Below are 57,671 nucleotides of genomic sequence, written 5' to 3' on the forward strand. Positions count from 1 at the left end.
GAACAAGTGCAGTAATCGTTAAACCTGATGCTTCTAGTGCAATACCTTTTATAATCATTGCGATTAAAGCAAAAACACCAAGTATTGCTCCAAAAAGATGCGATAATCCGTTAAATGGTTCTCTTATGTACTTCTCCAATAGAATCCCTCCATAACAACATGTAGTTTTTATAACTACTTAATATGATATATCTATAATAATAAATAGTCAATGTTTACTGAAAACTATTTTTAAGATACGATAATAACAAGCTAGCATCGGAGGAATTTACATGAACAAATCAGATGAACTCGTCAATAGACTTGGACTTGACGCAACTATTCATGCGGAAGAAATACCAGATATCGATCTTTATATGGATCAGGTTATTCAATTATTTGATTCGAAATTTGGTCCAACTTTACGAAACGATGAGGAAAAGGTATTAACCAAAACGATGATTAATAACTATGCAAAAGGAAAATTATTTATCCCAATTAAAAACAAGAAATATTCCAAGCAGCATCTTATGTTAATTAGTTTAATATATCAATTGAAGGGTGCACTCTCTATTAATGATATAAAGACCACCATGAATCCAATCAATGAAAAAATAATAAGTGAGAATTTCAATTTAGAAGATTTTTATTCTTATTCAGTCGCCTTGCAACAAAGCAATGCGCAAAGTTTCTTAGCAGAAATGAAAGCACATGAAAAGGAAATCGATCAATTTGATATTGCAGAAGACTTGAAACACTTATTGTTTATCAACTCTCTTGCCAATATGAGCAATGCATATCGAAAGGCAGCAGAACTATTAGTGGATGACTTAATCACAAATAAAAAGGAGCCTAAAAAATGAAAACACTTTGGACAGACGGACTTATTTTTACGATGAATGCAGAAGGAGAAACAGTAGAAGCGGTATTGGTGGAGAATGGGAAGATTGTTCAAACAGGACAGAAAGACCAATTAGTACATCTAGCTGATCAAGTTCATTCATTACAAGGGGCTACCATGTATCCTGGTTTTGTGGACAGTCATATTCATTTGATTGGTCATGGAGAAAAACTGGCTTATTTAGATTTATCTATGTTTACTTCTATTCAAACAATTGTGTTAGCAGTAGCTGAACATGTGAAAAAAGGAGATTGGTATGTTGCGGAAGGTTGGAATGATAACAAATTAGTAGAAGGTCGTCCAATCACTTGCAATGATTTAGATGAAATGAATGAAACTCCTGTCGTCTTAAAAAGAATCTGTAGACACGTGCTAGTTGCAAATTCGAAAGCGATGGAGTTGGCAGGAGTTACAAAAGACACACCGAACCCTATTGGCGGTATTATCGGAAAAGATGAGCACGGTAATTTAAATGGACTATTTTATGATGAAGCCCAACAATTAATTACGTCTCATATTCCAGCTGTAAAAACGGAGTACTTAGAAGAAGTCATAAAAGCAAGTGTCGCCGACTTACAGTCAAAAGGATTGACAGGAGTGCACACAGAAGACATGGCCTATTATGGTCCATATACTGTCCCACTAGAAGCGTATCGTCGTACAATAGGATCCAGTTTTAGAACGCATTTGCTTCTACACCACGAAGTGTTTGAGCAAATGCAAGGAGAAGAACCAACAGAATTTATAGAATTTGGTGCGATGAAAATATTTATTGATGGGTCACTTGGAGGGCATACTGCATTACTATCAGAAGATTATTCAGATTCTCCTGGGGTTAAAGGAGTTGCTGTCCATGATCAGGCAAAATTAGAGGGTCTCGTAACGCTAGCAAGGAAATATGATGAAAATATTGCAGTACATGTCATTGGCGATAAAGCAGTAGAGATTATATTAAATCTAATCGAAAAGTATCCTGCGCCAGTCAGTAAAAAAGATAGACTTATTCATGTGAATGTACTTTCAGAAGAGCTAATATCAAGAATGGCTCAATTACCGGTAGTGTTAGATATTCAACCAATGTTTGTACCATCCGATTTCCCTTGGGTAATCGATCGTTTAGGTAAAGAACGTTTAACTTGGGCGTACGCTTGGAAAACGTTAGTTGAAAAGGGCTTTGATTGCTCAGGAGGCTCTGACTCACCAATCGAGCTTGCTGATCCGTTACTTGGGATGGATGCAGCTGCTAATAATATATACTTACCACATCAAGAACTGACTGCTTTTGAAGCGATTTCGTTATTTACCACCGGAAGTGCAAAGGCAATTGGAATGGAGCATGTGCGTGGGAAGATTATGAGTGGCTATGATGCTGATTTTACTATTGTAGATCAAGCGTTAACAAAAGAGACATTTACTACCTCCAAAGTGTTACAAACAATCGTGAACGGTGAAATTGTTTTTAAAAGATAAAAATGAAACCTTTTGTCGCTTTCTGTCGTAAATAAGGAAAAAGAAGAAAGGAGTTCGATTTTGCATGCAAAATACTGGATTAAAAGTTCTGCTACATGCAAGTACTTGGTTCGCTCCATTTCTAGTTCCGTTTATTTTGTACTTGGTTGTAGATGATGAAGAGGTTAAAAAGCTTTCCATACAAGCGGTGTTATTTCAGCTTGTGATGTACTTTTTAATCACGGTTTCTGTATTCCTAATTATTTTTTTAATTGGTATCCCGATGCTCATTATTTTTGGTATAATTTCATTTGTTGTTCCAATAATCGGAATAATTAAAGCGATTAATGGAGACAAGTTTAACTATCCAATCGTAGGGTCTTGGATTAAATAAGTCTCTCAATATAAAAGGGGAATTAGTATGGCTACTAGAATAGGTATTGATGCAGGTGGAACGTTAACGAAAATAGCTTATTGGGATGAAAAAAAAGAAATGTCCTTTCAAAGTTTTCCTTCATCCGACTTTAAAGCAGTAAAGGAATGGCTTGAGACAAACCACTCGTTAGCTTCTATCTGCCTCACTGGTGGTCGCGCGGCACAGCTAAAAGAATATCTTTCTTCGGTTAATGAAATCCCTTACATAGTAGAATTCGATGCTACGATGAATGGAGTTATGCATCAACTAAAAGAGGAAGTTATAAATAGTGAAGCCGCAATTATTGCGAATATAGGAACAGGAACTTCTATACATATTATGCAAGGAGAAACACATAGTCGCATCGGAGGAACCGGCGTAGGAGGAGGAACCCTTCTAGGCTTAGGCTCCGCTTTAACTGGTATTCAAAACTACAAAGATATAATCGAACAATCTATAATAGGAAAAAGATCTTCTGTAGATATTTTAGTGAGTGACATATATCAAAACAATAAACTGCCTCTTAAAGGTTCTTTAACCGCAAGTAATTTTGGCGGGGTAGCATTAAAGACAGAGGATACAAGAGACAGCCAAGATTTGTTAGCTGGAGTGCAGGGGATTATTGGAGAAGTAGTTGCTACACTATGTATTCAAGCAGCAGACGCTCACCAAGTAGAAGATATTATTTATATTGGTTCCACATTAGAAGGAAATGAGTTACTCCAAAAAATAATTGAATCTTATACCATTTTAAAAGAGAAAAAACCGATATTTCTGGAAAAACACGGCTATAGCGGAGCGATTGGTGCATTATTGGAAAATAATTAAAAAGAATTATGTATATCTGTTGCATTATTGGAAAGAGCGTGCTATATTTAAAGAGGATTATTTTTGTTCGGTTAGTTAGTAGGTGGCAACACTTTTACTTAACAGTGTTGAGCAAGGATAGTAACAAAATGTGTGCGTCAAATTGCACACGAGGAGGAAACAAACATGGAACAAGGTAAAGTAAAATGGTTTAACTCAGAAAAAGGATTCGGATTCATCGAGCGCGAAGGCGGAGACGACGTATTCGTACACTTCTCAGCTATCCAAAGCGAAGGTTTCAAATCTCTTGACGAAGGTCAAGAAGTAACTTTTGAAATCGAGCAAGGCCAACGTGGTCTTCAAGCTACTAACGTAGTAAAAGCTTAATTTTAAACCTAAACTTTAACAGACTCTCTTCGGGGAGTCTGTTTTTTTGATTTGTAGTAAATTTCACGATTATCGTGAGTGGAGATCTTAGAGTGTGTCGATGTTTAAGGATTATGCATACTAAGCAGTTTTCGTCAGCCTTTATGCTTGTCAGTAAGCAATTATCTTCGTTTTTGACTACAAGCACCAAGCAGTGCATATTCTCTAGAGCTTTTTACGTTCAGTATCCCGATTAGCTTTTGTTCATGCTATAATTTAACAATACTATGGAAGTTTTAGGAGCAGAATAAATGAAAAAGTGGAAAAAAGAAGTGGAACTAAACGTTCCGATTGAATTTGCTTGGCCCTTTTTTTATGGCGATGTGGAAAAAAAGAAAATGATTTTTCCCAAAGTAGTAGGAGAGGAAATTTTAGAAAGTACGGAGCAAGTAGTTGGATCTGTTATTCATCAAACGTATCAAATTGGTTCATTGACGGAACAATATGAAATAACAATTCGGAAGTATGCTGACGAATCGGATTATAAAATGATTCAGGAAAGCTTTATATTAAACGATCGCTTTCAGATGACTATTGACTATGAATTACAAAGAGTAGATAATAAAACGACGAAGTTTATCTATACATCACTAAATAAACCTAAAAATCCACTACTCAGTCTCTTTCAGTTATTTGGCAGGGATGAAGTAGTGGTGAACTTTATGAACCGCACAAAAGACACTATTGAAAATGCATACAAAACAACTGCCGATTAACTTTTCGGCAGTTGTTTTAATACGGCTTGTCTTGCAAGTGCATGAGCAGCTTTGTTTTGATCATCAGGAATCCATTTAATGAAAAATAAATCAAAGGTATCGCTAATCGTTAAAATTTTTTCTAATATAGCTGCAAATTCTGCATTTTTAGCATAGCGTTTTTCAACAGCAGCTAGTACGATTTGAGAATCCGTTCGAACAGAGACGATTGTAGGAGACAGTTTTTGTGCTTCTTCTAGTGCTCTAAGTAGCGCGATAAATTCGGTTGTATGATTCGAGTATTGCCCGATGAACTCGCTAAATTGTAAATGATGTCCTTCTCCTTTTATGAAAATGCCGATTCCACTTGGGCCTGGATTTCCAGTAGTTGAGCCATCGATATAAACTTCTAACATGTCAATCCCCTTTAATATATTGTTTTTTATAGTCTGAATTACTTATAGCATACTTGCAAACAAAAGAAACATAATAGTACAATTACGAAGGTAGCGAGGAGTGTAAACAAATGAAAAATACACAAATTATAAATGAAATTGACCTTATCATGCAAAAGTATTGTGATGGTTGCTTTGTGCGTACGCAACTTAGAAAGGATAAAGGTAAGACCATCGCACACCAATTTTGCATTCATAGCTGTACAGTTGGAGAAGAGATTAAGCAAAAGGGAGAAAAACTTCAGTAAAAAAACCCACGACTATTTGTCGCGGGAAGAACCGTTTCTAACTATTTTTAATAACGTTTGCAGCTTGAGGTCCTCGATTACCTTCAACAATTTCGAACGTAACGTCTTGTCCTTCTTCGAGTGCCCGAAATCCATCGCCTTGAATACCTGTAAAATGGACAAATACATCTTCTCCATCATTATACTCGATAAATCCATAGCCTTTTTCATTATTAAACCATTTCACTTTCCCCTGTTGCATAAACGTTCCTCCCTCGGTCCATTAAAAATTCTGATAATGGATAAATATACTATATAGTAAATGACAACTATCGTCAATAATATGTCGAATTTTAACTGTTTTGTCTGACTAATTCGACGTATAATAAAAGAAAAAAGGTTGGGATACAGATGAATATTAAAGTAGATCCGCTATCCGATTTGAGTATAGCCAAAAATGCCAAAATGCAACCAATTCGCCAAATATCGGATAAAATAGGAATTCTTGAAGAAGCCTTAGAGCAATACGGTAACTATAAGGCTAAAATTGACCCCACAAAAATTGCCGTTAAAACGAAACAAGGTAAAGTTGTACTTGTAACTGCGATAAGCCCGACAGCTGCAGGAGAGGGAAAATCTACTGTAACCGTTGGATTAGCTGATGCATTCAAGAAAATCGGTGAGTCTGTTGTAGTAGCGCTTCGTGAACCGTCTTTAGGACCAGTAATGGGTGTAAAAGGCGGTGCAACTGGCGGCGGCTATGCACAAGTTTTACCAATGGAAGAAATAAACCTGCATTTCAATGGTGATTTGCATGCAATTACTACGGCAAATAATGCCTTAGCTGCAATGATTGATAACCATATTCACCAAGGAAATGAATTGCAAATCGATCCAAGAAGAATTATTTGGAAACGAGTGCTTGATATGAACGATCGTGCGCTTCGCCATATTACGATTGGTCTAGGTGGACCCACGCAAGGAATTCCACGCGAGGATGGATTTGATATCACGGTTGCATCTGAAATCATGGCAATTCTTTGTTTAGCTAAGAATCTAGGAGATTTGAAGGAACGATTAGCGCTAATCGTTATCGGTTATACATATGCAAAAGAACCAATTACTGTGCGTGCTTTAGGAGTGGAAGGTGCACTTACTTTATTATTAAAGGAAGCAATCAAGCCAAACTTAGTACAAACAATAGAAGGAACACCCGCAATTATACATGGCGGTCCATTTGCGAATATTGCGCATGGATGCAACTCTATTATTGCTACAAAAACAGCGATGAACCTAGCAGAAATCGTCGTGACAGAAGCAGGATTTGGTGCAGATTTAGGTGCTGAAAAATTTATGCATATTAAATCACGACAAGGGAACTTAGCACCGGATGCTGTTGTCATAGTGGCAACGATTCGAGCGCTTAAAATGCAAGGTGGAGCACCAAAAGAGTTGCTCAAGGAAGAAGATGTAAATGCGCTACTTGAAGGAACAAAAAATTTAGAGAAGCATATAGAAACAATTCGAGCATTTGGTATTGAGCCTGTCGTTGCTTTAAACAAATTTTCTGCTGATACAGCAGCTGAAACAAAAGCATTATTAGAATGGTGTGAAGACAGAAACATCGCCATAGCTTTAACCGAAGTTTGGGAAAAAGGGGGAGCAGGGGGAGTTGACCTTGCAAAATTAGTTTTAAAAGAAGTAGAAAAGCCCAAAAGCTTTACTCCTTTGTATAGTCTTTCAGATACGATTGAACAAAAAGTACGAACAATTGTACAGCAGGTGTATGGTGGAAAAGATGTTGTTTTTACAGATGCTGCTAAAAAACAAATTGAGCAAATAACTGCATACGGCTGGGACGCTCTTCCAATTTGTATGGCGAAAACACAGTATTCATTGTCCGATCAGCCAAAGTTATTAGGACGTCCAACCGACTTTACCATTACCGTTCGAGAAGTTATTCCGAAGCTCGGTGCTGGCTTTCTTGTTTGTCTAACTGGAGATATTATGACGATGCCAGGATTACCTAAAAAGCCAGCTGCTTTAAATATGGACGTTTCGGAAGATGGACAAGCGGTAGGATTATTCTAACAAATTAAAAGACTGCACATTAGCAGTCTTTTTTTGTTTTATTCGTTATAATGTAAAAGAGAAGAACGCTTAAGGAGAATAAACTATGAATCCAATACATAAGTGCGAACAATTGGTGAAAGAAGTATACAAGCATTTTGATGCGAGTCATGACTTTCAACATATAGAACGAGTACGCAAAAATGCGTTTGAAATAGCGGCATCAGAGCCTACTGCTGATTTGGAAATAATCGAGTTAGCGGTACTTTTACATGATGTTAGTGATCCCAAATATGCTACAGTGGAAGACAAACAAGAAGAAGATAGAATTATAATGGAGCTTTCATTACCAACTGAAAGAGTAATTCAACTTAAAACATTGATAAAATCCATTTCTTTTAATGGAGGAAACGAAACAGCAGCGGATACGATAGAAGCTCAAATTGTTCGAGATGCGGACCGCTTAGATGCAATCGGAGCAGTAGGAATTGCACGTACATTTGCATACGGCGGAGCAAAAGGTAGAATGCTATACGATGCAGATGAAACTCCTAGAGATAGTATGTCTGTAGAAGAATATCGCTCAAAAGAAACAGCATCTGTTACACATTTCTATGAAAAACTCCTAAAGCTTGCTGATGGAATGCTAACGGAAAAAGGAAAAGAACTAGCAAAAGAAAGACATGCATTCATGGAATTATTTTTGCAAAACTTAAGAAAAGAAACAGGGGAACAAATATGAGTCATTTAATCATTTCAAACTTAACAAAAACAGTTGGAGAAAAAACACTGTTTGAAAATATTAGCTTTACGATAAACGATCATAACAGAGCTGGTTTGATAGGCATTAACGGTACTGGTAAGTCTACATTCCTATCAATAATTGCTGGCCAATTAGAAGCTGATTCTATCGATCGTGATCATCCAAACAAATACCGAATTGCTTATTTAGAACAGCAACCAGTATTTGATAAAGATGAAACTGTTTTGCAAACGGTATTTAGTGGAGATTCTCCAATTCTTAAAATTAACCGAGAATATGAAGAAGCCTTACTTGCCTTAATGGAAGAACCTAATTCCACTGAACGTCAAAATAAATTAATGGATCTACAGCAAAAAATGGATGATTTCCAAGCATGGGACGTTAATGCACTTGCAAAAACGGCATTAACAAAACTAGGGATTACTCAATATGAGGAGTCCATTTTGCATCTATCCGGTGGACAACAAAAAAGAGTTGCACTTGCTAAAGTTCTAATAGAGCCAGCAGATTTACTTCTTCTAGACGAACCTACCAACCATTTGGACAAAGAATCCACGGATTGGCTGCAAGAAATGCTTCAAAGAGTAGAAGGCTCTATTATTTTTGTTACACATGATCGCTATTTTTTAGATGCTGTAGCTACGCATATATATGAACTTGCCGATAAAGCACTTTATACACATACAGGAAATTATGCGGATTACTTAGAATCTAAAGCATTGCGAGAAGAAATGAATGCTGCATCACAACAAAAACTACAAAATCTATATCGCAATGAGCTGAAATGGATTCGAAGAGGTGCAAAAGCAAGATCGACCAAGCAAAAGGCAAGAAAAGATCGATTTGAAGAAATTGATTCAAAAATTGACCGCAATAATTCTACTCAAAATTTAGATTTAGAACTAGCGACAACGAGACTTGGTAAACAAGTATTGGAAGGAGTAAATATTTCTAAAAAATTTGACTCTAAGATAATTGTAGAAGATTTTTCATTTCTACTACAAGCTGGGGATCGTATTGGAATTGTTGGACCTAATGGTGTGGGGAAGAGTACTTTACTTAAAATGTTAGCAAGAGAAATTCCAATGGATTCTGGAGAAATAATTGTTGGGTCAACGGTGAAACTCATGCACTTTTCTCAGCAGTTACCGAAGTTAGATGAACAGACCAGAATGATAGAATACGTAAGAGAATCTTCGAATTTAATCGAGACGGGCTCCGGTGAAAAATTTTCGGCAGCGCAAATGCTAGAAAGATTTTTATTCCCTTTAAATACACACGGTACACAGATCGGTAAGCTTTCTGGTGGAGAGAAAAAAAGATTAGTACTTTTAAAAATGTTAATGGAACAGCCAAATGTTCTGTTTATGGATGAGCCGACCAATGACTTAGACATTCAAACATTATCTGTTTTGGAAGACTTTATGGAATCATTCCCGGGAGTGATTGTGACGATTTCCCATGACCGATTTTTCCTAGATCGCATCGCGAAAAAGCTCTGGATATTAAATGGCGATGGCTCTGTCAATGAGTGGTTAGGTGTTTATTCCGATTATTTGGAAGTTGCTAAAGCTGCACCAATCGAAATAGTGGAAGAAATTAAAGAAGAGCCTCCTGTCAAAGTGGTAAAAGAGAAAAAGAAAATGTCCTATAAAGAGCAACGAGAGTGGGAAACTATTGGGGATGAAATTGAAAAAACGGAGCAGCTAATTGCAGAATTAGAAGAAAAGATATTAACTACAGGCTCTGATTTTATGTTATTACAGGAACTAACTGACAAGCTGGAACAAGCAAACAGCACGTATGAATACTTAATCGAGAGATGGTCTTATTTAGAAGATATCGCTTCTTCCTAATCTTATTTATTGGAGGTATAAATGATGAAAATAGTTACAATTGAACCAACACCAAGCCCAAATACGATGAAAGTAGTTATTGATCAGGAGCTACCATTCGGTAAAAGCCATAATTACAAAAAAGACAATATTCAAGATGCTCCAAAAGAAATTAAAGACCTATTTGCAATTGAAGGTGTAAAAGGAGTCTATCATGTAGCTGATTTCTTAGCGATTGAGCGTATTGCTAAATTTAGCTGGGAATCTATTTTAGCTTCTGTAGAAAATGTTTTTGGAGCTGACAATCAAGAACAAACGAGTGAACAGCCATTAGACCATTACGGAGAGGTTTATGTACATGTACAGCAATATAAAGGGATTCCACTTCAAGTTAAAGTGTTCGATAGCGAATCTGAATCCCGTTTTGGCTTGTCTGATCGTTTCACCAAAGCTTTAGATGAAGCGATGGAAGGAGACAAAGAAAACTATATTATGCTCCGTAAATGGGTAGACTATGGCGTTCGATACGGAGATCAAAAAGAAATTGGAGAACAACTAGTAAAAGAATTAGAAGCGACTTTCCCAGAAAGCAAACTGCAACAGCTTATCGAAGAAAAAGATAAGAACGAAGAAGAAAAAGCTGCAGTACGCGTTCCTTTCACTTTAGAGCAATTTGAAGTAAGTGATTGGGAAGAAAGATTTCAATTACTAAATAATTTGATCAACCCTGAATTAGAAGACCTATCAATCTTAGCAAAGGCAGTGGAAGATGAACAAGTATCCATCCGTCGTTTAGCGACTGTATATCTTGGATTAATAGAAGATGAAGCAGTTATTCCTTATTTAGAAATAGCATTAAAGGATAAAAGTGGTGCTGTACGCCGAACAGCTGGAGACGCAATGAGTGATTTAGGCTTCGAGCAATTTGCAGATGCGATGAAGGTTGCCTTATTTGATAAAAACAAACTCGTTCGTTGGAGAGCAGCTATGTACTTCTATGAAGTAGGCGATACAGATGCACTTCCTGCCTTGAAAGAGGCAAAGGAAGATAAAGAATATGAAGTGAAGCTTCAAATACGCATGGCGATCGCTCGTATTGAAGACGGAGAAGAAGCAAAAGGATCTGTTTGGAAACAAATGAGTGAAGCACGAAAATAACTGGTTTTAATGTGTTTTCCTCTTCGTGCAAGTATTTCCACTCATGGTTAATACATGTTCTATATGCAACAATTAAGCATAGAACTTTCAAAAATCCATGGTATTCTAGAGACGTAAGAAAACAGGCCTGGTAACCTGTTAGAAGATCTCCCTTCGAATTTCTTACACTATCGCTTAATATACAAGCCTCACGTTGAAGAGTGAGGCTTTTTTGTTGTTTATTAATAAGAACTCTCTCGCTACACAAATATCCAGTTAATGGCTAAGGGCTATCAATCAGTCAATGAAAGCAATCAATTCCGTCTGGAAAGCAACTGAATCAGCATAAGAGCAACCAATTACTATTGAGGGCAACCAATTTGTTAATGTAAGCAACCATCTCTTAAAATGACATGTGAGACACCGAAAACTCCTACACGGCATCCTCTATAATCTCGCTACACAATTATCCAGTTAATGGCTAAGGGCAACTAATCAGTCATTGAAAGCAATCAATTCCGTCCGGAAAGCAACTGAATCAGCATAAGAGCAACCAAATTACTATTGAAAGCAACCATCTCTTAAAATAGCAAAAGTGAGTCGCCGATAACTCTCCTTGGTTATTTTTAATTACTTCTTCTCATTGAAGAAATAATCGAGAATGAATTGTTGAAAATTAGACGCGGCAGGGGATAAATAGCGATTCTCCACCCGGGCCATACCAATTACCCGTTCACATACAAAATCCTCAATTCGTAGTTTAGCAATTTTTCTTGGATTTATTTCTTCCCCATCCGGTAATATCGAAAAACCGAGACCTGCCGACACAAAACCTGCAACAGTAGATACTTCGTCACCCTCAAATGCAATATTCGGCAATAGGTTCGTATCAGAAAATATACTATCGGTCGTTTTTCGGAGTGCATATCCTTTTTTCATCGAAATAAAAGACTCATGAATTAGTTCATTTAATGAAATGCTTTTGCGATTTGCGAGAGGATGATTGATTGGAACGATAACAAATAACTCATCACGCCATAATTCTAACCAGTCAATTGGTTTCTCATAGTCAATGGATGCAACTAAGCAAAGATCCAATTCCCCTGATTTTAGCTGTTTTAATAAAGTATGCGTATGGTTTTGCGTAAATTGAAATGTTATATGGGGAAATTTGTCATGAAAGGCACGAATAATATTGGGGACGGTACTCGTTCCAAGCGTATGTAAAAAGCCAAGTGTTATTTCGCCTTGCTCCGGATCAATCAACTGCTGAATATCATTTAATCCATCGCTCATTTCATTCATAATTCTATTAACCCTTTCTAAAAACATTGTTCCATATCGATTTAGAATAATGGAGCGGCCTTGACGATCAAAAAGGGGAACCCCAATTTCTTCTTCTAAACTTGCAATAGAGCGGCTTAAAGCTGGTTGTGATATGGATAATAGTTCAGCGGCCCGTGTCATATGTTGAACATTTGCAAGCGTTTGAAAATATTCTAGTCGTTGCCATTCCATTCAAAACATCTCCTTAAATGATTGATACCTTTTGTGCATCATATTTATAAAAATAATAAATTATACATTATGAATAGTCAATGATAGGATAAGAATCAATAAGCTAACACACTAAAGGGGATATTAAAATGAAACTAGTCGCACCTAAATCTTTTACCTTCGAAGGAGGAAATAGAGCTGTACTTTTACTGCATGGATTTACGGGAAGTACGAAAGATGTTAAACGATTAGGAGAGTATTTACAAAAGAGAGGATTCACTTGTCATGCGCCAATGTACCGTGGTCATGGAGAGGCACCGGAAGCGTTGTTACAAACAACTCCTACTGAGTGGTGGCAAGATGCTGTAGACGGTTATAACTATTTGAAAAATCAAGGATATAATGAAATTGCAGTAGCAGGTATTTCTTTAGGAGGCGTTTTTTCGCTGAAAATAGCAGAAGAATTTCCTGTCAAAGCAATCGTATCTATGTGTGCACCGATTAAGCGCAGCAATACAGATGGTTTGTTTGATCGTTTATACAATTATGCAAAAGTGTATAAATCATTTGAAGGCAAATCAAGAGATGTCATTATTCAAGAACTAGGAGCTTTAAAGGATAGTCCTTTGGATTCTTTAAGTGAAGTACAATCCTTCATCGAAGGCGCTTGTACGGAGTTACCAACGATTTCTTCTCCGACACTTGTTTTACAAGGCGCTTTAGATGGAGACATTTATAAAGAAAGTGCATCATTTATCTTGGAACAAGTCGAAACGGATACGAAAGAAATTATTTGGTATGAAGAATCTGGACATATTATTACAACAGGAAAAGAAAAAGATAAAGTATGCGAAGACGTCTATGCATTTTTAAATCAGCTAAACTGGTCAGGATCTGTTCGTGCTGTTGTGTAAATAATGCGGCTTATTAACCATTATTGATGCCTATCATATATTAAAACATCATTCATTTTAATTGAATGGTGTTTTTTTACTTACTCCTTAATTTAATTTTCAAACTACTTTTCAAGTCAAAAGCGTTTAAATAATGAGTAATAAGTAAATAATAAGAAGGATAAGGGATGCTATGATGAACGGAGGAATAATATGAGTGAGGAAATAATCAAAAAAGAAGTGAATATAAAAAATGAAATACATATTACGTACTACTTTTCTATTCTGTTCACCATAGTAGGAACGCTCTCCATTCTCTTATTATTGTATTATAAGATGGACAGTCTCAGTTTGTTTACTGTCTTACTTTCTATTTCCGCTGGTGGACTGCCCTCGGGAGTCATTGGAGCATTTATCGATTATAAAATATCTGAATACAAGCTAAAAAGCAGTAAAATTATATAGAGGTTGATTAAATAATACGGAAATGACTAAAAGCATCTTGGAAGGTGCTTTTTCTATGTGTACAATAACTATAGTCTATTCAATAATAAATTCAGTAGAAGGAGGAAATAGATTGAAGTTTTTGAAAATACTTTTTGGTTTCATTGTCGTAATTGGAATCATTGGCTTAGCCGCTTACTATTTCGTACCCAAACTAATTGCAGATCAAGTAATGGAAAAAGTAACGGTTGAACTAGAAGATAGTGGCCAATTAGAAAATATAAAACAAGAAATAAAGAAAGATCCACAATTACAGGCATTTATCGAAGAAGGCAAAAATGTGGATAGCAGTCAGTTACCATTTCAAACGAAAGAAGAAGCAACGAGGGTATTGCTTAAAAAGTTTAATATAAGCGAATTGCAAGAGATACAAGCAAAAGCTAAAAACGGCATGTCCGCAGAAGAAAAGCAAGCCCTTTATGATCAGTTTGAAAGTAAATTGACAGAAGAAGAGATGTTAGCGCTAAAGGCTTTAGCTTATAAAGAATTATCCAAGTAATGCTTGTCCTCTCTCCATTCCTCCTCAGTCGAAATTAGAAATATTTCATAAATATTTTTTAAAAAATGGGGGAAAGTAATAGGAACAGATATGAAGTGGAGGGATTAAAAGATGAGGCATAAAAGATATATTTTTGCGCTAATGACTGGTTTTTTGTCAGTAGGTTTGTTGTTCGGCTGCGACGGTGTGGATGAAGATGAGCCAGACCCAAGCGAGGAACCTTCAGAACAGCAAGAAGATAACAGTCAATAAGAATAGGATACATGAGTATAGGAACATCGTTCAAAAAGAACGGTGTTTTTATTTATTAAAAAAAGCTAAAGACAGGTTAAAACCTGTCTTAGATGGTAGCGAAAATTTGGGGGTTAAGCCCATTGTAATCAGTAATAACCGTTACCTAAGAAACTTGCACCAATAATTATCAAAAGAATAAATAGAACTACAAGTAAAGCGAATCCTGCACCAGATCCATAACCGCCGCCGTTAACCGCTTCTCCCATTTAGAACACCCCCTATATTTGGGACAATACCTTTTATAACAACACTAAAGGTAATCCGATTCAATTTTTTCGTTTTAAGAAGACCCTATAAAACAACTGGAGACACAGCTGAAAGTGGTGTGACGTGCTCTTCAGTTATAAAGTAGCTTATTCATCATTTCAAAATGCACCGGGGCATATGCCCCTGAGAAATGGAGGAAATCCAATCGATGGAACGCGATTTCAAGAAACAACATAGGAAATGAAGTTATATCTTATTAATACGTGCGTCCATTATTAACTGTCATTATAAGATCAAAAAATGCAAAAAAAATAGACCCTTTTCAAGGTCTTCTAAGTATGGTTTCATAATTTACATATTCCTTAATGATTAACAACTCAATGACATCTTGCACTGAATATGAGTAAGAGGCATGCGCAGGGACGAGTTCATTGAATTGTTGTACGATCTCGTTAAGGGTTTCAGCATAAAAATCATTTATAGTTAACTCTAATTTTGTCATGTTTTTCTCCTTCTTTTTTTCTAAGCATTAGCTAATTGTAATTTTTTTATTCAATTAACTATATGACATTTTGAGTGAAGTATATCCCGAATTTCGATTGTAAAAGTGAAAAAAGACCCTCTTTATAATAAAAAAGGGTGCATTCATATAAAAAGGGCAACCAACATTAGATTGCCCAAATAATTTTATTCTTTTTCCGGAGAGCTGTAATGTAGTGGAGGAGGGACAAGCCATCCTTTATCCTTAGTTAAACGCAATAATTTCGCGCCTAATTGTGCTCTACTCAAATGAAATTGACCGTACATCAAAGCAATATCTTCTCTAATAGACATACCCATAGCTTTGCTACATGCGACTAAACCAGCAGCGCTATCCATTGAAAGTGCAGCACTGATTTCAGGATCGTTAAATCGTGCTCCTGGCGGAATGTCTTCTATCCTCGCAACTGGGCGTTCAGGCGGTGCAGGTGGTAGTCCAACACCATTAACTTTGATAATAGGTTCAATTTGTTTATTTTCGTCTTTCATACATTGAATTGATTCTTCAATGATCTTTACTAAATCTTTATCACCTGTATGATTAGCAAAGGTCTGATACGCAGCTATTAAACCATTGTTTGTAGCTAAATTTGTCCATAGAGTAAACACTTCCCCATAGTGTAAAGGTTCATCTTTTGGGTTACCAGTTAAAATTCCCATATTGCACTCCCTGTCATGATGATAAATTTTTGCGACCAAATTTATTATGTGAGTAAGGTTGATAAATATCCTTACACAGTTTGAAAATGAAAAGCAAAGAACAGTTCGAGGGGATATGTTATTTACGAAAATAAAATTACGAGTATAAATTCCGCTTTAGTGGGAAATTTTATGTGTGTGAGATCCCTTCGCAGAATCTCATGAATTATAGCCCCACTGTTGAAGAAGTGGGGCTTTCTCATGGACATATAAAATAGTGTTAGTCGGTTTTAAATTAGGATGTTTTAGCTACTTTTTTCTTTCTTGTAGTCGGTTTCTTCTTTTTCCCTGTCTTATCAAGTGAGGCTTGAAGTGCCGACATTAGATCAGTGACATTATCAGGAAGGGGTTGTTTATCGCTTACAGAGACCGTATTGTTACCGGCTTTTTTCTCCTCGATTAGTTCCATCAATGCTGTGCGATATTCGTCCGTGTATTTTTCCGGTGTAAATGCAGTAGTCAATTGATCAACTAGTAAAAGAGCTGTATCGAGTTCTTTTTGAACGACTGTCTCCTCACTTGGAATGTTTGGAACATCTGCAGTACTTCGAACTTCATCTGGAAAGTGGATTGTCTCCATAACTAGCGTATCTTTATAAACCCGTACAATCGCTAATTGTTCTTTTGATCGTATTATTATTTTGGCAACACCTATTTTGCCAGATTGCTCTAATGTTTTCCTCAAAAGGGAGTATGCCTTTCCACCTGTTGTGTCCGGCGACAAAAAATAAGAACGCTCGAAATAGATAGGGTCTATTTCCTCAAGCTTAACAAAATCTATTATCTCAACAGCTTTATCTTCGTTTTCTTTCTTAAGTGCTTCTAATTCCTCATCATCAAGTACGACAAACTTATTTTTTGCATATTCATATGCTTTTACAATGTCCTCTTCTTTCACTTCTTTTTCGCATCCTTCACACACTTTTTTATAACTAATAGGTGTATGACACTCTTTATGAAGCTGTCGTAATTTAATATCTTTGTTTTCAGTTGCAGAGTGCAGTTTAATTGGAATATTTACTAATCCAAAGCTAATGCTACCTTTCCAAACTGTATGCAATATTTTCACCTTCTCATTCTTTTTGTTCTTATTATGTAATTATTTATGTGTTCTATGTATTGCGATGAAGAATTCATCAAATGCTAAACAAAAAAGAAAGTAGGTTGTAATTTGAAACCCATGCTTTTAACGGCAACCGAGGAAATACCAGAAGGCAGTGAGTGGCTTTATGAAACAAAATACGATGGCTATCGCTGTACGTTATATTGGGAGGAAAAGACTCCCATTTTAAAAAGTAGAAATGGAAGATTACTAAATCAAGTATTTCCAGAAATCATTGATTTTTGCCTTGGAATATATGATGGTGTACAAGCATTTTTACCGTTAACACTAGATGGTGAGATTGTTTACTTAACGAATAATTTTCAAAGTGATTTTTCGATTGTACAAGGAAGAGGAAGAATGAGAAGCCCAGATTCTATTGTAGTACATGCGAATACTTTCCCTTGTCATTACGTTGCATTCGATATCTTACTACATAAAAGTGAAGTGCAAACGAATCGACATTTAACAACGCGCAAACAAATACTCGCTAAACTTTTTAAATCTTTAAAGCTTCCAAGTCAGGTCAATTATGAAGATACCAACAGAATTCAGGCGATAGATTTTTCGGTAGAGAGCGAATTATTATGGAATAAGATTAAAATCAATAACGGAGAAGGAATTATTGCGAAGAAAAAGACGAGTAAATGGATAGGGGATACCCGTTCTCTTAGCTGGCTAAAAATAAAAAATTGGAGATACGTGGATGTTATCCTTACTAAATATGATAAAAGCAATAGCTATTTTAATGGGGCCATTTATCAAAATAATGTCCTTGTAGAAATTGTTTCTTTTAGCCATGGTCTGAAAGAAGAGGAATTTAAAACGCTGGTAGCATTCATTGAAGCTAATGGGACGAAGGGAAAAGGAGACATTTGGTCAATTGAGCCATCCATTTGTGTCAATATAGCTTGTATTGACTTTCAAGGGGACAAATTAAGAGAGCCGAGATTTAATGGATTTAAATGGACAACGGCTGTTAGTGAGTGTAACTGGGAAAATATGCGTCGTCAGCTAAATCCACTTCCTGAACTAGTAGAATTCACGCATCCAGAGAAACCAATTTGGCCAAATATTGACTATACGAAAGATGATTATCTTTATTATTTACAAAAGATATCTACTTATATGCTTCCTTTTTTAAAAGATAGGTTACTGACTGTTATTCGTTATCCGCATGGTATAACGGGGAAAGTGGAAAGGTTTTTTCAAAAACACGCTCCTGACTATAGGCCGAGCTTTATTCAGACAAAGCTTGTTGAAGATATAAACTATATATTGTGCAATGATATTGAATCATTGCTCTGGCTAGGAAATCAACTGGCACTAGAGTTCCATGTGCCGTTCCAAACGATTAAAACGAATAAACCAACCGAAATTGTATTTGATTTGGATCCACCTTCTGCTAATGAGTTTTCTTTGGCAGTTGAAGCGGCCTTACGAATGAAAGCCATATTTGACCAATTTGAGCTGACGGCTTATATAAAAACATCGGGCGGAAAAGGCATGCAAGTGTATATACCACTACCTAATAATACTTTTTCGTATGAAGATACCGGGGTATTCAATAAATTTGTTTGCAACTTCTTAGTTGAACAGTATCCAAAATGGTTTACAATGGAGCGACTTAAAAAAAATCGTGGTCATAAATTGTATTTGGATTATATACAGCATAAAGAAGGGAAGACAATTATCGCCCCATATTCGCCAAGAGGTAATGAACTAGGGCTTATTGCAACTCCTCTAAACTGGGAGGAAGTTAATGATTCACTAAACCCTTCTTCGTTTAATATTCCGGCAGTGTTAGAGCGTTTACAGAAACAAGCGGATCCATTCCGCAATTTCCGACAGGATATAAATATAAAAAAGTTTAGAGAGGTGCTTAAGCAACTGACATAACAGGTAAGGCTAGAGAAATGTAATCTTTTTAAAAAATAGTCTCGACGCTTGTGTCCATAAAAAATTGGACATAAACGCTAGGACTATTTAAATACTGCTTAAGAATTTACGTTAAATCTTCCTACTCGTGAAAAAGAGTTCTCTGTAAGTCATTAACTTCAGCTGCAACTCGTATACCAGATTCAATTGCACCTTGGATCCAACCGTGAACGGATGATGCATGTTCACCCGCAAAGTGAACGCGTCCTTCGGGAGAAGCGATATAGGGAGATAGCTCCGTTATTTGTTCCGGCTTAAACATCGTAAAAGCACCACCGGAATACGGATTTCGAACCCAACTATAGCCCGTGCCTGTTATAAACTCACGATATACTTGTTCACCATGGATTATGGCCAAATTTTTCAATGCATATTCCAATCGATTTTCAGTACTCAAGCTATCCCAAGATAACGCGTCATCTTCCCATGTGTAACTAGCCAAAATGACACCTGGCCCCGCTGTACCAATCCCTTGGCTCGGATATTGAGTGTATGTAATAGGTAAATCAGAAGCTGTGCTACCCCCAAACATACCTTCTCTTTCCCAAAACCTACTTTTAAACTGGATGCCGGTCTTTGTGGATCCTGCATAGTGAAGTTCGCGAATCGCTTTCCATTTGTTGTTGGAAAAAGAATCCCGTGGTTCAACTTCGACAAATTGAAAAACGGAAAAGGGGATCGTCACGATGGCAAGATCACCCGTAATTTGAAATGGTCTCAGAATTTTTGTATGGATAGAGTCAATCGTTACTTGGTTGTTATGCTGCAATATCTTCGTCACTTTTAGCCCAAACATAATATTATCCTTCAATTGTGGTAGAAATGCTTTAGGAAGCTGGTCGTTTCCACCAGTAATCTCATAGAATTGAATATCAGGGGTAAATAAAATCATTAGTTCACGCAATAACTCTAAAAAAGAAAGCTCCGTTAATCCTCCCAGTGAAAGAACTACTTTAATCATTTCGATGGCACCAGGAGATAAAGTGATACCAAACGGATTATATCTCAAATAGAAGTCCATCGAGTATTTATCAAATTCTTTTATGACCAAAGGCCAATTTCTCTGCGGGTTTTGATTGATAAAATCAGTGAGCGGTTTTATTACTAAAGTAAGCAATTCTGTAGCAGTTTTACCTCTTTCTTGTGGAGCTACCGGAAAACCAAGAATATCAGGGCTTTGTTCATAAAACTTCAAGCGGGTCTTAATTCCTCTAGCATAGATAATATCGTTAGGAGTACTATTAATAAACCTATTAACCGGTAGCTGAAATTTGTTTATGTATTCCTTGGTTAAATAATGAGTATGAGGAATACGCATTGCGCCTGCTTCAAGATATAATCCATTAGTAAAATCAGATTTTAACGTGTAGATACGGCCGCCAACTCTTTCGGCTGCTTCAAGGATTGTAACATTGTGTCCAGCATCCTTTAATAGAGAAGCAGCAACAAGTCCTGCCATGCCTGCACCGATAATGATGATCTTTTTTGGATTTTGGGTTCTGTTAAGTCCATCTCTGATGATCGAAATCATTTGATCGGGTGGTAGCTGAGGGAATACGTAATTTGACATGCTTTGTCTCCTTTGCAATTACTCCGCACACCCGGTGGATGATAGTAGTAAATCATCCTTTAAGAATGCTTACTTTCATCCTATTCAACTAATACACGACCATAATACACAAAAGTAGAAGAAATTGGAGATTAATTCAGTAATCCTATTTTCTAATAAATAAATAGCATGTTTGAGATTTAACACCAAAATATGAAAGCGTGCGAAAACAGTATTATAGCAAATGCAATAGAAGTCCTGTTATAATAGGATTTGTGAATATAAATGAAAGCAGGCGATATCATGAACGCATACGATGAATATATGCAAGGCATAGTCAAACCAATGAGAAGTGAATTAACAAACGCAGGATTTAAAGAATTAGTGACACCGGAAGAAGTACAAGACCATATGGCGAACGCAGAAGGAGTTTCTTTAATCGTTATAAACTCTGTATGTGGTTGTGCAGCAGGACTTGCTAGACCGGCAGTAATTTCAGCAGTGGAAGAATTAGAAGTGAAACCGGATAACTTAGTTACGGTATTCGCAGGGCAAGATCAAGAAGCAACGGCAACGATGAGAGGATACTTTGAAGAAGTACCGCCAAGTTCACCGTCTATCGCTATTTGGAAAGATGACCAATTAGCTTATTTCATTCCTCGTGAACAAATTGAAAGCAATTCAATGGAAACGATTAAAGATCATCTCTCTGGTGTCCTTACACAAATCGTTTCGTCATGAAGACGGTTGTAACTACTGCTGGTCGTACGAATGAGCAATTTATTCAAAAGGCGAAAGAAATTGCTAGTGAACTAACTTTGCCATATGTAAGACGCCAAAAGAAGTCTATGCAAAAGTTGCAAGAAGAACAGCAAGCAAATGTATTAGTTGTTAGTAAGGAGAGATTAGAACTGTATATATACGGTTCTACTGCTCCTTTTTTCTTTCATCCAAATTCGGCAGCATTTCGGATGAAGCGTATCTTGAATGGAGAAAAAGATTTGTTATTAGAAGCGTTAGATTTACAACAGGGAGATCGCTTTCTGGATACAACTGCGGGGCTATGCTCGGATAGTATACTAGCCTCGTATGCAGTTGGCGAAGAAGGGGTAGTCGTTGCTTGTGAAAAAGATGCGATGATTGCTTATGTAGTGGAGATTGGCCTAAAAGCGTATGAAACTGAAAGTAAGGCATTACAGGAGAGTATGCGACGTATTCATATGGTTCATCAAGATGCAGTGGACTATTTAAAACGGCTGGATGCTAATTCCTATGATGTAGTTTACATGGATCCGATGTTTGAAGAGGTTATTGAAGAGTCGTCCAATTTCCAAACACTAAGAGCAGCTGGCGTGCATGAATCTTTGTCCGATGAATGGATAGAGGAAGCAAAACGTGTAGCGAAGAGGCGAGTAGTGCTAAAAGCTTATTTTCGTTCTCCGTTATTTGAAAAATATCAGTTCGAGCAGTTAACAAGATTAACTTCTAAGTTTCACTATGGCATTATTGATATATAAAAAAGCTGTCAGTTATGACAGCTTTTTTTAGTCCGTAAAGTTAAGTGAAGTTAAATATCCTAATAAAAATAAAAATCCGATACCAATAATTAAATCTGCATTCATAGTGACTTTCCTCCTTACTTTAAAAAAGCTACTGTATGTCTACATATTTTATTGTACAATGAATACATAGAAGAAGAAACCTTTTGTTCTTAAAATCGTTATTAATACAAATATGCTTTAGAAATTTGGTCAAAATTGAAGGTGATAACTGATGAAAAAGTGGTTACAAAAGACGATTATTATTACCGTCGCTTTCTTAACATTTGGTCTTATATCTCCTAACCATCTTATATGGGAGCAACTGTTAGACAACAAAAATCCAACGAAATCTATCGCTTCAGATGCGAATACAAGTGAATTTGATCAAGTATCGTTTATAGATTCCCTTGATTCACCAAATTTAAGTGAAACGATTTCATTAGCAGCTAGAGAACAGGCATACATAAAGTTTGGCAATCGAATTGGACCAGTTATACAAGATGAATTTGACGATGTCATTTTCCCCCGAATGCAAGAAGTGATAGATACAACTATCGCAAAAGTAGAAGGCGAAAAAGCAGCAAAGCTATCCATTACCGAACAACCTTCAGGAGAATATCACGAAAAAATCTTTCATATTTACAATGAAGAAACAAGAAAAGATTTCATCCGTTTCCATGTAAGAACCGACAAAAAACCGCAGGACGGATATTACTTCAACTTTCATTATCACCTAGCAGAAGACAATTATTCGAAACATTATGCATTAGGTGAAATTTTTTGGTCGAAAAATACTCCGCCTAAATGGTTATCTTGAAATACTACCGACACTCATATAATAAATGAGTGTTTTTTTATTGGTTAAGAAACTAATCAAAGAAGATTTAAATAGGTAAATAATTTTTCAAGTAGCGTAAGGAATGATATTTTTTTGCATTTATGCCTACAGAAATTGGATAAGGGCAACGAACCGTCAGTGAAAGCAATCAAATCTACTTGAAGAGCAACTATCATTAGTATGAAAGCAACCAATTCTTAAAATAAAAGCTTACTTAAACTAAGGCAAACCCAAAAATCTAATCAAATAAATGGTTAAACTAGATTAATCATAAATAAGGAGAATTAATAAAGTACTAACATCGATAACTTTGTAAAATTATATGTCGAAGGCCAATATAGAGAATTATTTCTTTAAGTGTTGTATATTGAATATAGAGGAGGGGTTATTCGTGAACGAAGAAATAAATAAGCTTTCGGATATTTTGTTACAAAGCCTATATGATTATCATTTTGCTAATAATGGTGGAAGTTATACATTACCTAAAGCAATGGTAAATACTGACCTCAATAGTAAACAAGCTATAGAATACCTTATCGAAAAAGAGTATGCCAAAGATAGCGGAGAAGGGTCAGAAAACCTAGTCTTAGCAATAACAGAGCAAGGTATGGATTATCTTAAAAATAAATAAGTAATCAACAGAGGAACGTCATTAGGCGTTCTTTTTGTTTTTGGAAGAGCAGAACAAAATATAGATACATAAACTTATTATACCTTGTTTAAAAACACCACTTGAAAATGATTATATTAAAGGACAACGAAACGCTCTTTTTTCAAGAGCATTTTTTGTTATACTAAAGGGAAGTATATAAAAGAAAATGAGGTACATAAATGGAACAATACTTAACGTTGTGTAAACACATCATGGAAAACGGTATCGAAAAAGGAGATCGCACTGGAACTGGTACAAAGAGCGTCTTTGGTTATCAAATGCGATTTGATTTAGCGGCAGGTTTTCCGCTACTTACGACGAAAAAAACTGCCTTTCGATTAGTTGTGAGTGAATTATTATGGTTTATAAAAGGGGATACGAACGTAAAAACCTTGATTGAAGCAAATAATCATATTTGGGACGAATGGGCGTTTGAGAAATGGGTGGAAAGTGATAGCTACACAGGACCGGATATGACGAATTTTGGGGTGCGTGCGGCAAAGGATCCAGATTTTAAAGCTATTGTGGACGAGCAAATGGAGATTTTTTGTACTAAAATAGTAGAAGATGAACAATTTGCGGAGGATTATGGCGATCTTGGACCAGTCTATGGAAGACAATGGAGATCTTGGCCTGCCAAAAACGGAGAAACGATTGATCAATTGCAAACAGTAATCGAGCAGATCAAAGTCAATCCAGATTCTAGAAGGCATATTATCACTGCTTGGAACCCAGCAGAAGTGGATGATATGGCTTTACCTCCTTGTCATGCATTTATGCAGTTTTATGTGGCGAATGGGAAATTGTCCTGCCAATTGTATCAACGAAGTGCGGATGTATTTTTAGGTGTTCCTTTTAATATTGCTTCTTATGCTCTATTAACTCACCTTATCGCAAAAGAATGCGGTTTAGAAGTAGGAGAATTTGTACATACACTTGGGGATGCGCATTTATATGCAAATCATATAGAGCAAGTGGAAACTCAGTTAGCAAGAACACCGCGATCGTTACCGCGACTTTCTTTATCGGATGAGAAGGAGTCGATTTTTGATTTTGAAATAGAGGATATTAAGATCGAGGGATACGATCCGCATCCGCGCATTAAAGCACCAATAGCAGTTTAACGAACAAAGGGGAGATAATAAATGATTTCATTAATCGTAGCGCATGATCCTAATCGAGTAATTGGTCTAAATAACGAAATGCCTTGGCATATTCCAGGAGATCTTGCTTATTTTAAAGAAAAAACGATGGGTAAAGCTATCGTAATGGGAAGAAAAACGTTCGAATCCATTGGTCGCGTTTTACCCGGACGAAAAAATATAATTATTACGAGAAACCCTTCTTATCAAGCGGAAGGAGCAGTAGTAGTAACTAATTTGCCAGATGCCATAGACTTAGCAAAAGCCTACCATGAAGAAGTGATGATTATTGGTGGGGAACAAATTTTTCGAGCAATTTTGCCAAAAGCGGATCGTTTATATGTGACGTTTATAGAGCAATCGTTTGAAGGGGACACATTTTTCCCGGCTTATGGTGAGGAGTGGGTTTTGGTCGACACTTCGGAAAAAATGGAAACAGCCGAAGGGATTCATTATGTGTATTTGGTGTATGAAAAAAAGGAAAACCAATAACTAATCGTTGGGATATTTGAACAATTTCCATCAAATTGTTCAAATATCCTTCTTTTATTCATATAGTGAAGTATATCGCTATTAAATAAGTTTACAAGGGCTAGTACTTCTTCTTATAATAATACGTATAGAGGAAGGAAGAGATAGAGTGCCAAAAGTACATATCGTAACAGATTCAACAGCTGATTTAACAGACGAGCTGATCAAACAATATAATATTCACATTGTGCCACTTTCCATTCATATAGACGGAGACTCGTATATAGATGGCGTTACGATTCATCCAGAAAAGTTTTTAGAAAAAATGGCCACTTCCAATGAATTACCTAAATCATCTCAGCCACCAGTAGGCGTTTTTAAAGAGCTATATGATGAGCTGGGGACCAATGGCGATCGAATTATTTCTATTCATATGACAGGAGCTATGAGCGGTACGGTGAAGTCTGCTCAAGCTGCAGCTGAAATGTCTACATCTGACGTCACGGTAATGGATTCTCAATTTATTTCGTTTGCATTAGGTTTTCAAGTGGAGGAAGCAGCTAAAATGGCCGCAGATAATCATTCAGTTGAAGATATTATAAAAAAGTTGGAAGAAGCCCGTGTCAAAACAAAATTATTTGTCGTAGTAGATACGTTAGATAATTTGGTTAAAGGTGGTCGCATCGGGAAAGGGAAAGCAATGCTAGGATCTTTACTTTCCATTAAACCAATTGCTAGTTTAACAGACGGTGAATATACACCTGTTGCGAAAGTACGAAGCCATAAACAAGTGGTCAATTATTTGTTTAATGAATTTGTGAAAGACACAAAAGGGAAAATTGTAAAGGCGGTAGGCATTTCCCATGCAAATGGATTTTCCATGGCTACCCCATTAAAGAACCTAATTGAGGAATCTGGTTTTAAGCAGATTCAAATGTCGTTTACCTCACCTGTAATTAGTACACATACAGGTCCTGGTGCTATTGGATTTATGTATATGACAGAATAGTGATCAGGCAGGGATAAGAAGATTCCCTGCCTTTAATCATAAATAAAGGGGTTTAGAATGAAATATCTTGTTAGTTTTTTATGTATACTAATGCTATCCGCTTGTACACCAAGTGAGTTAAAGGAAGTAAGTTTCTCCGAAAGGGAAGCGGTGCTGTTTGAAGAATATGTGATTCCTTTTTCTTTTTTTCCAAGAACGATTGAGCTAGTAGGACTAGGAGATTCACTTACGCAAGGCGTGGGAGACGAATTACAAGGAGCAGGTTATATTGGTCGACTGCAAAAAGAAATTTCGCAGTATAAAGGAATAGAAGAGGTTGTATTAACCAATACTGCGAAAAGAGGACGTCGTAGTGATCAATTATTAAAAATGCTAAAAGCCGGAGAAATCGATCATCAGCTTCGAAAAGCGAATATTATTACGCTAACTATCGGTGGTAATGATATGATGAAAGTAGTGAAAAAGGATTTATTTAATCTTCGTGTGGAAGCTTTTGATAAAGAACTTGTGAAGTTTGAAAAAAATTATGAACAAATATTAGAGGAAATTCGAGAGATTAATAGTAGCGCCCCTATTATTCTTCTTGGTCTTTATAATCCTATTACTGCAGTAACGGATGAAAAAAGTGAATTGGATGAGATATTAGCAGATTGGAATAATAGCATTGAATCGATGGCAGAGAGTGATGTAAATGCTTGTTTTGTACCAATCGATCAACTTTTTGTGACGAATGCTAATTTAGTGTATCATACGGACTTTTTTCATCCAAATAGTAGAGGATACGAACTCATTGAAGAAGCTTTAGTCAATTCTTTAGGAGAATGTGGTTTAATTGACGAGCGAAATAGGGAAATGTTGTTTTGAGGAGTTGTTTAAATGAATAAATGGAAGATCGCATTCTTTTTGTTGCTGCTTGTTATTTTAGGAAGTATAGGAACTTTTCTATATTGGGTAACATCTCCAGCGGAAACAATGCCAATAGAAGAGCCGAAAGCTGCCCCAGGGGGTAATGTTTTAACGGTTCATGCAACAAAAGAAGATTTTGAAGGCATCGCTAATACTTATTTAAAAAAAGCAATGAAAGGCAAGCCACTACCTATACAACTAACGGTCGATGATCAAATAGTGTTATCTTCTGAGTTAACCATCTTCTCACTCAATTTTCCTATTAAAATGTATTTTGAGCCGTACGTGGAAGAGGGAGGGAATATTAGGCTAGAGCAAACTTCCTTAGACGTAGGGCAAGCAAAACTGCAGCAGCCAGAAGCTGTGTTAAAATTGTTACGGGATTCGGTCGACTTGCCCGAATGGATAGTGGTCATGCCTAAAGAAAAGGAAGTACATATTCAGCTAGCGAGTATTCCGATGTCATCTGGTATCCATGTGCGAGCAAAAGAGTTGAATTTAGAGGAAGATATAATAACATTAGAAATAGTCATACCATCGAAATGAGGTGCTAAACAATGGAAAAAGCTACTTTTGCAGGAGGCTGTTTTTGGTGTATGGTCAAGCCCTTTGATTCTTATGAGGGCATAGAAAAAGTGGAATCAGGCTATACAGGCGGTCATGTGGAGAATCCAACCTATGAGCAAGTGTGCTCGAATGCTACGGGACATTATGAAGCGGTCCAAATTACATTCGATCCAGAAAAGTTTTCTTATGATCAGTTATTAGATATCTTTTGGATGAATATCGATCCGACCGATGACAACGGTCAATTTTTTGATCGCGGTTCATCCTATCAAACGGCCGTTTTCTATCATTCTGAAGAACAACAAGAAAAAGCGGAAAGCACAAAAGCTGCACTAAATGCATCCGGTAAATTCTCCGTGCCAATTGCTACGAAAATTTTACCTGCTACCACATTTTATGCAGCAGAAGACTACCATCAAGACTACTACAAGAAAAATCCAGCACACTATAATCGATACTTTGTCGGTTCTGGAAGAGCGGCATTTGTAGAGAAAATGCGGGAGGTATTCAAATGAAAGAAAAACTAACAGATATGCAATATTATGTAACACAACAAAATGGAACAGAGCCTCCATTTCAAAATGAGTATGACAAGCATTTTGAAGAAGGAATCTATGTAGATATTGTCTCAGGTAAACCATTATTCCATTCAAAAGATAAGTACGATGCAGGTTGCGGTTGGCCAAGCTTTACTAGACCGATTGAAGAGCAGGAAGTAGTCGAAAAGTTCGATGACAGTCACGGAATGAGACGAGTAGAGGTAAGAAGTAAAACAGCCAATTCTCATTTAGGACATGTTTTCCCGGATGGACCGAAAGAAGAAACTGGACTTCGTTACTGCATAAACTCAGCTTCGATGCGTTTCGTTCCTAAAGATAAACTAGTTGAAGAAGGTTATGAAGAATACTTGAAGTTATTTTAAGGAAGTTAAGCTATTTCTAAAATAACTTGCTAGGAAAGTACAAAAGAGCATTGCTTTTTTGTACTTTTTTGCTGGATAGAAAAGTATAAAAGATTTAAAAGACTGGATAAATTTTTCCAAATATCGAATAATAGTGTTCCGAAATACTTCATATAATAGGAAAACTGCGAAGTAAAGCTTTATTAGGTGTCCGCCGTGATTTTCACTCCAGTCGGGCGCTTTCCGTGGGGTGAGCGATGAGCCATCCCCTCCGCTTTGGGCGTCGTTGGAATGTCTCATTAGCCCACCAGAGGAACGAAGGCTAAGGTCGCCACATCGTGTGGCAATGCCTTCGAAACCAACATCCTGTTGGCCTCCACAGGAGTCGCCGACTGTAATGAAAATCAATGGTAATTTCTTTTTATTTATGATTGACTTGCTGAAAACAAAAACATCAACCGTTTTTGACTAAGTAAATCCAATAAATGGCTAAGGGCAACCAACTGCTGTCGAAAGCAACCAGTTCTAGTCTGAGAGCAACCAAAAGTCTGTGGAGAGCAACTAGTCTAGACTGAAAGCAACCAAATTGATCTTGAGGGCAACCAATTTTCATAAAACAAATTTACTTAGAGTGAGACGCCGATAACTACCGCACAGTTTCCCTATTATGCGTAATACCATTTATCTTACCCATGAGCTAAGTTGGAGTGGAGGCAGGAGCTTTAGCGCTTTTATGCTAAGAAAATCAATAAGAATGTTTGAAAGAGGGGAGTTGCATAGATGAATAGATTAGTTATATTAACAGTAGGTAAAACGCATAGTGGTAAAACTACATTTGCTAAAGCCTTAGAAACAGATCTGCAGAATTCAGTGGTCATCGATCAAGATAATCACGCTGAATTTCTTCACACTTATTATGAAAACTTTTTACCCAAAGATGGACCTAATGTGATTAAACATTCAATTACGCAAACCATTGTGAACTATGCAATTAATGAGACCGATTGTCATCTCATTTTAAGTAATTCAAATCGCAATCAAAAAGGAAGAATACAATTACTTGAACAATTTCATGCCAAAAAGTTTACTACCATCATCGTAAATTTTAATATCTCTGATAATATACTTAAAGAACGAGTTAGAAATAGCCAGCGTGACACATCGGTATTAAGAACTGCATTAACTTTTGATGAAGTCCTCCGTCGGCAACAAAGTGAGGATGTCACGGTTCCAATCAAAGGAGAAACAGATCACTTGTTAACAATTAACCATGAAAATGAAGTGCAGATGGTTATTCAAGAAATTATACATATTGCTAATAGTCAATTACATTAACAATAAAAACAAGAGCCTTCTTTTAGAAGGCTCTTTAATATAATCTTGATACTTTCCGAGAGAAAGAAGAACTCAAGGGAGTATCTCTATTATTTATAGCTTAAACTCATTAACAACTTTTCTTAGCTCATCAGCTTGATGCGAGAGTTCAATAGCAGATGCATTGATTTCTTCCATCGCAGCGGAGCCTTGCTCTGCTGCTGCCGCCGAAGTTTCGGTATTAGATGCTGTATTTTCAGCAATTTGAGTAACCTCTACAAAAGAGGCTGCAACTTCTTGGCTAAAGTTAAGCGTATCTCCAATTTGGTTCACCATTTTATCGATAATTGCAATCGTATCATTTGTTTGTTTCATAATTTGTTCTAAAGAAGCGTTTGTTTCATTTGCCACTTCCACGCCTTTAATGACATTTTCAACTCCCTCATGATTTTGCTTTACAATCGATATCACTTCGTTTTGAATGGATGTGACAATTCCTGTAACTTCTTTTGCGGCGTTTCGAGATTGTTCTGCCAATTTTCGTACTTCATCTGCTACTACTGCAAATCCTCTACCATGTTCTCCTGCTCGAGCAGCCTCGATTGCGGCATTTAATGCGAGTAGATTTGTTTGTTCAGCAATTGCAGTAATTGTTTTAATAATGGACGTAATTTCATACGATTTAGTCCCAAGAGCCTCTACTGTTTGAGAAGTATTGGCCATTGTTTCTTCAATATTCATCATTACTTGAGAAGAGTGCTGAACAGATTTACTACCTTTTTGTGCAGCCTCAATCATTTGATCTGTAGCTTCTTTTACCGATTGGGCATCACTGTTCAAGTATCTTGTCGCTTCTTCCAAAGAATTCATTTTTTGAATAGCAACAGTCATACTGCGCATCGTATGTTCACTACCTCTAGCGATTTCATTTGTCGTATCCGCGATAGATTGAATCGTTACAGCTGTTTCATCAGATGAAGCCATTAACTCTTGTCCGCTTGCAGACACGTTCTCTGTAAGCATACTAACTCGTTTGACTAAATCTGCAATGGACCCTATTAAAGTATTAGTGCTTTCTGCAATTTCTGAAAATTCATCTTTTGTGCGTATTTTTACCCGTCTCGTTAAATCTCCACCAGCTTGTGCTATTTCCAAAATGGAACGATTAATTGAGTATGTGCTTCTTTTAATCGAATAGAAAAGATAAATTCCAAATGATAAGGTTAATAGCACGGAAAACACAGTTAAAGCGACAAATAAATAAAGTGCGTTATTATTTTCTTTCTTTAATAGAGCAATTTGTTCCGCATTATTTTTAGCTAGTAATTCGTTCATCGCGGCAATATGTACATCTACATAACTCATTGCTGTTTTACCATTACCAGCGTTGATGATTTTTTGCGCTGCTTCCATACCTTGTGAATCTCTTAGTTCGATTACTCTTTCCGAATATTGTAGATAAGTCATAAAAAATTGGTCGATAGATTGTATTTTTTGCAGTTCCTCCGGTCGGTTTTTATAAGTTTGATGCAATTCTTTTATGTGTGTAACAATCGCATCTTTATTTTGTCTGTAAGTTGTCTTATAATTTGTTTTACCTGTAATGACATAACTTTGCTCTGCATTTGCAAGCTGTGCTATTTCTGTTGCGATTTTATTGACCATCATTTGTTCTTTCATATCTACGTTTGTAAAAACTTCAAATGCTTTTTGTGAAGAAGACATTTTAGTAGAAGTTAAAACTAGCATGGAAACTAAAATAATGATTAATACTGAAAATATCAATAAGACCCGTCCACGGATGGACTGAAAGATATTTGAATTAGTTTTTGTTTTAGGTCCTTTAGTATTCCTTTTACCTTTTTTAAAGAGGGACAAAGCATTATCCTTGTTTGTTATTTGGTCGTTCTTTTTCCTTCTTTTTTGTTTAAGCCATTGTATCGAGGCTTTCTTTTGTTTAACACCCTTTGCCAATGAAACCAACCCCTTCTTGATGTGTTACATAGTCCTACTTTTTAGTTTACTTGTTTTATGATATATTATCTACATTTTTATGAATATTCTATGTCCTTAGGACTAAAGGAGGAAGATTAAGTTGAACAAGTCTTTTTATTTATTTGCATTAAAATATCGTGGGGGCCATAAGGAGGATAAAAAATCTCGCTTTGCAGAAAGTATGTTCCAGCAACATGATTTTCCAAAAGCAGAAACTTCTTTTCAGGCTCTATCAGAGTACATTGAAGAATTAGCTCACCCAGAGCTAACGGCAAGCATGTTTGATGAGCTTTGGGAGTATTATATAGAAGGGAATAAGTAGCTTGTTCGTTGCAATTATGCTAAAAAAACGGTATTATTAAGCCGATGCATATATAGAAATGAGGTTATTTAAATGAGTATTCATATTAGTGCAAAAAAAGGTGAGATTGCGGATACAATTTTACTACCAGGGGATCCGCTTCGCGCGAAATATATCGCCGAAACATTTTTGGAGGATGTAGTTCAGTATAACGAGGTTCGTAATATGTTCGGATATACTGGTACATATAAAGGAAAACGAATTTCAGTTCAAGGCACTGGAATGGGAGTTCCTTCTATTTCTATTTATGTTCATGAGTTGATGAATGACTATGATGTACAAAAACTAATCCGTGTAGGTACATGTGGCGCAATTCAAAAAGATGTGAAAGTACGTGATGTAATCCTTGCACAAAGTGCTTCAACAGATTCTACTTTGAACAAAGTATTGTTAAATGACGTAAGCTACGCTCCAACTGCAGATTTTGACTTATTGTACAAAGCATATAATGCAGGTAAAGATGCAGGCTTAAACTTAAAAGTAGGTAATGTGTTCACAGCAGACCTATTTTATAACGAAAACGCGCAAAATGAAAAATGGGCGGATTATGGAGTGCTTGCAGTGGAAATGGAAAGTGCAGCGCTATATACATTAGCAGCTAAATTTGGACGCAAAGCCCTTTCTGTTTTAACGGTGAGCGATCATATTATTACTGGTGAAGCAACTTCTTCCGAAGAGCGTCAAACAACATTCAACGACATGGTCGTTGTTGCATTAGAAGCAGCAATCCAGGATTAATAGAAAAAGTGAGAATAGACTGTCAATCATGGCAGTCTTTTTTTAAAAAGTTAATCAGTTTTTTATGAAAAGGGTGAAAAATTTGGATGAACAACAGCAAAACAACGAAGAACCAAAACGTATAGAAGAACCAAAACCATCGAGTTACATTAAGATGAAACCATTTGTTTTTCTGTTAACCATTTTATCCCTAGTTATCGTAACAGTTGCACTTACCATGCTCTATTTGACCTGGGGAAAAGAACAAGTGGTGGATCGTATAATACCACCTTCTGAACGATCCGAGTTCTCTAAGTTATATATGGCTTATGACAAACTAGAAGCAGAATACTATAAGGATATAGATGAAGAAGCAATTATTAACGGTGCGATTAACGGAATGATTGATGCACTAGAAGATCCTTATTCTGATTATATGAATGAAAATGAAGCTTCTCAGTTTAATGAAAGTATTTCTTCTAGCTTTCAAGGAATCGGAGCTGAAATACAAGAGCGTGATGGTATTATTACGGTAGTTTCTCCGATTAAAAATTCTCCTGCTGAAAAAGCAGGCGTATTACCGAATGATAAAATCATGGCAGTAGATGGGAAAGATATTCAAGGGTATAGTGCCTCAGAAGCTGTTTTATTAATCCGTGGGAACAAAGGAACAGAAGTAACACTATCCATTAAACGTGGGGAAAATGCCACGATGGATGTTAAAATTGTTCGTGATGAAATTCCTATTGAGACTGTTTACGCAGAAATGATAGATGATCAAGTTGCGCATATTATTATTTCAAGTTTTTCTACAAATACGTATGATGAACTGCTTACTGCCATTGATGAAATGAAAAAGGAAGGCATGAAAGCGTTAGTACTAGATGTTAGACAAAACCCAGGTGGGCGTCTAGACACTGCAATCGATATTTCCAACCTGTTTGTAGAAGATGGTAAACCAATTCTTCAAATTGAGGACAAAGGAGATAAGATGGTTACGCCAGCCACTCCTGGTATGCGAGTAGATGTTCCAGTAAGTGTTATTATCGATGAGGGTAGTGCTTCTGCATCGGAAATTTTAGCAGGTGCGCTTAGTGAATCAGCGAATGTTCCTTTAGTAGGCTTAACTTCATTTGGTAAAGGTACTGTTCAAACAGTAAATGACTTACCAGATGGATCAAATATTAAAATTACTACTGCAAAATGGTTAACTCCAAAAGGGAACTGGATTCATGATAAAGGAATTGTGCCTGACTATGAGGTGCAATATCCAAGTTACGCTATGTTATCGCCTATCGATCCGTCTACTACACTAGAAGAAAAGCAAAATTCCGAAGCTGTTCAAAACGCGAAAGAAATGCTTGAAGCTATTGGCTATAAAGTAGGGAAGATAGATGGAAATTTTGATGCTGATATGACAGCAGCAGTGAAGAAGTTTCAGGCAGACAACAAGCTTGAAGTCACTGGTAAACTAGTTGGCGACTCAGCTTACGTTCTAATGGATAAAATTCGCGAAAAAATCGTCAAAGATGATCCACAATTGCTAAAAGCAAAAGAAGTAGTTACAGAGTTATTAAATAAGTAAAAAAAGCTGGCCATTTTGGTCAGCTTTTTCAACACGTATAAAGTGAAACTTCAATCAGTGGGGGTTTTTCGACGCACAGGACGTGTTAGTGGGGACGTTGCGACATGGACGTCGCGCTTTTAGTCCCCGTCCTCCCCCCACTGAATGATAGTGGAGGCATACACGATGTTGCGTACTTAGTCTGCGATACATTTCATAGAGCTTTTATGGGCAGTTGATCTCCCACTTATCTTTTCTTGAAGTCGGAGTCTTACTGCCCGTTAAGGCGGGATAAAGGAGCAAAAAAAGATGAAGGATGTCTATTTATTAAGTGGGTTTCTAGGAAGCGGGAAAACTTCCCTTCTATCTCACTTAATCGAGCAGTTTAAAGCAGAAGGTATAAAACCTGCTGTTATCATGAACGAACTAGGAAAGCTTGCTTTTGATAGTAGAGCTGTGGACAATGAGGTTCCATTAAAAGAAATGCTAGAAGGATGTATTTGCTGTACAGGCTCCGAAAAAATGGAGGCACAGCTTCAAATGCTCCTAGAAGGTGAAGAGTTTGATGTTTTATTAATTGAAACAACAGGAGCTGCACATCCCGTGGAAGCGATGGATGCAGTTCTTTCTCCTTTGTTTGCAAGTAGGCTTAACATGAAAGGTATTATTACGGTTGCAGATTGCAAAAGATGGTTAGACCGAGACAAAATGACCCCGCAAACAAGAATGCTCTTTTTAGAGCAAATTAAACATGCACATTTAATAGTAGCAAACAAAGTAGATTTACTTACCGACGCAGAAATTTTAAACGTTACGATGCAAATACAAGCTTTAAATGACGGAGCACCTATAATACAAACTTCGAATAGTAAAATTCCTTTAAAGCTGTTAAAAAACATGGAAGCTACTTTCCATGAAAAAGAGGTTCAAAAAGCAGCGATTGGTAAACAACTCTCGCTTTCTTCCCGTTTGCATACATTTATAGAACCACTAGATCAAGAAGCGTTTGAAGATTGGGTTCGAAAACTTCCAGATACTATTTACCGAATGAAAGGATATGTTCCATTAAAGGGACATAAAAATCCATTTCTATTCCAATATGCTTATGGTATGGTACAGTGGCTTCCGGAATATATGAAAATGTCTCCTGAGATCGTTATTATTGGAGATCAAGTGGACAAGTTAGAGATAATCGGAGATGTACGAAATGATTAAAGCATTCCGTACTTTATATAAGGATCGTAAATTTACTACTGAACTCCAATCCGAAGAACAAATACGTGAAGTGATAAAAGCGGAACTGTTGGATGAATTTACTCATCCAAGAGCAAGGCTAGCGCCTGAAAAAAAGTTGAAGCTTGCATTAGACAGAATAAGCGTAAGCACATTATCAGAGGAAGATAAGGAATTATTAAAGCATGTCTATAGACAGGAATATATAAAACTGTCAACAGAAGATAGAACGTAATATTTAAGTATAGTGGTTAAGTTATCCATTTTACGCATTCCAAATGATCGTTTCTAATAACATTTTCTTTTAAAATGGTCTTACTGGAATATTTTATTCTATTTTTTCTGCTATTTTTGTGTTTACAATAGGGGAGCACAAAAGAAGGAGGAAATGAAATTGAATAAAAAACATTCTATCATGGTTGGATTACTTGCAGGCGGCTTATTACTTTCAACGAATACAGCTGACGCAGCAATGATAACTGGAAATTCAAAAACTACTTCCGAGGCAAATACATCCATTACGTATCAATGGCAGTCTCCGATTAACGTTATGTATAATTATAATTTAAATAACTTAGATATTCAAAATCTAGTCAATGAGCAACTAAACAATCTAGAGCCAACTATTAAGAAGGAACTACTAGAGGCCCAGAAATCACTCAACACTAAAACAGTCCAAGAGGATCAAAAGCCAGTTGCAAAAGAAAAAGCACCAGCAGCTGAAAAAGAAAAAACGCCAGTAGTTAAAAAACCGGCTGAAAAAGAAAAAGCGCCAGTAGTTGAAAAACCGGCTGAAAAAGAATCAACACCAGTAGCAGAAAAACCAGCTACTCCAGTTAACCCAGCTACACCTGTAACAACGCCAGAAGTGAAAGAACCAGTAAAAGAAAATACGGAAGCTGGACAAGTATCTTCAGTAATTCAACAAGTAGTAGATTTAACCAATCAAGAACGTGCTAAAGCAGGATTGAAAGCATTGCAAATTGATACAAAGCTTACACAATCAGCCCAAGCAAAATCACAAGATATGAAAGACAAAAACTATTTTTCTCATACAAGTCCAACATACGGTTCACCATTTGACCAAATGAAATCTTTTGGTATTACGTATAATGCAGCGGCAGAAAATATTGCGATGGGTCAACGCAGTGCAGCAGAAGTTGTAAAAGCATGGATGGAATCACCAGGTCATAAAGCAAATATCATGAATCCATCTTATACACATATCGGAGTTGGATTATCTGATAGTGGTTACTACTGGACACAACAATTCATCGGAAAATAATTTATTCGAAAACCTACTAAGTTGATAACTTGGTAGGTTTTTTGCTATTCTGAATCTATTGTCTGTTTTTATTATTCTCCATAGAATCTTTGTAACAAATCTATCGATAACGAGGGTTTTATATTAATCTGTCAACAGAGGATAAATCGTAATATTTGAGTATAGTGGTTAAGTTATCCAATTATATTGCTAAAATCATTAGTTATACTAGCATTTTCTTTTTAATTGGTTGTACTGGAATATTTTATTCTAATTTTTCTTCTGATTTTGTGTTTACAATAAAGAGGCACAAAAGAAGGAGGAAATGAAAATGAAGAAAAAGCATTCAATTATCGTTGGATTACTTGCAGGTGGATTGTTACTATCAACTAATAATGCAGAAGCAGCAATGACAACTGGAAATTCACAAACTACTTCGGAGGCAAATACATACGTTACGTATCAATGGCAGTCTCAGTATAATTACAATTTAAATAACGTAGAAATTCAGAATATTATTAATAAAGAATTAAAATCACTCAATATTAAAGTAATAAATGGAGCTAAACAACCTACAGTTATCAAGAAAGCAACAGTAGTTAAAAAAGCGCCAGTTGTTAAGAAACCAGTGGTTACTGAAAAAGCACCGGTAGTTAAGAAACCGGTAACTCCTGTAAAACCACCAGTAGCAGAAAAACCATCAACACCAGTAACACCACCAGTAGTTAAAGAACCAGCTAAAGAAAACAATGATTCAGTGCAAGTACCAGCTGCAATTCAACAAGTAGTAGATTTAACCAATCAAGAACGAGCAAAAGCGGGGTTAAAAGCTTTACAAATTGATACAAAGCTAGCGCAATCAGCTCAAGCAAAATCACAGGACATGAAAAACAAAAACTATTTCTCTCATACGAGTCCAACATACGGTTCTCCATTTGATCAAATGAAATCTTTTGGTGTGACGTATAAATCTGCAGGGGAAAATATTGCAAGAGGTCAACGTAGTGCAGCAGAAGTTGTAAAATCATGGATGGCATCACCAGGTCATAAAGCAAATATTTTAAATCCATCGTACACACATATCGGAGTAGGTTTATCGGATAGTGGATACTACTGGACACAACAGTTCATCGGAAAATAAATAAAACAAAACTACCAAGATATTTTAACTTGGTAGTTTTTTAATACTTTCGGAAATTATAAAACGCTACTAGCTTGATTGACTTGCTAAAATAAACAGCGTTACGACTGAATAAACCCAGTAAATGGCTAAGGGCAACCAACCGACCATTCAAAGCAATTAATTCTAGTTGGAAAGCAACCAAATTAGCGAGAGAGCAACCAATTTAAGACGAGAGCAACCTAATTGCCGATGAAAGCAACTAGTTCTCAAGAAAGCAAGTTTACTTGGATTGAGACGATAATGATTGTGACCAGTTATAATTTCCACAGGCTATTTAAAATAGTAAGAAGCCCTTTTGTTACGTGTATCTATAAATTCAACGATAAATACTAAATAGAAAACGACGCATTTAAGCGTCGTTTTTTGTTACTCTTTTTTGTAAGTATATGAGTCTTGTGACAAGTGTAATGGCTCCAACTGTAAGTCCGACTATTAATCCGATCCAGTAGCCGAAACGTTCAAAGGAAGTATAAGTCGCTAGATAATATCCGGTAGGCAGTCCGATAATCCAGTAAGAGATAATAGCCATGATAAACGTGACTGTTACATCTTTATATCCACGTAATGCACCTTGTACGGGTGCTTGAATTGCATCTGATAATTGGAAAAGCGCTGCAAACAAGAAAAATTGCACTGTTAACGAGATTACATATTGATCGTCCGTATAAAGAGCGGCGATCGGTTCTCGGAATATTAACAGAATAGAAGAAGAGATAAAACTGAAAAATACGGCTGTTCCTACACTTAACCAACTATAGGTTTTCGCATCTTTATATCGTTTCGCACCCACTTCATGACCTACTAAAATCGTTGCTCCCATCGCTATACTAAGCGGGATCATGTAAAGAAGGGAAGTAAAGTTCATGGCTATTTGATGAGCAGAAATGACCTCGGTCGAATACTTGCTCATCAGAATGGTTACAGCTGAAAAAATTGTTGTTTCGGCGAAAAGTGCCAATCCTATCGGTACACCAATTTTAGTTAGCGTACCCATTTTTGCAAAGGATGGTTTACGCCAAAACTTAAAGATCATTAACTCTGCGAACGGTTTATTTTTATAAACAATGATGATTGCGATAATTAGAATTAGCCAATAAGTAACCGCAGATCCAAGACCAGCACCAACTCCGCCGAGTGCAGGAAAGCCAAGCTTTCCGTAAATAAACACATAGTTTAAAACGATGTTAATCGGCGCCGATAATAAAGTGATAAACATGGAAACTCTTGTCTTCCCTAAAGCATCGATAAAGGAACGAAGGACACTATATAAAAATAAGGGAACAAGACCAATACTCATCATATATAAATATTTCTTAGCGACTAAGCGTACACTATCTTCAAGGGGTATTAAATTCAATACTGGATCGATTAACAATAATATTCCCAGAAAAACGATAAACGCTAGAAATATAGCAATATAAAAACCTTGTTGTACAAAGGTTCGTACATCTTCTATCTTTTTTGCACCGATAAATTGTGCTACAATGGGCGTAATGCCTATTAATATACCAGTTAAACCGGTATAGACAGGAACCCAAATGGAGGATCCAATAGAAACACCTGCTAGATGATCAATACTATATTTACTTGTCATTAATATATCAAAAAAGGTCATTAAATAAAGTGCGACTTGTGTGATTAAGATAGGTACAACAATTTTAATCATATATTTACTTTTTTCGGGTAGTGATTTCGTTTCATGCATTTTGGCATACATCCTTTAAGTTTTAAAATAGTTAGGAGATTATGAATGAATAATAACACAATCGTATTAACGGGTGGGGGAACTGCTGGTCACGTTTCGTTAAATGAAGCAATTATCCCCGAGTTAATAAAAAAAGGATATAAAATCCATTATATTGGCTCATATGATGGTATCGAAAAAACAATTATTCAAGAAAATTTTCCGACTTTACCTTATCATTCGATTTCAAATGGTAAACTACGAAGATATTTCTCGGTAAAAAACTTTTCCGATCCATTTAAAGTATTATACGGTACATTACAAGCATTAAGTATACTAAGAAAAGTAAAGCCGTCAATCGTTTTCTCAAAAGGTGGGTTCGTATCAGTTCCGGTTGCTATCGCCGCAAAGCTTGCAAATATTCCGGTAGTCATCCATGAATCCGATTTAACACCAGGACTTGCAAATAAGATTGCATCTACTTTTGCGGAACATATTTTTACAGTGTTTGAAGAAACTCTAAACTATTTGCCAAAAGAAAAAGCCTCTTCTATTGGAGCTATCATACGTCCCGATTTATTTTTTGGTAATGAGCAAGTTGCCGAAAGACTGACTGGCTTTCAAGCTGAGAAAGATACATTAATCATAATGGGGGGAAGCCAAGGCTCCGCTAAGATTAATGAAGTGATTAAAGAAAATATCGATGCTTTAATAAGTAAGTTTCAAATTATTCATCTTTGTGGAAAAGGAAATTTGGATGCAACATTAACAGGTAAGCCTAATTATATCGCATTTGAATATGTAACAGATGAATTACCTCACTTATTAAAGATATCAGATTATGTAATAAGTCGTGCAGGATCAAATTCTATATTTGAATTCCTGGAGTTAAAAAAACCAATGCTGTTAATCCCCTTATCGATTCATGCAAGTAGAGGAGATCAAGTGTTGAATGCTAACTTTTTCGAAAATAAAGGATATGCACTAAAGATAGAAGAAGAGCACTTAACAACGAAAAGTTTTATGGATACACTAGCCGATTTAGTAAAATATAAAGAGGAAATAATCGATAAACAATTTACGGCAGATTCATCTAAAACACCAGACCAATTCACAGAGTTATTACTTACGTATAAAAAATAAAAATGGCGCTGTTCAGTAAGTATGAAAAATATAGCAGGAGAAGGAAATTAGATATTTCCTTCTTCTGCTTTTTTTATGGCTAAAGGAATTATAAGCTCTATGATTGTCGATCAGTATAGGGAAACTGCGACGTAGTGAGTTGATGAAGTTGTCCGCTAGATTTTCACTGCAGTCGCTCGCTTTCCGCCGGGTGAGCGATGAGCCATTCCCTCCGCTTTGGGCGTCGTTGGAATGTCTCATTTTGCTCCCTCATCCGGCAGGAGTCGACGCCTGCAGTAAAAATCAATAATAACTGCTTGTTTATTCAGGTATCGACTTGCAAAAAACCAACTATTAAACAGCTTCTCAACTGGGTAAATCCAATAAATGGTGGACTGCGACAATATCCACTGTGACTGCGATAAATTAGCCCCTGAACACGACAAAATACCGGCTGAACGCGACAAAGCCGTCAAAGTCGATGCTTTTTGTAAAGCAATCCTCAATAATGCGCCATTATTATCGGCGTCTCACTCCAAGTAAACTTGTTCTATGAATAATTGGTTGCTCTCAGAGGTAATTTGGTTGCTTTCAGACTGCCTCTAGTTGCTCTCAACAGTCGTTTGGTTACTCTCAGGATAGGACTGGTTGCTTTCACTGCTTTTTGGTTGCCCTTATCCATTTTCTGGAGATACTTATTCTGCAACTACATAATTTGAGGGATTTAGTCCATCGGCGCGAGACTCTGCGGGAAAGCGAGAAAAACAAAATCCTGCAGACGCTCGCGACGAAGCGACTTGTCGCGAGCACGCGGAAAGCGAAGCGCCGCCGTGCCAAAATCCTAGTGGTCACCTAATAAAATTTCTTACATCGCAGTTTTCCTATTATGTGCGGCATACCAAAAATACATGAAATCTTTTTTATTAATTATTAAAAATAGAATATCCATGAGTACTAAGGAAAAACTGATAAGGATAAAACGAAAGGAGTGTTCCGAATGAAGAGTCGTAAAGAACCACATGAACAGTTCACCATGAAAAATAATGGGTTGAGCTCTATGCAAGAAGTTATCTATCAAAAGGAATTCAATCGTGCGGATAAAGCGACAACAAAGAAAAATCAAAGTCATCATAAAAAGTAAACATCTTAATGAGCTCCGATATAGGGTAACCTAATCGGAGTTCATTTATTGATTATGTGATTTATACTAACAATTGTTATAGAAAAAATGTTCGGATATTCATCAGTACTTAAGTAAGAAACTCACACAAAAGCAGCATCTCCAAAATAGAGATGCTGCTTACATATTTATTTATCTTAAATCATAAAATATCTGGCAAAAGTTATACATTACATCGCTTGTTCTTCTTCGTTATTTTGTTGCATCATCACTAAGTGGAACAAGTCTTTTGGAATATAGTACAAATCATAAACTTCTTGTTTTTTGTTAATCTCTGCATAAATAGAAGGATGTGATTCGTTTGCTTTAATCGTATATGGCAGTTTTTCCGCAGCACGAATGCTCTTTGGATTCGTTTTACGAATACGTAAAAATACTGTATGAATATCTAGCTCAAAAAATAATTCTTCTAAAAATTGTTCTTTTGCTTTCTTATTGTAGCCAAGCCCTTGAAATTGAGTACCGATCCATGTACCCAAAAATCCAGCTCCATCTTCAATATCGAACAAATTGATCGTACCAATTGGTTGACCGTAATCACTTACAATCGTACGAGTGATGACCGTTCCAGATTCCTCTTCTTCCATCAATTGTTTCGTTAAAAACCAATATTCATCTGCTGAGTATGCTTTATGGCGTACATAAGGCAGTACAGTTGGATCAGACATAAGTTCATATAGAGAAGTACATTCATGCAGATCTCGTTTTTTTATCAAAAAAAGCGCCCCCTAAAGAAACCAATAAATGAGCATAGTCATCCTAGGTCCCTGAAATTTTTCATTTCGAATTGCATAAAAAATTTCGGGGTAGGAATCGAACCTACTAGGACCAGCTCAAAACTGGTGGCGCACCATTTGCCTTCCCTCGGCAAAGCGAACTTTGCCTTATAAAATTATTTGCATTAATAATATACTTTGTTTTTGCGATTTTGCATAGTGTTAAATCGTGTCAATTTTATTAAATGTTCGTAAAGAATATAAACTAAATTACTTGTATGTTGAACACTAAATACATATGATTATAGAATATAAGGACAGAAAGTGATAGGAGTTTGTTTAAGAAAATGTCTTACCCAATTATTACGCAAAAACAATTCCATTTATTATATGATTTAGTAGACGAATATGTGTTTTTCATGCGTAAAGAAGGAAATACTTTTATCTATGAATATATCAATAAAAAAGCAAAGGAAATCTTTAACGAGAACCCACAGGGCAGACGATTAGAGCAATGCTTCGATGATTTTCATTGTAAAACGATTATCTATCATTACAATCGAGCGTGTACGCTTAAACACTCTATTTCTTATCAAGATCATCACTGTATAAAAGGGGCAACATTTGTAAACGAAACGTTGGCAATTCCCATTATTGATGGAGACAATGTATATATTCTAGCAACAACAAGAGAAGTGATTAAAACAAAAGAATTGCAAGAGTCTACTTATATATTAGAGAGTTATCGTAAAGGAGTAAATGATGCAGCCCTTGTCGCAATGACGAATGAAAAAGGGATCATTGAAATGGTAAATGAATTATTTGAGTCAACTAGCAAGTTTCAAAAAGAAGAGCTAATTGGAAAATCATTTTGGATGATAAATTCAAACTATCATGAAGATAGTTATTTTAAGCAGATGTGGGAAACCATCCAAAAAGGAGAGATTTGGACAGGTCAAATCCGTAATCGAACAAAATATGGTTCCTTCTACTGGGTAGATGCAACGATTATACCAATCACCAATGAAAACGGAATTATCGAGAAATATTTGACGATTCAATTTGACAACACAGAAAAGAAACAAATGATGACGGAACTACGTAATATTGAACGTTCTTTTAAATTAATAACAGAACATTCCAATGATCTAATCGCTATTACAGATGAGGATGGCTATTTACTTTATTCCTCTCCAAGTCATGAAACTATATTAAATTATGAAAAAGAAGAATTGCTTGGAACGTATTATTTGAATATAATCGCGAACGAATCTTCTTATCTAATAGAAAATTTGAAAACGACTCTGATGCAAAATAATAATAATAACAAAATCCGCACGGAGCTTCTGATAAAAACAAAAGATGAGTCCACTATATGGACAGATACAACCATTACGACTGTACAAAGTACAGTTTATGATGAAGAACAAAAGTGGTATGTTTTTGTATCTAGAGAGATTACGGAAAAACGGGCATTAGAGGAACAACTGAAATTTTTGGCATTCCATGATAGTTTGACAGGTTTACCAAATAGACGTATGTTCTATGAAAAAATGCCAGAAGCTATTCAATTTGCATCTAAAACTAATACAAATATAGCCTTGCTATATATAGACGGTGATAATTTTAAAGAAGTTAACGATCAGTTTGGGCATGATATGGGAGATCGTTTTTTAAAACATTTTGCAGAAAATTTAGAGCAAGGTGTACTACAACAGTATAAAATATACCGTTTTGGTGGAGATGAATTTGTCATTGTAATTGATCAAATCAATGATTATATAGATAAGCAAAGTGTTATGCTTGAAACAATCATACAATCTATACAACATACATTTAAAAAAGGTTGGTCGATTGATACCATTTATTTTTCGCCGACGATCTCGATTGGCGTTTCCATTTTTCCGCATGATGGGCATACTGTAAATGAGCTATTAATAAATGCAGACGTGGCATTGTATGAGGCAAAAAAACTTGGAAAAAATAATTTCGTATATTCTAGTGCCGTTCATCCATAGCATGAACGGCATTTTTGAAAGGATTTGTCTATATTGCAGCGGCATATTTTACTTATAGAAGACGAGATAAATATCGCTAAATTTGTTGAACTAGAACTAAAACATGAAAATTTCCTTGTGACGGTTTCTAATGATGGTAGAGAAGGAGCAGAGCTAGCATTAGCTAATGATTATGATTTGATGTTAATAGACGTTATGCTGCCCAATTTAAATGGCTTAGAAATTTGTCGTAGGATTCGGAAGAAAAAAGAAACACCTATAATTTTAATAACGGCAAGAGATGCCATAATAGACCGGGTATCGGGATTAGAGGCAGGGGCTGATGATTATGTTGTGAAGCCCTTTGCGATTGAAGAATTACTAGCTCGGATACGTGCCATTTTAAGAAGAGTAGAACGTCCGCAAACGGCAATCGTTGACTTGAAGATTAATCATTTAACAATTGATCAAAAAGCACATCAAGTATTCTATCTAGATAAAGAAATCTTGCTAACGAAGACGGAGTATGATTTGCTTGTCTATTTCATGGAAAATAATAATATCGTATTAACTCGAGATATTATATTAGAAAAAGTTTGGGGCTATGAAACAGAAGTTGAAACGAATGTCGTTGATGTGTATATACGACATTTGAGAAGAAAATTGCCTGAAGAAATCGCTTCTCTTATTGAAACAGTTCGAGGGGTTGGATATGTGATGCGCACATGAAGCAATGGACGTTACAAAAAAAATGGACATATGCGTCTGGTCTTTCGATTTTTATCAGTTTCTTCATGATGTGCGTCATTCTATTTTTCTCCCTGTATAATTGGTTGCTCCTTTCAGAAGAGAAGCTTGCACAAAACACATTGCAAGAAGTAGTACACTTTTTTGAGTCTAAAGGACCCATTATTTCGATTCAAGACATCCAACGCAATAAAACACTGCTTAATCAACTGGTAAACCAAAAGCAGTCCGTTCGTATATTAAACGCAGATGGAATAGAAGTGTTGCGTATAAATGATGCAAGTCCATTTCCAAGCTTTTCACAGACTTTAACAGCAGACTTTCAACAAGATAAGTTAGATGGCCAACTGTTGCTTTATAAGGGAGCGGAAATTGATTTTGGCTTGTTTAAAGGCTATGTAGAAATTTCTCATAGTCTAGAAAGTTTTTCACAATTAATGCGCTATATACTGATAGCAATGGTTATTTTCACGATCATTGCCCTTGTGCTTTCCGCCTTAATCGGTTATTCCTTATCTTCGATTTTATTAAGACCTTTAAAAGAGCTTCGCGATGAGATGCAAGAAGCTAAACGATCGAAATTTTCAAAAGAAGTTCATTTTCAATACGCAACCAATGATGAGATTGGAGAGCTATTAACGATTTATCAGCAACTGATGAATGAAGTTTCAGAAACGATCACGAGGCAAGATGAGTTTATTCATAACGTCTCACATGAGCTTCGTACGCCTATCCAAGTTGTAGAGGGGCACTTGTCTTTATTAAACCGTTGGGGGAAAGAAGACAGAGAAGTGTTAGATGATTCGTTGCAAATCTCCTTAACTGAAGTGCAAAAGATGAAATTACTAATTGAAGAAATGCTTAAGCTTGCGAAAAGGGAGCAATCCAATGATCGAGTAAAAACAATTATTTCTACAATCGTATACGATTTGGAGCAAAAATATCGGATTTTAGCACCAGCTGTAAGGATAAAGTTTGTAGGAGATAAAACGGAAGTACTTAACATACCTGCTACTGTTTTAGAACAGATAATAGGCAACCTAATCGACAATGCCATTAAATACAATATAAATCAGCCAGAAATTATTGTAAAAGTGGCAACGGACGATAAGCAAACGTTGCTTTCTATTATAGATAATGGGATAGGTATTCCAAATGAAATACTTCCTAAAATATTTGATCGTTTTTTTGTTGTCGATGAAGCAAGAACAAAAACAAAAGGTGGTTCTGGTTTAGGGCTAAGTATCGTAAAACGATTAGTAACGGAATATAACGGGAATATTTATGTGGAGAGTATAGAAAATAAAGGTACAAAATTTAACATTATTTTCTCTAAAATGACAAAAGAGGAATAATCCAATTATCTCTAATTCAAATATTATTTAAATTCTTATATAATTTGAAAAAAAGCATTGTATTTTTTTTCTAGAGTAGTAAGATGGATATGGAAAAATTGTTCTTTCAATCTATACTTTCAGTCCTTTTGAAAGAGTGGTAAACTATAAATGTGTACATTTTGTGTTGTTCACAAAATCTTTACATTCCAATTTATTCTACTTAATTAATTTATGTGTTTTTTTCATCAATGCCTAAAGGCACAAAATGTTGGAGGTTTTTCTAAATGTCGAACAATCAAACACCTTGGTCAGCTTTTTCTGGTCCTAACCTTGGTTATGTGATGGAGCAGTATGATTTATTTTTACAGTCTCCAGACGAAGTGGATAGCGAACTAGTTAGCTTATTTCAACAGTATGGTGCACCTAAAATCGCACCAACTTCCATTACTAATGTGGACACATCTGCTGTAGAGCCAACTAATTTCGAAAAAATTATTCGCGCTATAGAACTTGCGGATGCTATTAGGGCAAATGGACATTTAACAGCGGATATTTATCCATTAAATGATGGTCCAAAAGAAGATTCTAAAATCGATCCGAAAACATACGGTTTAACGGATCAAGATTTACGTGAAGTTCCAGTTTCATTTTTAATAACGAATGCTCCAAATAGTATTACAAATGGTTTACAAGCAATTGAACATTTAAAAGCAGCCTATACAAATAAAATTGCTTTTGAAATTGCACATATTGTAAACAGAGAAGAAAAAATATGGTTGCAAGAAAAGATTGAAAAAGGTGCTGTGCTAGAAAAACTTTCAGCAGATGACAAAAAAGCATTACTAAAACGTTTGACGCAAATAGAAGGTTTTGAAAAATTTATCCACCGCACATTTGTCGGTGCGAAACGTTTTTCAATTGAAGGATTAGATACATTAGTTGTACTAATGGATGAATTAGTACGCCAATCAAACAAAACTAATACAAAACAAGTAAATATCGGTATGGCGCACCGAGGTAGATTAAATGTATTAACACATGTATTACAAAAACCATATGAGATGATGTTTGCGGAATTTGCGCATGTTCCAAGCGAATCATTTTTACCGAAAGATGGATCACTAGAAATGTCTGAAGGTTGGTATGGGGACGTAAAGTACCACAAGGGTGCTGCATACCGTTCACCATCTGGTTTAACATTAAAATTAGCATATAATCCATCTCACTTAGAGGTTGTTAGTCCGGTTGTTACGGGCCAAACGCGTGCAGCACAAGAAAAAACAGATGAAGCAGGGTATCCTGTACAAGATAAAAACGCAGCATTCGCTATATTAGTACACGGGGATGCAGCTTTTCCAGGTCAAGGTGTTGTAACAGAAGTATTGAACTATAGCCGTATACGTGGTTTCCAAACAGGAGGATCTATCCATATTATTGCAAATAATATGATTGGATTTACGACGGAACATTATGATTCACGTTCAACACATTATTCTTCGGATCCAGCTAAAGGATATGAAGTACCTATTATACACGTAAATGCAGATGATCCAGAGGCAGTTCTTGCTGTGGCAGAAATTGCGCATGAGTATCGCCAAAAATTTGAAAAAGACATTGTGATTGATCTATTAGGTTACCGTCGTTATGGACATAACGAAATGGATGAACCACTAGTAACGAACCCAACTATGTACCATAAAGTTCATAAGCATCCAACAGTTAGAGAACTTTATGGACAACAACTAGTAGAGGAAAAGTTAATCGAAACAGCTGATGTAAAAACTTTAGATGAATCGATTTTCAGTGGAATGCAAGCGGCTTATGACCGTGTAAAAGAGCTTCCTCCAACTACTGCTCATGATATCGTTATCCCAGAAGTAGTTTTAAATGGAATGCCGGAACTGCAAACTGGGGTAGAAGAAAGCAAGCTTGCAAAAATAAATGAAGAGCTTCTTACTTGGCCTGCCGAGTTTACAGCATTTAAAAAATTAGCAAAAATTTTAAAACGTCGTGAAGAGCCATTTAAAGGTAAAGGGAAGATTGACTGGGGTCATGCAGAAACGCTTGCCTTTGCTACGATTTTGCAAGATGGAAACTCCATTCGTTTAACTGGCCAAGATGCTCAGCGTGGTACTTTCTCACATAGACACTTAGTGCTACACGATGAAAAAACTGGTGCAGAATTAACGCCAATTCATGCCATTAGTGACGCAAAAGCTTCTTTTGTTGTTCATAACAGTCCATTAACAGAAGCTGCTATTCTAGGTTATGAATTCGGATACAATTTAGAGGATCCAAACTCCTTATCTATTTGGGAAGCTCAATATGGAGATTTTGCGAATATGGCGCAAGTTATGTTCGATAACTTTATAAGTGCTGCAAGATCCAAATGGGGATTAAAATCAGGTCTTGTTATGTTATTACCTCATGCTGCTGAGGGTCAAGGGGCAGAGCATTCAAGCGCGCGTCTAGAACGTTATTTACAGTTAGCTGCTGAAAATAACTGGACGGTAGCTAATCTTTCAAGTGCGGCAAACTATTTCCATATTTTACGCAGACAAGCTAAAATGTTAAAAGAGGATGCAATTCGTCCTTTAATCATTGTGTCTCCAAAATCGCTGTTACGTCATCCACTAGTTGGGGCAGATGTTGCCGAACTAACTGCTGGTCAATTTGAAACAGTAATGGAACAACCAGGTCTTGGTAAAGACGCTAAAACAGTAGAGAAAATCATCTTTGCAAGTGGTAAATTGGCAATCGATTTAGCAGACAAAGTAAAAGATGGAGAAGGTTACGATCACTTACACATTGTACGTGTAGAACAGCTTTACCCATTCCCTAAAGAAAAGATTCAAGCAATTGTCGAACGTTATCCGAATGTGAAACAGCTTGCTTGGGCACAAGAAGAGCCTGAAAACATGGGTTCATGGAATTTCGCACTTCCATATTTACTGGAAATTGCGGATGGCAAAGAGATCACATATGTAGGTCGTGTACATCGTTCCAGTCCAGCTGAAGGCGATGGAGATACTTACAAGGTAGAACAAGCACGAATCATTGATGAAGCATTAAAAAGTTTATAAGAGAAGCTAGGATAGTCAGAGGAGGAAATTCAAGTGGCAGAAATTATTGTTCCAGAATTAGCAGAATCGATTACAGAAGGTACTATTGCGCAATGGTTAAAACAACCGGGTGATACAGTAGAAAAAGGTGAGTTCATCGTTGAGCTTGAAACAGATAAAGTTAATGTCGAAGTAATTTCAGAGGAAGCTGGAGTTGTTAGTGAGTTACTTGCTGCTGAAGGTGATACAGTTCAAGTAGGTCAAGTAATTGCTGTAGTTGGAGCAGGTTCAGGAGCAGCAGCAGCTGCACCAAAAGCACCAGAGGCAGAAGCTACACCGGCGGCGGCACCTCAAGCGGCAGCAGCTCCTGTAGTAGAAGAAACTTCATCTGAGCAGGATCGCACAATTGCAAGCCCAGCAGCTCGTAAACTAGCTCGTGAGAAAGGTATTAACTTAAGTGAAATTTCACCAGTTGATCCAATGGGACGTGTTCGTGTACAAGACGTTGCAGCACATGGTTCTGCACCAGCACCAAAAGCAGCACCGGCGCCTGCAGCTACTGCACCAAAAGAAGACGATGGCCGTACTACTCGCGAGAAAATGTCTCGTCGTCGTCAAACAATTGCTTCTCGTTTACTAGAAGTAAAACAAAACACGGCAATGCTTACAACTTTCAATGAAATCGATATGACTAATGTAATGGCTTTACGTTCACGCAAGAAAGACCAATTCTTTGAGCAAAACGATGTGCGTCTTGGATTTATGTCATTCTTTACAAAAGCTGTAGTTGCTGCTCTTAAGAAATATCCTTATGTAAATTCACAAATTGATGGAACAGATATTGTGAAAAACAACTTCTACGATATCGGGATCGCTGTATCAACAGAAGGCGGTTTAGTAGTGCCGATCGTTCGTGATGCTGATCGTAAAAACTTTGCTGAAATCGAAGGAAATATTGGAGAACTTGCTAAAAAGGCTCGTGATAACAAATTAGCGCTTTCTGATATGGCAGGCGGATCATTTACAATTACAAACGGTGGCGTATTCGGATCACTACTTTCTACACCGATTCTAAACGGAACACAGGTTGGTATCCTAGGAATGCACACAATTCAAAAGCGTCCAATCGCTGTTGGTGATGAAGTGCAAATTCGTCCGATGATGTATGTAGCATTATCTTATGATCACCGTGTAATCGATGGAAAAGACTCAGTTGGATTCTTAAAAATGGTAAAAGAGCTTCTTGAAAACCCGGAAGATTTAATGTTAAATTCATAAAATGTGAATAGTGCAGATACTCATTATGTGAGTATCTGCACTTTTTTTACTACTTGGGAAACTACAAAAATTTAGATACATGGGTAACATTTTTCTAGTAACATTAGTTATGGAGATTTTCACCTTGTATGTTATAAAGGGATAATGCGTCATAAGAATGTGCTGTTAAGTGTCCAGTAGGTTTTTCGCTTCAGGGCGGAAGCTTTCCCCAGGGTTAGCGATGAGCTTTCACCGCCACTACGCATCTGCCTGGAGCGGAAATCAATTGCTATTTCTGTATCTCCCTAAGACGCATTTTCTCTATTATGTGTGTCATTCCAATCATTGTTCACATTTGATAAAGCACGCCAAAGATAGGTGCTTTAGTGCTTTTGTTCTGTGTCTCTATATATTTATGATTCCACTCCACAAACATTAAATATTCCTAATATTTTATTTTTTGAATAAAAAGTATTGACTTATAATATTGTGTTATGTATAGTTAAATAAAATTTCATATGAAATTCTTCTTATCAAGAGAAGCTGAGGGAATGGCCCTGCGAAGCTTCAGCAACAGATTGCAACTGCAAAACTGTGCTAAATCCACCGATTAAATTCGAAAGATGAGAAGAGGTTAGATTTTCTAATGTACCTCTTCAGTTCTCATAATCTGAAAGGGGTTTTTTTAATGACTTAATACCAAGTATATTAATAAGTTTAATCAAATTAATAAGATAAAGAAAAGGAGAGAGTTTGGATGAAAAAATGGATGGCATGGTCAATTTTATCTTTGTTTGTCTTGCTTTTAGCGGCTTGTGGTTCTAGTGAGGAAGTTACTTCTAGTGTAAAAGGTGATACGAAAAGTAATGAAGAACTAACAAAGGTTAAAATCAGTGCTTCAACAACTCCTCATGCAGAGATTTTGCAACATATTTCAGATGATTTAAAAGCAGAGGGAATTGAGTTAGATATTATTATCACACAAGATGGTATACAAACGAACCAATCAACCGCTGATGGTGACTTAGATGCAAACTTCTTTCAACACACACCATTTTTAGAGCAAGTCAATAAGGATAGTGGTATTGATCTTGTAAACGTACAAGGAGTTCATATAGAACCTTTCGGTGTTTACTCCAAGAAAATTGATGATATCACTCAATTAGATGAAGGGGCAAAAGTCGCTGTACCAAACGACCCGGTTAACTTTTCCAGAGCATTACTCTTATTTGCGGAAAATGGAATAATTGAGCTTGCTACGGATGTGGAAGGTTCGTACACAGTTCAAGATATTACAAAAAATGAAAAGAACTTAGAGTTTGTTGATATTGATGGACCATTACTAGTAAGAGCGTTGGATGACGTTGACATTGCAGCTATTAATACAAACTATGCATTAGAGGGAGGGTTCAAACCATTAGAAGATGCACTAATCATCGAAGGAAATGAATCTCCATATGTGAATATTTTAGTTTCTAGAAAGGACAATCAAAATGACGAAGCTATACAAAAAATTGCTGCAGCGTTAACAACGGAAAAAGTAAGAGAATTCATTTTAGAGAAATATGAAGGGGCTGTTGTACCAGCATTTTAACATCATTCAGAAACAACGTCTTCTGAATTTGCGGATAATCCCACACTATTATCTTCTGATTTGAACGAAGAGAAGAGAAAGGAAATTAGTAGAGACGTACGAGTAATATTGCAAACTATAGCATTTCAATGTAAGGAGGAAACTGAATGATTGAATTTCGCAAAGTATCTAAAACATTCGTCTCAGGAAAACGAACGATTACTGCACTTGAAAATGTAGAGTTGACTGTTCATAAAGGCGATATATTTGGAGTAATTGGATTTAGTGGAGCTGGTAAGAGCACATTAATTCGAACGGTAAATCTATTAGAAACACCGACGTCAGGAGAAGTTTTGATTGAAGGGAAGAACTTACAAAAAGTTTCTAAAAAAGAACTGAGAGAAGAAAAGAAAAATGAAAAATATTGGGATGATATTTCAACATTTTAATCTATTAAATTCGAAAACAGTATATGAGAATGTGGCAATGCCTCTTCTATTAAGTAAACATACGAAAAAAGAAGTAGAGCAAAGAGTATTGGAAGTACTCCAATTTGTTGGCTTAGAGGATAAGATAAAAAGTTATCCAGATCAGCTTTCAGGAGGACAAAAGCAAAGGGTTGGGATAGCTCGAGCACTCGTAACCAAACCCTCCATATTACTTTGCGATGAAGCGACATCCGCCTTGGATCCGCAAACAACAAAATCTATTTTGCAGCTTTTAAGACGAGTGAATGAAGAATATAAAATTACGATACTCATCATTACGCATGAAATGGAAGTGATAAAAGAAATATGTAATCGAATTGCGGTGATGGAAAACGGCCGAGTAATTGAATCGGGTAATATACTGGATGTCTTTTCAAATCCACAAACAGAAACCGCGCGGAATTTTGTAAGTTCTGTTGTACATGATGAAATACCACAATCCGTTTATCGTTTAATGGAAGTTCATAATGGAAGGAGTCATATATTAAAAGTCGATTTTGTAGGTGTGAGCTCTGGTCAACCAATTATTTCTCAGGTTGCTAAAAAATTCAATGTAGATTTGAATATTCTTTTTGGCAGTATTACAGAACTGCAAAGTATCCCATTTGGAAATTTGATTGTTGAAGTAATCGGTGATTCGAAAGAAGTACAAAAAACAATTAACTTTATTCAAAGTGACACAGTAAATGTAAAGGAGGTTAAAGGACATGGAAGTAAACAGACAAATTTTGATCGAAGCGATTTGGGAAACGTTGTACATGGTTAGTATTTCACTATTTTTTGGAGCAATATTAGGATTTATATTAGGTGTTACATTAGTTGTTACAAGGAAGGGACATATTTTAGAAAATAAATTTATATTTTCCATTGTAAATCCAATAGTGAATATTTTCCGCTCTATTCCATTTATTATTTTACTTGTAGCCATTATTCCATTTACTCGATTGATCGTCGGAACATCCATAGGAACAAGCGCAGCAATTGTACCACTTGTGTTACATGTTGGACCTTATATTTCGCGATTAATCGAAAACTCATTACTGGAAGTAGATGAAGGGATTATTGAAGCGGCGAAAGCAATGGGTGCCACTCCATTTCAAATTATAGGGAAGTTTTTACTTCCAGAGGCATTTCCCTCTCTTATACTTAGTGTTACAACAGCAACGATAGGTTTGATTGGAGCTACCGCTATGGCCGGTGCAGTAGGGGGCGGTGGACTAGGAGATGTGGCAATAACTTATGGATATCAGCGGTTTGATAATGTCACAATTCTAGTAACTGTAATAATTTTATTGGCAATCGTTCAATTAATTCAAAGTATCGGAAATGTATTCGAACGAAAACTTAGACGAGTTGGATAAAGTAAAACTTCATTCAAGTAGGGGACCCTGCCTCCTCCTACTTGAATGTTAGTCGAACCAATCGGACCTTTACGGGCAGTTTATCCTCTAACTATCTTTCAGTGTTTTTCTCGAAATGGAGAAATGAGGATATTATTATCCGTTAAGGCAGGAGAAAAATATATAGAAGAGAAGGTAAATAGTTATGAAAAAATGGAGTTTAGCATTTGTTTTAATAATAAGTCTGTTATTAGCAGCATGCGGAAATAAGGAAGAAGATAGTGTGATAAAAGTTGGGATTCGTAGTTCCGAGTTAAAAACGTGGGAATATATAAAAGAAAAAGCTGCTGACAAGGGAATCGAGCTTGAGTTAGTAAACTTTAATGCCCAATATGATCCTAACCAAGCTTTGGCTGAAGAAGAAGTAGAGATTAATGCATTTCAACATTTGGCATACTTAAATTTATTTAATGAAAATCAGAAAACAGATCTTCAAGCTATTGGAAGCACTATTATGGCACCGATCGGCTTATATTCAAATCAATATAAATCGTTAGAAGAGATTCCAGATGGTGCTCAAATTGCCGTCCCAAATGATCCTTCAAACTGGGGAAGAGCTTTAATGTTACTTCAAGAAGCTGGTTTTTTAACAGTTACAGATGATTTTGATGGAAATGGTGGAGCGGATCGTATTAAAGACAATCCTAAAAACCTTGAGATTGTACCAGTCGATGGAGCTACGACTCCACGAGTAATGGAAGATACAGCAGCAGCAATTATTAATAATGGTGTAGCAGTAGAGGCAGGACTTCTACTAAAAGACGCCCTACTACATGAAAGCAAAACAGCGATTCCTTTTGTGAATGTGATTGTCGCACGGTCTGATGATGCTGATAATGAAAAGCTAAAAGAAATTGTGAAAATATATCAATCTCCCGAAACTGCGAGTTTCATAACGGAAACCTATAATGGAAATTATATTCCCGTAGTATTAACAGAGGAAGAAATCAAAAATTGGAAAGATGCATATCTATCAAAATAGAAGAATGAAGGAGAGTTCAAAATGGTTGGGAAACGTCAAATTAAATTAGCAGCTTATTTAATAGGTACTGGGATGCATGTTGCATCTTGGAAACATCCTAGTTCAAATCCTAATGCAAGCATTGATATTAAACAACTTCAGAATCTAGCGAAAACGGCAGAACGAGGCAAGTTTGATATTGCATTTGTAGCGGATAGTTTGGCTATCAACCATGATTCGCATCCGCAAATATTAAATCGCTTAGATCCGATCATTCAAATTACGGCACTTGCAGCAGCTACAGAGAAAATTGGATTAGGTGCAACTGCATCGACTACTTATAGCGAACCGTATGTATTAGCCCGTCAAGTTTCTTCCGTAGATCATATAAGTGGTGGTCGTGCAGCTTGGAATCTTGTAACAACGGCGGATGCAACAGGGGAAACGGCCCAAAATTTTAGCCGCAAGAAACATTGGGAACATGATCATCGCTATGAAAGAGCGGAAGAGTTTATAGATGTAGTAAAAGGTTTATGGGATTCTTGGGAAGACGATGCTTTTGTTTACAACAAAGAAACAGGTCAATTTTACGATCGTGAAAAGGTACATGAAATTAATTACAAGGGAGAACATTTCTCAGTAAAAGGTCCGTTAAATATTGCACGTTCTAAGCAAGGTCAGCCTGTTATCGTGCAAGCAGGTGCTTCAAAGCCAGGTCAACGTCTAGCCGCTCGAACAGCTGAAGTAGTTTTTGTACATTGGGACAATTTAGAAGTAGGGAAAACGCATTATAGAAGATTAAAGGGACAATTAAATGAGTTTCATCGTTCCGAAGATGATTTACTTATTTTGCAAGGTATTTCCCCCATTATTGGAGATACAGAAGCAGAAGCTATTGCGAAGTATACAGAGCTTCAAAATTTAATAGATCCATTTGAAGGACTGAAATTTGTATCTGGTTATATGGGGAATGTAGATTTTTCAAAATACAGTTTAGATACTCCAGCTATTGAAGTGGAGTTTCCTAAGTCAAATAGTATTCAAAGTCAGGTAAATGAGTTCATGAAAATTATTAAGGAAGAAAATTTAAAGGTTGGAGAATTGTATGGGAGATTATTTGGTGCAGGAAAACGAGATGGCTTCGTTGGAACAGCTGAACAAGTAGCAGATGAAATGGAAAAATGGTTTATTGAAAAAGCGGCAGATGGTTTTATGATTCAATTCCCTTTATTGCCACGTGATTTAGAAGACTTCGTTGAAAAAGTAGTTCCTATTTTACAGCAAAGAGGAATATATCGGGTGGATTATGAGGGGGAAACATTAAGAGATCATCTGGGTTTAAGAAAACCGGTGAATCGCTTTGCTAGGGAAAAGGTGAAGCAATGACAAGATTTAGCGATGATTTATTCGTTCGAAATAAACGAGAAGCGGAACTTGTCGACTATGCCAAGCGGTTGGCGGCAGAAATAGATAAAACTGCCGCAAAGTATGATGAGCTTGGCGAATTTCCGTTTGAGCATTTTGATTTGCTTGAAAGAAAAGGGTTTTTTAAACTAACTGTTCCTAGAAAGTACGGTGGGGATGAAATCTCTTTATATGAGATGCTAC

59 protein-coding genes, 1 pseudogene and 1 riboswitch (2 of these 61 running past the window's edge) are annotated in these 57,671 nt (G+C 36.4%); of the genes and pseudogenes, 48 read left to right on the plus strand and 12 right to left on the minus strand.

Annotated elements, in window-relative coordinates:
- Positions 1–139 carry the 5' portion of a PAQR family membrane homeostasis protein TrhA gene (trhA, locus tag ACIP9W_RS07665; RefSeq protein ID WP_400787861.1) on the minus strand. It extends 509 nt beyond the left edge of the window, so only the first 139 of its 648 coding nucleotides appear in the window; the start codon lies at positions 137–139; its stop codon lies beyond the left edge, outside the window.
- Positions 140–272: 133 nt separating this feature from the next.
- Between trhA and ACIP9W_RS07670 the strand changes: the two genes are divergently transcribed.
- The 6 genes from ACIP9W_RS07670 (at position 273) to ACIP9W_RS07695 (ending at position 4,693) form a co-directional block, all read left to right on the plus strand.
- Positions 273–842 (plus strand): DUF1836 domain-containing protein, encoded by a 570-nt coding sequence (locus tag ACIP9W_RS07670; RefSeq protein WP_400787863.1) that lies wholly within the window; start codon positions 273–275, stop codon positions 840–842.
- The gene (locus ACIP9W_RS07675) at positions 839–2,350 is read left to right on the plus strand and encodes an amidohydrolase (RefSeq protein WP_400787865.1); all 1,512 of its coding nucleotides are present in this window, start codon (positions 839–841) and stop codon (positions 2,348–2,350) included. The genes ACIP9W_RS07670 and ACIP9W_RS07675 overlap by 4 nt, the downstream gene beginning before the upstream one ends.
- Positions 2,351–2,414: 64 nt before the next feature.
- Positions 2,415–2,723: a magnetosome magnetite crystal formation protein family gene (locus ACIP9W_RS07680; protein ID WP_400787867.1), complete on the plus strand. Its 309-nt coding sequence runs from the start codon at positions 2,415–2,417 to the stop codon at positions 2,721–2,723.
- Positions 2,724–2,750: 27 nt separating this feature from the next.
- Positions 2,751–3,572: a type II pantothenate kinase gene (gene coaW / locus ACIP9W_RS07685; protein WP_400787869.1), complete on the plus strand. Its 822-nt coding sequence runs from the start codon at positions 2,751–2,753 to the stop codon at positions 3,570–3,572.
- A gap of 165 nt (positions 3,573–3,737) precedes the next feature.
- A complete protein-coding gene (locus ACIP9W_RS07690) occupies positions 3,738–3,938 on the plus strand; it encodes a cold-shock protein (protein ID WP_053589685.1) in 201 nt (66 codons plus the stop codon).
- A 290-nt stretch (positions 3,939–4,228) separates the two neighbouring features.
- Positions 4,229–4,693: an SRPBCC family protein gene (locus ACIP9W_RS07695; protein ID WP_400787871.1), complete on the plus strand. Its 465-nt coding sequence runs from the start codon at positions 4,229–4,231 to the stop codon at positions 4,691–4,693.
- Here the strand turns inward: ACIP9W_RS07695 and ACIP9W_RS07700 are convergent.
- Positions 4,690–5,088 carry a reverse transcriptase-like protein gene (locus ACIP9W_RS07700; RefSeq protein ID WP_282244987.1) on the minus strand — a complete coding sequence of 133 codons (399 nt, stop codon included), beginning with the start codon at positions 5,086–5,088 and terminating at the stop codon, positions 4,690–4,692. The genes ACIP9W_RS07695 and ACIP9W_RS07700 overlap by 4 nt on opposite strands.
- A 110-nt stretch (positions 5,089–5,198) precedes the next feature.
- Between ACIP9W_RS07700 and ACIP9W_RS07705 the strand changes: the two genes are divergently transcribed.
- Positions 5,199–5,375, plus strand: a complete 177-nt coding sequence (locus tag ACIP9W_RS07705; RefSeq protein ID WP_282244984.1) for a zinc-finger domain-containing protein — start codon at positions 5,199–5,201, stop codon at positions 5,373–5,375.
- Positions 5,376–5,412: 37 nt separating this feature from the next.
- On the opposite strand, the gene ACIP9W_RS07710 is transcribed toward ACIP9W_RS07705, so the two are convergent.
- Positions 5,413–5,616, minus strand: a complete 204-nt coding sequence (locus ACIP9W_RS07710) for a cold-shock protein (protein WP_142537077.1) — start codon at positions 5,614–5,616, stop codon at positions 5,413–5,415.
- A 149-nt stretch (positions 5,617–5,765) separates the two neighbouring features.
- Here ACIP9W_RS07710 and ACIP9W_RS07715 point away from each other — a divergent pair, with 149 nt between their 5' ends.
- From ACIP9W_RS07715 to ACIP9W_RS07730, 4 genes are all read left to right on the plus strand, one after another.
- Entirely contained in the window at positions 5,766–7,445 is a 1,680-nt protein-coding gene (locus ACIP9W_RS07715) for a formate--tetrahydrofolate ligase (protein ID WP_400787874.1), read from the plus strand.
- An 85-nt stretch (positions 7,446–7,530) separates the two neighbouring features.
- On the plus strand, positions 7,531–8,166 hold the full coding sequence (locus ACIP9W_RS07720) for an HD domain-containing protein (RefSeq protein ID WP_400787876.1): 636 nt from the start codon (positions 7,531–7,533) through the stop codon (positions 8,164–8,166).
- Positions 8,163–10,043 (plus strand): ABC-F family ATP-binding cassette domain-containing protein, encoded by a 1,881-nt coding sequence (locus ACIP9W_RS07725; RefSeq protein WP_400787878.1) that lies wholly within the window; start codon positions 8,163–8,165, stop codon positions 10,041–10,043. The genes ACIP9W_RS07720 and ACIP9W_RS07725 overlap by 4 nt, the downstream gene beginning before the upstream one ends.
- Positions 10,044–10,067: 24 nt before the next feature.
- On the plus strand, positions 10,068–11,180 hold the full coding sequence (locus tag ACIP9W_RS07730) for a conserved virulence factor C family protein (RefSeq protein WP_400788198.1): 1,113 nt from the start codon (positions 10,068–10,070) through the stop codon (positions 11,178–11,180).
- Positions 11,181–11,789: 609 nt separating this feature from the next.
- Here ACIP9W_RS07730 and ACIP9W_RS07735 read toward each other — a convergent pair.
- Positions 11,790–12,677 carry a LysR family transcriptional regulator gene (locus ACIP9W_RS07735; protein WP_400787879.1) on the minus strand — a complete coding sequence of 296 codons (888 nt, stop codon included), beginning with the start codon at positions 12,675–12,677 and terminating at the stop codon, positions 11,790–11,792.
- Between the two features lie 128 nt (positions 12,678–12,805).
- On the opposite strand from ACIP9W_RS07735, the gene ACIP9W_RS07740 reads away from it, so the two are divergent.
- The 4 genes from ACIP9W_RS07740 to ACIP9W_RS07755 all read left to right on the plus strand — a co-directional run bounded on the left by ACIP9W_RS07740 (position 12,806) and on the right by ACIP9W_RS07755 (position 14,804).
- Positions 12,806–13,570: an alpha/beta hydrolase gene (locus ACIP9W_RS07740; protein ID WP_400787881.1), complete on the plus strand. Its 765-nt coding sequence runs from the start codon at positions 12,806–12,808 to the stop codon at positions 13,568–13,570.
- Positions 13,571–13,762: 192 nt separating this feature from the next.
- The gene (locus tag ACIP9W_RS07745; protein ID WP_400787883.1) at positions 13,763–14,014 is read left to right on the plus strand and encodes a hypothetical protein; all 252 of its coding nucleotides are present in this window, start codon (positions 13,763–13,765) and stop codon (positions 14,012–14,014) included.
- Between the two features lie 112 nt (positions 14,015–14,126).
- Positions 14,127–14,552, plus strand: a complete 426-nt coding sequence (locus tag ACIP9W_RS07750) for a hypothetical protein (RefSeq protein WP_400787885.1) — start codon at positions 14,127–14,129, stop codon at positions 14,550–14,552.
- Positions 14,553–14,663: 111 nt separating this feature from the next.
- Complete coding sequence (locus ACIP9W_RS07755) at positions 14,664–14,804, plus strand: hypothetical protein (RefSeq protein WP_400787888.1); 141 nt, start codon at positions 14,664–14,666, stop codon at positions 14,802–14,804.
- 128 nt (positions 14,805–14,932) lie between these two features.
- On the opposite strand, the gene ACIP9W_RS07760 is transcribed toward ACIP9W_RS07755, so the two are convergent.
- The 4 genes from ACIP9W_RS07760 to ku all read right to left on the minus strand — a co-directional run bounded on the left by ACIP9W_RS07760 (position 14,933) and on the right by ku (position 17,352).
- Positions 14,933–15,052: a YjcZ family sporulation protein gene (locus tag ACIP9W_RS07760; RefSeq protein ID WP_282244952.1), complete on the minus strand. Its 120-nt coding sequence runs from the start codon at positions 15,050–15,052 to the stop codon at positions 14,933–14,935.
- Positions 15,053–15,375: 323 nt separating this feature from the next.
- Entirely contained in the window at positions 15,376–15,555 is a 180-nt protein-coding gene (locus tag ACIP9W_RS07765) for a hypothetical protein (RefSeq protein WP_400787890.1), read from the minus strand.
- A 185-nt stretch (positions 15,556–15,740) separates the two neighbouring features.
- Complete coding sequence (locus ACIP9W_RS07770; protein ID WP_400787892.1) at positions 15,741–16,253, minus strand: DUF3231 family protein; 513 nt, start codon at positions 16,251–16,253, stop codon at positions 15,741–15,743.
- Between the two features lie 274 nt (positions 16,254–16,527).
- A complete protein-coding gene (gene ku / locus ACIP9W_RS07775; RefSeq protein ID WP_400787894.1) occupies positions 16,528–17,352 on the minus strand; it encodes a non-homologous end joining protein Ku in 825 nt (274 codons plus the stop codon).
- Between the two features lie 111 nt (positions 17,353–17,463).
- Between ku and ACIP9W_RS07780 the strand changes: the two genes are divergently transcribed.
- Positions 17,464–19,293 (plus strand): DNA ligase D, encoded by a 1,830-nt coding sequence (locus tag ACIP9W_RS07780; protein ID WP_400787896.1) that lies wholly within the window; start codon positions 17,464–17,466, stop codon positions 19,291–19,293.
- A gap of 121 nt (positions 19,294–19,414) precedes the next feature.
- Here the strand turns inward: ACIP9W_RS07780 and ACIP9W_RS07785 are convergent, their stop codons facing one another.
- Positions 19,415–20,902 (minus strand): flavin monoamine oxidase family protein, encoded by a 1,488-nt coding sequence (locus ACIP9W_RS07785; RefSeq protein ID WP_400787899.1) that lies wholly within the window; start codon positions 20,900–20,902, stop codon positions 19,415–19,417.
- A 282-nt stretch (positions 20,903–21,184) separates the two neighbouring features.
- Here ACIP9W_RS07785 and ACIP9W_RS07790 point away from each other — a divergent pair, with 282 nt between their 5' ends.
- From ACIP9W_RS07790 to ACIP9W_RS07845, 12 genes are all read left to right on the plus strand, one after another.
- Positions 21,185–21,622, plus strand: a complete 438-nt coding sequence (locus tag ACIP9W_RS07790) for a BrxA/BrxB family bacilliredoxin (protein WP_282244944.1) — start codon at positions 21,185–21,187, stop codon at positions 21,620–21,622.
- Positions 21,619–22,398: a class I SAM-dependent methyltransferase gene (locus tag ACIP9W_RS07795; protein WP_400787902.1), complete on the plus strand. Its 780-nt coding sequence runs from the start codon at positions 21,619–21,621 to the stop codon at positions 22,396–22,398. The genes ACIP9W_RS07790 and ACIP9W_RS07795 overlap by 4 nt, the downstream gene beginning before the upstream one ends.
- Before the next feature lie 256 nt (positions 22,399–22,654).
- Complete coding sequence (locus ACIP9W_RS07800) at positions 22,655–23,239, plus strand: YpjP family protein (RefSeq protein WP_142537061.1); 585 nt, start codon at positions 22,655–22,657, stop codon at positions 23,237–23,239.
- A 412-nt stretch (positions 23,240–23,651) separates the two neighbouring features.
- Entirely contained in the window at positions 23,652–23,891 is a 240-nt protein-coding gene (locus ACIP9W_RS07805; protein ID WP_400787904.1) for a hypothetical protein, read from the plus strand.
- Positions 23,892–24,091: 200 nt separating this feature from the next.
- Positions 24,092–25,036 carry a thymidylate synthase gene (locus ACIP9W_RS07810; RefSeq protein WP_400787907.1) on the plus strand — a complete coding sequence of 315 codons (945 nt, stop codon included), beginning with the start codon at positions 24,092–24,094 and terminating at the stop codon, positions 25,034–25,036.
- A 21-nt stretch (positions 25,037–25,057) separates the two neighbouring features.
- Entirely contained in the window at positions 25,058–25,546 is a 489-nt protein-coding gene (locus ACIP9W_RS07815) for a dihydrofolate reductase (RefSeq protein ID WP_400787910.1), read from the plus strand.
- A gap of 148 nt (positions 25,547–25,694) precedes the next feature.
- A complete protein-coding gene (locus ACIP9W_RS07820; protein ID WP_400787913.1) occupies positions 25,695–26,534 on the plus strand; it encodes a DegV family protein in 840 nt (279 codons plus the stop codon).
- A 57-nt stretch (positions 26,535–26,591) separates the two neighbouring features.
- Positions 26,592–27,398: a GDSL-type esterase/lipase family protein gene (locus ACIP9W_RS07825; RefSeq protein ID WP_400787915.1), complete on the plus strand. Its 807-nt coding sequence runs from the start codon at positions 26,592–26,594 to the stop codon at positions 27,396–27,398.
- A 12-nt stretch (positions 27,399–27,410) separates the two neighbouring features.
- Complete coding sequence (locus ACIP9W_RS07830; RefSeq protein ID WP_400787917.1) at positions 27,411–27,986, plus strand: YpmS family protein; 576 nt, start codon at positions 27,411–27,413, stop codon at positions 27,984–27,986.
- Between the two features lie 11 nt (positions 27,987–27,997).
- Positions 27,998–28,522, plus strand: coding sequence for a peptide-methionine (S)-S-oxide reductase MsrA (gene msrA, locus ACIP9W_RS07835; RefSeq protein ID WP_400787919.1), 525 nt, complete (start codon positions 27,998–28,000; stop codon positions 28,520–28,522).
- Positions 28,519–28,929, plus strand: a complete 411-nt coding sequence (msrB, locus tag ACIP9W_RS07840; RefSeq protein ID WP_142537053.1) for a peptide-methionine (R)-S-oxide reductase MsrB — start codon at positions 28,519–28,521, stop codon at positions 28,927–28,929. Before msrA ends, msrB begins: the two co-directional genes overlap by 4 nt.
- Before the next feature lie 759 nt (positions 28,930–29,688).
- Positions 29,689–30,243, plus strand: coding sequence for an AAA family ATPase (locus ACIP9W_RS07845; RefSeq protein WP_400787921.1), 555 nt, complete (start codon positions 29,689–29,691; stop codon positions 30,241–30,243).
- Positions 30,244–30,336: 93 nt separating this feature from the next.
- Here the strand turns inward: ACIP9W_RS07845 and ACIP9W_RS07850 are convergent, their stop codons facing one another.
- Positions 30,337–32,007, minus strand: a complete 1,671-nt coding sequence (locus ACIP9W_RS07850) for a methyl-accepting chemotaxis protein (RefSeq protein ID WP_400787923.1) — start codon at positions 32,005–32,007, stop codon at positions 30,337–30,339.
- Between the two features lie 310 nt (positions 32,008–32,317).
- On the opposite strand from ACIP9W_RS07850, the gene ACIP9W_RS07855 reads away from it, so the two are divergent.
- The 7 genes from ACIP9W_RS07855 to ACIP9W_RS07885 all read left to right on the plus strand — a co-directional run bounded on the left by ACIP9W_RS07855 (position 32,318) and on the right by ACIP9W_RS07885 (position 38,497).
- Positions 32,318–32,539 carry a YozE family protein gene (locus ACIP9W_RS07855; protein WP_400787925.1) on the plus strand — a complete coding sequence of 74 codons (222 nt, stop codon included), beginning with the start codon at positions 32,318–32,320 and terminating at the stop codon, positions 32,537–32,539.
- Between the two features lie 72 nt (positions 32,540–32,611).
- Entirely contained in the window at positions 32,612–33,316 is a 705-nt protein-coding gene (deoD, locus tag ACIP9W_RS07860) for a purine-nucleoside phosphorylase (protein WP_282244906.1), read from the plus strand.
- Between the two features lie 82 nt (positions 33,317–33,398).
- On the plus strand, positions 33,399–34,880 hold the full coding sequence (locus ACIP9W_RS07865; RefSeq protein ID WP_400787927.1) for a lmo1851 family serine protease: 1,482 nt from the start codon (positions 33,399–33,401) through the stop codon (positions 34,878–34,880).
- 288 nt (positions 34,881–35,168) lie between these two features.
- Entirely contained in the window at positions 35,169–36,074 is a 906-nt protein-coding gene (locus ACIP9W_RS07870; RefSeq protein ID WP_400787929.1) for a CobW family GTP-binding protein, read from the plus strand.
- On the plus strand, positions 36,067–36,327 hold the full coding sequence (locus ACIP9W_RS07875) for a hypothetical protein (RefSeq protein ID WP_400787931.1): 261 nt from the start codon (positions 36,067–36,069) through the stop codon (positions 36,325–36,327). Before ACIP9W_RS07870 ends, ACIP9W_RS07875 begins: the two co-directional genes overlap by 8 nt.
- A 159-nt stretch (positions 36,328–36,486) precedes the next feature.
- A complete protein-coding gene (locus ACIP9W_RS07880) occupies positions 36,487–37,377 on the plus strand; it encodes a CAP domain-containing protein (RefSeq protein ID WP_400787933.1) in 891 nt (296 codons plus the stop codon).
- Between the two features lie 310 nt (positions 37,378–37,687).
- On the plus strand, positions 37,688–38,497 hold the full coding sequence (locus ACIP9W_RS07885) for a CAP domain-containing protein (RefSeq protein ID WP_400787935.1): 810 nt from the start codon (positions 37,688–37,690) through the stop codon (positions 38,495–38,497).
- Positions 38,498–38,888: 391 nt separating this feature from the next.
- Here the strand turns inward: ACIP9W_RS07885 and ACIP9W_RS07890 are convergent, their stop codons facing one another.
- Positions 38,889–40,244: an MATE family efflux transporter gene (locus ACIP9W_RS07890; protein WP_400787937.1), complete on the minus strand. Its 1,356-nt coding sequence runs from the start codon at positions 40,242–40,244 to the stop codon at positions 38,889–38,891.
- A 45-nt stretch (positions 40,245–40,289) separates the two neighbouring features.
- Between ACIP9W_RS07890 and ACIP9W_RS07895 the strand changes: the two genes are divergently transcribed.
- Together ACIP9W_RS07895 and ACIP9W_RS07900 are read left to right on the plus strand one after the other, a co-directional pair.
- On the plus strand, positions 40,290–41,366 hold the full coding sequence (locus tag ACIP9W_RS07895) for an undecaprenyldiphospho-muramoylpentapeptide beta-N-acetylglucosaminyltransferase (RefSeq protein WP_400787939.1): 1,077 nt from the start codon (positions 40,290–40,292) through the stop codon (positions 41,364–41,366).
- Positions 41,367–42,342: 976 nt separating this feature from the next.
- A complete protein-coding gene (locus tag ACIP9W_RS07900; protein WP_400787941.1) occupies positions 42,343–42,486 on the plus strand; it encodes a YfhE family protein in 144 nt (47 codons plus the stop codon).
- A 209-nt stretch (positions 42,487–42,695) separates the two neighbouring features.
- Here ACIP9W_RS07900 and ACIP9W_RS07905 read toward each other — a convergent pair whose 3' ends face one another.
- On the minus strand, positions 42,696–43,241 hold the full coding sequence (locus tag ACIP9W_RS07905) for a GNAT family N-acetyltransferase (RefSeq protein ID WP_400787943.1): 546 nt from the start codon (positions 43,239–43,241) through the stop codon (positions 42,696–42,698).
- Positions 43,242–43,588: 347 nt separating this feature from the next.
- Between ACIP9W_RS07905 and ACIP9W_RS07910 the strand changes: the two genes are divergently transcribed.
- The 11 genes and pseudogenes from ACIP9W_RS07910 to ACIP9W_RS07960 form a co-directional block, all read left to right on the plus strand.
- Positions 43,589–45,259, plus strand: coding sequence for a sensor domain-containing protein (locus ACIP9W_RS07910; protein ID WP_400787945.1), 1,671 nt, complete (start codon positions 43,589–43,591; stop codon positions 45,257–45,259).
- Positions 45,260–45,292: 33 nt separating this feature from the next.
- Entirely contained in the window at positions 45,293–45,967 is a 675-nt protein-coding gene (locus ACIP9W_RS07915) for a response regulator transcription factor (protein ID WP_400787946.1), read from the plus strand.
- Positions 45,964–47,340 (plus strand): sensor histidine kinase, encoded by a 1,377-nt coding sequence (locus ACIP9W_RS07920; RefSeq protein WP_400787949.1) that lies wholly within the window; start codon positions 45,964–45,966, stop codon positions 47,338–47,340. Before ACIP9W_RS07915 ends, ACIP9W_RS07920 begins: the two co-directional genes overlap by 4 nt.
- A gap of 266 nt (positions 47,341–47,606) precedes the next feature.
- Positions 47,607–50,405 carry a 2-oxoglutarate dehydrogenase E1 component gene (locus ACIP9W_RS07925; RefSeq protein ID WP_400787952.1) on the plus strand — a complete coding sequence of 933 codons (2,799 nt, stop codon included), beginning with the start codon at positions 47,607–47,609 and terminating at the stop codon, positions 50,403–50,405.
- A gap of 33 nt (positions 50,406–50,438) precedes the next feature.
- On the plus strand, positions 50,439–51,662 hold the full coding sequence (odhB, locus tag ACIP9W_RS07930; RefSeq protein ID WP_400787954.1) for a 2-oxoglutarate dehydrogenase complex dihydrolipoyllysine-residue succinyltransferase: 1,224 nt from the start codon (positions 50,439–50,441) through the stop codon (positions 51,660–51,662).
- A gap of 506 nt (positions 51,663–52,168) precedes the next feature.
- Positions 52,169–52,271: riboswitch (SAM riboswitch) on the plus strand.
- 127 nt (positions 52,272–52,398) lie between these two features.
- Positions 52,399–53,235: a MetQ/NlpA family ABC transporter substrate-binding protein gene (locus ACIP9W_RS07935; protein ID WP_400787957.1), complete on the plus strand. Its 837-nt coding sequence runs from the start codon at positions 52,399–52,401 to the stop codon at positions 53,233–53,235.
- A 146-nt stretch (positions 53,236–53,381) separates the two neighbouring features.
- Positions 53,382–54,468: pseudogene (locus ACIP9W_RS07940) on the plus strand (methionine ABC transporter ATP-binding protein).
- A complete protein-coding gene (locus ACIP9W_RS07945; RefSeq protein ID WP_400787959.1) occupies positions 54,410–55,063 on the plus strand; it encodes a methionine ABC transporter permease in 654 nt (217 codons plus the stop codon). Before ACIP9W_RS07940 ends, ACIP9W_RS07945 begins: the two are co-directional and overlap by 59 nt.
- Positions 55,064–55,247: 184 nt before the next feature.
- Positions 55,248–56,084, plus strand: coding sequence for a MetQ/NlpA family ABC transporter substrate-binding protein (locus ACIP9W_RS07950; RefSeq protein ID WP_400787961.1), 837 nt, complete (start codon positions 55,248–55,250; stop codon positions 56,082–56,084).
- Positions 56,085–56,105: 21 nt separating this feature from the next.
- Positions 56,106–57,449, plus strand: a complete 1,344-nt coding sequence (locus ACIP9W_RS07955) for an LLM class flavin-dependent oxidoreductase (protein WP_400787963.1) — start codon at positions 56,106–56,108, stop codon at positions 57,447–57,449.
- Positions 57,446–57,671: the 5' end (the start) of an acyl-CoA dehydrogenase family protein gene (locus ACIP9W_RS07960; RefSeq protein WP_400787965.1), read on the plus strand. 974 nt of this gene lie beyond the right edge of the window; 226 of the gene's 1,200 nt are visible here — the first part of the coding sequence; the start codon lies at positions 57,446–57,448; its stop codon lies off the right edge, out of view. The genes ACIP9W_RS07955 and ACIP9W_RS07960 overlap by 4 nt, the downstream gene beginning before the upstream one ends.

The organism is Psychrobacillus sp. NPDC093180 (assembly GCF_044754065.1).
Taxonomy (GTDB): domain Bacteria; phylum Bacillota; class Bacilli; order Bacillales_A; family Planococcaceae; genus Psychrobacillus.

What these genes read in the sequence shown, in the direction of transcription:
- ACIP9W_RS07705 (WP_282244984.1), top strand. Translation starts at nt 5,199, where the DNA reads ATGAAAAATACACAAATTATAAATGAAATTGACCTTATCATGCAAAAG.
- ACIP9W_RS07710 (WP_142537077.1), bottom strand. Translation starts at nt 5,616, where the DNA reads ATGCAACAGGGGAAAGTGAAATGGTTTAATAATGAAAAAGGCTATGGA.
- ACIP9W_RS07935 (WP_400787957.1), top strand. Translation starts at nt 52,399, where the DNA reads ATGAAAAAATGGATGGCATGGTCAATTTTATCTTTGTTTGTCTTGCTT.
- ACIP9W_RS07830 (WP_400787917.1), top strand. Translation starts at nt 27,411, where the DNA reads ATGAATAAATGGAAGATCGCATTCTTTTTGTTGCTGCTTGTTATTTTA.
- ACIP9W_RS07695 (WP_400787871.1), top strand. Translation starts at nt 4,229, where the DNA reads ATGAAAAAGTGGAAAAAAGAAGTGGAACTAAACGTTCCGATTGAATTT.
- ACIP9W_RS07920 (WP_400787949.1), top strand. Translation starts at nt 45,964, where the DNA reads ATGAAGCAATGGACGTTACAAAAAAAATGGACATATGCGTCTGGTCTT.
- ACIP9W_RS07765 (WP_400787890.1), bottom strand. Translation starts at nt 15,555, where the DNA reads ATGACAAAATTAGAGTTAACTATAAATGATTTTTATGCTGAAACCCTT.
- ACIP9W_RS07755 (WP_400787888.1), top strand. Translation starts at nt 14,664, where the DNA reads ATGAGGCATAAAAGATATATTTTTGCGCTAATGACTGGTTTTTTGTCA.
- ACIP9W_RS07720 (WP_400787876.1), top strand. Translation starts at nt 7,531, where the DNA reads ATGAATCCAATACATAAGTGCGAACAATTGGTGAAAGAAGTATACAAG.
- ACIP9W_RS07725 (WP_400787878.1), top strand. Translation starts at nt 8,163, where the DNA reads ATGAGTCATTTAATCATTTCAAACTTAACAAAAACAGTTGGAGAAAAA.
- coaW (WP_400787869.1), top strand. Translation starts at nt 2,751, where the DNA reads ATGGCTACTAGAATAGGTATTGATGCAGGTGGAACGTTAACGAAAATA.
- ACIP9W_RS07955 (WP_400787963.1), top strand. Translation starts at nt 56,106, where the DNA reads ATGGTTGGGAAACGTCAAATTAAATTAGCAGCTTATTTAATAGGTACT.
- ACIP9W_RS07895 (WP_400787939.1), top strand. Translation starts at nt 40,290, where the DNA reads ATGAATAATAACACAATCGTATTAACGGGTGGGGGAACTGCTGGTCAC.
- ACIP9W_RS07870 (WP_400787929.1), top strand. Translation starts at nt 35,169, where the DNA reads ATGAAGGATGTCTATTTATTAAGTGGGTTTCTAGGAAGCGGGAAAACT.
- ACIP9W_RS07910 (WP_400787945.1), top strand. Translation starts at nt 43,589, where the DNA reads ATGTCTTACCCAATTATTACGCAAAAACAATTCCATTTATTATATGAT.
- ACIP9W_RS07825 (WP_400787915.1), top strand. Translation starts at nt 26,592, where the DNA reads ATGAAATATCTTGTTAGTTTTTTATGTATACTAATGCTATCCGCTTGT.
- deoD (WP_282244906.1), top strand. Translation starts at nt 32,612, where the DNA reads ATGAGTATTCATATTAGTGCAAAAAAAGGTGAGATTGCGGATACAATT.
- ACIP9W_RS07675 (WP_400787865.1), top strand. Translation starts at nt 839, where the DNA reads ATGAAAACACTTTGGACAGACGGACTTATTTTTACGATGAATGCAGAA.
- ACIP9W_RS07900 (WP_400787941.1), top strand. Translation starts at nt 42,343, where the DNA reads ATGAAGAGTCGTAAAGAACCACATGAACAGTTCACCATGAAAAATAAT.
- ACIP9W_RS07890 (WP_400787937.1), bottom strand. Translation starts at nt 40,244, where the DNA reads ATGCATGAAACGAAATCACTACCCGAAAAAAGTAAATATATGATTAAA.
- ACIP9W_RS07815 (WP_400787910.1), top strand. Translation starts at nt 25,058, where the DNA reads ATGATTTCATTAATCGTAGCGCATGATCCTAATCGAGTAATTGGTCTA.
- ACIP9W_RS07885 (WP_400787935.1), top strand. Translation starts at nt 37,688, where the DNA reads ATGAAGAAAAAGCATTCAATTATCGTTGGATTACTTGCAGGTGGATTG.
- ACIP9W_RS07800 (WP_142537061.1), top strand. Translation starts at nt 22,655, where the DNA reads ATGAAAAAGTGGTTACAAAAGACGATTATTATTACCGTCGCTTTCTTA.
- ACIP9W_RS07735 (WP_400787879.1), bottom strand. Translation starts at nt 12,677, where the DNA reads ATGGAATGGCAACGACTAGAATATTTTCAAACGCTTGCAAATGTTCAA.
- ACIP9W_RS07700 (WP_282244987.1), bottom strand. Translation starts at nt 5,088, where the DNA reads ATGTTAGAAGTTTATATCGATGGCTCAACTACTGGAAATCCAGGCCCA.
- ACIP9W_RS07795 (WP_400787902.1), top strand. Translation starts at nt 21,619, where the DNA reads ATGAAGACGGTTGTAACTACTGCTGGTCGTACGAATGAGCAATTTATT.
- ACIP9W_RS07730 (WP_400788198.1), top strand. Translation starts at nt 10,068, where the DNA reads ATGAAAATAGTTACAATTGAACCAACACCAAGCCCAAATACGATGAAA.
- ACIP9W_RS07770 (WP_400787892.1), bottom strand. Translation starts at nt 16,253, where the DNA reads ATGGGAATTTTAACTGGTAACCCAAAAGATGAACCTTTACACTATGGG.
- ACIP9W_RS07950 (WP_400787961.1), top strand. Translation starts at nt 55,248, where the DNA reads ATGAAAAAATGGAGTTTAGCATTTGTTTTAATAATAAGTCTGTTATTA.
- ACIP9W_RS07790 (WP_282244944.1), top strand. Translation starts at nt 21,185, where the DNA reads ATGAACGCATACGATGAATATATGCAAGGCATAGTCAAACCAATGAGA.
- msrA (WP_400787919.1), top strand. Translation starts at nt 27,998, where the DNA reads ATGGAAAAAGCTACTTTTGCAGGAGGCTGTTTTTGGTGTATGGTCAAG.
- ACIP9W_RS07845 (WP_400787921.1), top strand. Translation starts at nt 29,689, where the DNA reads ATGAATAGATTAGTTATATTAACAGTAGGTAAAACGCATAGTGGTAAA.
- ACIP9W_RS07810 (WP_400787907.1), top strand. Translation starts at nt 24,092, where the DNA reads ATGGAACAATACTTAACGTTGTGTAAACACATCATGGAAAACGGTATC.
- ACIP9W_RS07925 (WP_400787952.1), top strand. Translation starts at nt 47,607, where the DNA reads ATGTCGAACAATCAAACACCTTGGTCAGCTTTTTCTGGTCCTAACCTT.
- ACIP9W_RS07740 (WP_400787881.1), top strand. Translation starts at nt 12,806, where the DNA reads ATGAAACTAGTCGCACCTAAATCTTTTACCTTCGAAGGAGGAAATAGA.
- msrB (WP_142537053.1), top strand. Translation starts at nt 28,519, where the DNA reads ATGAAAGAAAAACTAACAGATATGCAATATTATGTAACACAACAAAAT.
- ACIP9W_RS07945 (WP_400787959.1), top strand. Translation starts at nt 54,410, where the DNA reads ATGGAAGTAAACAGACAAATTTTGATCGAAGCGATTTGGGAAACGTTG.
- ACIP9W_RS07875 (WP_400787931.1), top strand. Translation starts at nt 36,067, where the DNA reads ATGATTAAAGCATTCCGTACTTTATATAAGGATCGTAAATTTACTACT.
- ACIP9W_RS07690 (WP_053589685.1), top strand. Translation starts at nt 3,738, where the DNA reads ATGGAACAAGGTAAAGTAAAATGGTTTAACTCAGAAAAAGGATTCGGA.
- ACIP9W_RS07760 (WP_282244952.1), bottom strand. Translation starts at nt 15,052, where the DNA reads ATGGGAGAAGCGGTTAACGGCGGCGGTTATGGATCTGGTGCAGGATTC.
- ACIP9W_RS07785 (WP_400787899.1), bottom strand. Translation starts at nt 20,902, where the DNA reads ATGTCAAATTACGTATTCCCTCAGCTACCACCCGATCAAATGATTTCG.
- ACIP9W_RS07715 (WP_400787874.1), top strand. Translation starts at nt 5,766, where the DNA reads ATGAATATTAAAGTAGATCCGCTATCCGATTTGAGTATAGCCAAAAAT.
- ACIP9W_RS07745 (WP_400787883.1), top strand. Translation starts at nt 13,763, where the DNA reads ATGAGTGAGGAAATAATCAAAAAAGAAGTGAATATAAAAAATGAAATA.
- ACIP9W_RS07680 (WP_400787867.1), top strand. Translation starts at nt 2,415, where the DNA reads ATGCAAAATACTGGATTAAAAGTTCTGCTACATGCAAGTACTTGGTTC.
- ACIP9W_RS07670 (WP_400787863.1), top strand. Translation starts at nt 273, where the DNA reads ATGAACAAATCAGATGAACTCGTCAATAGACTTGGACTTGACGCAACT.